The organism is Enterobacter sp. LM3 (assembly GCF_046622475.1).
In the GTDB taxonomy this organism is placed as follows: domain Bacteria; phylum Pseudomonadota; class Gammaproteobacteria; order Enterobacterales; family Enterobacteriaceae; genus Enterobacter; species Enterobacter cloacae_P.
In genome coordinates, this window is record NZ_JBJURN010000024.1 from 1 (window position 1) to 44,538 (window position 44,538).

General features: G+C 52.7%; 46 protein-coding genes, 2 tRNA genes and 1 pseudogene. 26 read left to right on the forward strand and 23 right to left on the reverse strand.

The window, feature by feature from the left end; all coding sequences use genetic code 11:
• Positions 1 to 312: 312 nt before the first annotated feature.
• Together ahr and ACJ9N4_RS19075 are read right to left on the reverse strand one after the other, a co-directional pair.
• Positions 313 to 1,332 carry an NADPH-dependent aldehyde reductase Ahr gene (ahr, locus tag ACJ9N4_RS19070; RefSeq protein ID WP_182272806.1) on the reverse strand — a complete coding sequence of 340 codons (1,020 nt, stop codon included), beginning with the start codon at positions 1,330 to 1,332 and terminating at the stop codon, positions 313 to 315.
• Positions 1,333 to 1,416: 84 nt separating this feature from the next.
• A complete protein-coding gene (locus tag ACJ9N4_RS19075) occupies positions 1,417 to 1,917 on the reverse strand; it encodes a GNAT family N-acetyltransferase (RefSeq protein WP_182919019.1) in 501 nt (166 codons plus the stop codon).
• Between the two features lie 209 nt (positions 1,918 to 2,126).
• Between ACJ9N4_RS19075 and ACJ9N4_RS19080 the strand changes: the two genes are divergently transcribed.
• Together ACJ9N4_RS19080 and ACJ9N4_RS19085 are read left to right on the forward strand one after the other, a co-directional pair.
• On the forward strand, positions 2,127 to 2,978 hold the full coding sequence (locus tag ACJ9N4_RS19080) for a DUF3289 family protein (RefSeq protein WP_182919018.1): 852 nt from the start codon (positions 2,127 to 2,129) through the stop codon (positions 2,976 to 2,978).
• Positions 2,975 to 3,502, forward strand: coding sequence for a DUF943 family protein (locus ACJ9N4_RS19085; protein WP_182919017.1), 528 nt, complete (start codon positions 2,975 to 2,977; stop codon positions 3,500 to 3,502). Before ACJ9N4_RS19080 ends, ACJ9N4_RS19085 begins: the two co-directional genes overlap by 4 nt.
• A 39-nt stretch (positions 3,503 to 3,541) precedes the next feature.
• Here the strand turns inward: ACJ9N4_RS19085 and ACJ9N4_RS19090 are convergent, their stop codons facing one another.
• The 3 genes from ACJ9N4_RS19090 to pepA all read right to left on the reverse strand — a co-directional run bounded on the left by ACJ9N4_RS19090 (position 3,542) and on the right by pepA (position 8,425).
• Positions 3,542 to 6,397: a valine--tRNA ligase gene (locus ACJ9N4_RS19090; protein WP_182272802.1), complete on the reverse strand. Its 2,856-nt coding sequence runs from the start codon at positions 6,395 to 6,397 to the stop codon at positions 3,542 to 3,544.
• Positions 6,397 to 6,840, reverse strand: a complete 444-nt coding sequence (holC, locus tag ACJ9N4_RS19095) for a DNA polymerase III subunit chi (RefSeq protein WP_182272801.1) — start codon at positions 6,838 to 6,840, stop codon at positions 6,397 to 6,399. Before holC ends, ACJ9N4_RS19090 begins: the two co-directional genes overlap by 1 nt.
• A 73-nt stretch (positions 6,841 to 6,913) precedes the next feature.
• On the reverse strand, positions 6,914 to 8,425 hold the full coding sequence (pepA, locus tag ACJ9N4_RS19100) for a leucyl aminopeptidase (protein WP_182272800.1): 1,512 nt from the start codon (positions 8,423 to 8,425) through the stop codon (positions 6,914 to 6,916).
• Positions 8,426 to 8,691: 266 nt separating this feature from the next.
• Here pepA and lptF point away from each other — a divergent pair, with 266 nt between their 5' ends.
• From lptF to mtgA, 5 genes are all read left to right on the forward strand, one after another.
• Positions 8,692 to 9,792 (forward strand): LPS export ABC transporter permease LptF, encoded by a 1,101-nt coding sequence (gene lptF / locus ACJ9N4_RS19105; RefSeq protein ID WP_182272799.1) that lies wholly within the window; start codon positions 8,692 to 8,694, stop codon positions 9,790 to 9,792.
• Entirely contained in the window at positions 9,792 to 10,874 is a 1,083-nt protein-coding gene (lptG, locus tag ACJ9N4_RS19110; RefSeq protein WP_182272798.1) for an LPS export ABC transporter permease LptG, read from the forward strand. Before lptF ends, lptG begins: the two co-directional genes overlap by 1 nt.
• Before the next feature lie 135 nt (positions 10,875 to 11,009).
• The gene (arcB, locus tag ACJ9N4_RS19115; protein ID WP_411500719.1) at positions 11,010 to 13,343 is read left to right on the forward strand and encodes an aerobic respiration two-component sensor histidine kinase ArcB; all 2,334 of its coding nucleotides are present in this window, start codon (positions 11,010 to 11,012) and stop codon (positions 13,341 to 13,343) included.
• A 236-nt stretch (positions 13,344 to 13,579) separates the two neighbouring features.
• Positions 13,580 to 14,233, forward strand: coding sequence for an isoprenoid biosynthesis glyoxalase ElbB (gene elbB / locus ACJ9N4_RS19120; RefSeq protein ID WP_182274578.1), 654 nt, complete (start codon positions 13,580 to 13,582; stop codon positions 14,231 to 14,233).
• Entirely contained in the window at positions 14,230 to 14,955 is a 726-nt protein-coding gene (mtgA, locus tag ACJ9N4_RS19125; RefSeq protein WP_411500720.1) for a monofunctional biosynthetic peptidoglycan transglycosylase, read from the forward strand. The genes elbB and mtgA overlap by 4 nt, the downstream gene beginning before the upstream one ends.
• 39 nt (positions 14,956 to 14,994) lie before the next feature.
• On the opposite strand, the gene npr is transcribed toward mtgA, so the two are convergent.
• The 11 genes from npr to ACJ9N4_RS19180 form a co-directional block, all read right to left on the reverse strand.
• Positions 14,995 to 15,267, reverse strand: a complete 273-nt coding sequence (npr, locus tag ACJ9N4_RS19130) for a PTS phosphocarrier protein NPr (protein WP_182272795.1) — start codon at positions 15,265 to 15,267, stop codon at positions 14,995 to 14,997.
• Positions 15,264 to 16,118 carry an RNase adapter RapZ gene (gene rapZ / locus ACJ9N4_RS19135; RefSeq protein WP_182272794.1) on the reverse strand — a complete coding sequence of 285 codons (855 nt, stop codon included), beginning with the start codon at positions 16,116 to 16,118 and terminating at the stop codon, positions 15,264 to 15,266. Before rapZ ends, npr begins: the two co-directional genes overlap by 4 nt.
• A gap of 45 nt (positions 16,119 to 16,163) precedes the next feature.
• On the reverse strand, positions 16,164 to 16,655 hold the full coding sequence (gene ptsN / locus ACJ9N4_RS19140) for a PTS IIA-like nitrogen regulatory protein PtsN (protein WP_131635296.1): 492 nt from the start codon (positions 16,653 to 16,655) through the stop codon (positions 16,164 to 16,166).
• 82 nt (positions 16,656 to 16,737) lie between these two features.
• Positions 16,738 to 17,025 carry a ribosome hibernation promoting factor gene (gene hpf / locus ACJ9N4_RS19145; RefSeq protein WP_014071954.1) on the reverse strand — a complete coding sequence of 96 codons (288 nt, stop codon included), beginning with the start codon at positions 17,023 to 17,025 and terminating at the stop codon, positions 16,738 to 16,740.
• A 22-nt stretch (positions 17,026 to 17,047) separates the two neighbouring features.
• Positions 17,048 to 18,481, reverse strand: a complete 1,434-nt coding sequence (gene rpoN, locus ACJ9N4_RS19150) for an RNA polymerase factor sigma-54 (protein WP_182272792.1) — start codon at positions 18,479 to 18,481, stop codon at positions 17,048 to 17,050.
• Positions 18,482 to 18,528: 47 nt separating this feature from the next.
• Positions 18,529 to 19,254: an LPS export ABC transporter ATP-binding protein gene (gene lptB / locus ACJ9N4_RS19155; protein ID WP_182272791.1), complete on the reverse strand. Its 726-nt coding sequence runs from the start codon at positions 19,252 to 19,254 to the stop codon at positions 18,529 to 18,531.
• Between the two features lie 6 nt (positions 19,255 to 19,260).
• A complete protein-coding gene (gene lptA / locus ACJ9N4_RS19160; protein ID WP_182272790.1) occupies positions 19,261 to 19,815 on the reverse strand; it encodes a lipopolysaccharide ABC transporter substrate-binding protein LptA in 555 nt (184 codons plus the stop codon).
• Entirely contained in the window at positions 19,784 to 20,359 is a 576-nt protein-coding gene (gene lptC, locus ACJ9N4_RS19165; protein WP_182272789.1) for an LPS export ABC transporter periplasmic protein LptC, read from the reverse strand. Before lptC ends, lptA begins: the two co-directional genes overlap by 32 nt.
• Complete coding sequence (gene kdsC, locus ACJ9N4_RS19170; protein ID WP_182274577.1) at positions 20,356 to 20,922, reverse strand: 3-deoxy-manno-octulosonate-8-phosphatase KdsC; 567 nt, start codon at positions 20,920 to 20,922, stop codon at positions 20,356 to 20,358. Before kdsC ends, lptC begins: the two co-directional genes overlap by 4 nt.
• 14 nt (positions 20,923 to 20,936) lie before the next feature.
• Positions 20,937 to 21,923: an arabinose-5-phosphate isomerase KdsD gene (gene kdsD / locus ACJ9N4_RS19175; RefSeq protein WP_182272788.1), complete on the reverse strand. Its 987-nt coding sequence runs from the start codon at positions 21,921 to 21,923 to the stop codon at positions 20,937 to 20,939.
• A 14-nt stretch (positions 21,924 to 21,937) separates the two neighbouring features.
• On the reverse strand, positions 21,938 to 22,915 hold the full coding sequence (locus tag ACJ9N4_RS19180) for a calcium/sodium antiporter (protein ID WP_182919013.1): 978 nt from the start codon (positions 22,913 to 22,915) through the stop codon (positions 21,938 to 21,940).
• Positions 22,916 to 23,143: 228 nt separating this feature from the next.
• Here ACJ9N4_RS19180 and mlaF point away from each other — a divergent pair, with 228 nt between their 5' ends.
• The 7 genes from mlaF to murA all read left to right on the forward strand — a co-directional run bounded on the left by mlaF (position 23,144) and on the right by murA (position 27,938).
• Positions 23,144 to 23,956 (forward strand): phospholipid ABC transporter ATP-binding protein MlaF, encoded by an 813-nt coding sequence (gene mlaF / locus ACJ9N4_RS19185; protein ID WP_182919012.1) that lies wholly within the window; start codon positions 23,144 to 23,146, stop codon positions 23,954 to 23,956.
• A 7-nt stretch (positions 23,957 to 23,963) separates the two neighbouring features.
• Positions 23,964 to 24,746 carry a lipid asymmetry maintenance ABC transporter permease subunit MlaE gene (gene mlaE / locus ACJ9N4_RS19190; protein WP_182272785.1) on the forward strand — a complete coding sequence of 261 codons (783 nt, stop codon included), beginning with the start codon at positions 23,964 to 23,966 and terminating at the stop codon, positions 24,744 to 24,746.
• 4 nt (positions 24,747 to 24,750) lie between these two features.
• Entirely contained in the window at positions 24,751 to 25,299 is a 549-nt protein-coding gene (mlaD, locus tag ACJ9N4_RS19195; protein WP_182272784.1) for an outer membrane lipid asymmetry maintenance protein MlaD, read from the forward strand.
• A gap of 18 nt (positions 25,300 to 25,317) precedes the next feature.
• Entirely contained in the window at positions 25,318 to 25,953 is a 636-nt protein-coding gene (mlaC, locus tag ACJ9N4_RS19200; protein WP_182272783.1) for a phospholipid-binding protein MlaC, read from the forward strand.
• Positions 25,953 to 26,246, forward strand: a complete 294-nt coding sequence (gene mlaB / locus ACJ9N4_RS19205) for a lipid asymmetry maintenance protein MlaB (RefSeq protein WP_182272782.1) — start codon at positions 25,953 to 25,955, stop codon at positions 26,244 to 26,246. The genes mlaC and mlaB overlap by 1 nt, the downstream gene beginning before the upstream one ends.
• A 126-nt stretch (positions 26,247 to 26,372) precedes the next feature.
• Positions 26,373 to 26,627 (forward strand): BolA family iron metabolism protein IbaG, encoded by a 255-nt coding sequence (gene ibaG, locus ACJ9N4_RS19210; protein WP_008501458.1) that lies wholly within the window; start codon positions 26,373 to 26,375, stop codon positions 26,625 to 26,627.
• 51 nt (positions 26,628 to 26,678) lie between these two features.
• Positions 26,679 to 27,938: a UDP-N-acetylglucosamine 1-carboxyvinyltransferase gene (gene murA / locus ACJ9N4_RS19215; RefSeq protein ID WP_182272781.1), complete on the forward strand. Its 1,260-nt coding sequence runs from the start codon at positions 26,679 to 26,681 to the stop codon at positions 27,936 to 27,938.
• 63 nt (positions 27,939 to 28,001) lie between these two features.
• Here murA and sfsB read toward each other — a convergent pair whose 3' ends face one another.
• Positions 28,002 to 28,289, reverse strand: a complete 288-nt coding sequence (sfsB, locus tag ACJ9N4_RS19220) for a DNA-binding transcriptional regulator SfsB (protein ID WP_182272780.1) — start codon at positions 28,287 to 28,289, stop codon at positions 28,002 to 28,004.
• Between the two features lie 228 nt (positions 28,290 to 28,517).
• Positions 28,518 to 29,489: an octaprenyl diphosphate synthase gene (gene ispB, locus ACJ9N4_RS19225; RefSeq protein ID WP_182919011.1), complete on the reverse strand. Its 972-nt coding sequence runs from the start codon at positions 29,487 to 29,489 to the stop codon at positions 28,518 to 28,520.
• 257 nt (positions 29,490 to 29,746) lie between these two features.
• On the opposite strand from ispB, the gene rplU reads away from it, so the two are divergent.
• The 4 genes and pseudogenes from rplU (at position 29,747) to cgtA (ending at position 32,586) form a co-directional block, all read left to right on the forward strand.
• On the forward strand, positions 29,747 to 30,058 hold the full coding sequence (rplU, locus tag ACJ9N4_RS19230) for a 50S ribosomal protein L21 (protein ID WP_003025032.1): 312 nt from the start codon (positions 29,747 to 29,749) through the stop codon (positions 30,056 to 30,058).
• 19 nt (positions 30,059 to 30,077) lie between these two features.
• Positions 30,078 to 30,335 carry a 50S ribosomal protein L27 gene (gene rpmA, locus ACJ9N4_RS19235; protein WP_004385076.1) on the forward strand — a complete coding sequence of 86 codons (258 nt, stop codon included), beginning with the start codon at positions 30,078 to 30,080 and terminating at the stop codon, positions 30,333 to 30,335.
• 95 nt (positions 30,336 to 30,430) lie between these two features.
• Positions 30,431 to 31,398, forward strand: a pseudogene (locus ACJ9N4_RS19240) (DMT family transporter).
• Positions 31,399 to 31,413: 15 nt separating this feature from the next.
• Positions 31,414 to 32,586 carry an Obg family GTPase CgtA gene (gene cgtA / locus ACJ9N4_RS19245; protein ID WP_182919010.1) on the forward strand — a complete coding sequence of 391 codons (1,173 nt, stop codon included), beginning with the start codon at positions 31,414 to 31,416 and terminating at the stop codon, positions 32,584 to 32,586.
• Between the two features lie 36 nt (positions 32,587 to 32,622).
• On the opposite strand, the gene pmrB is transcribed toward cgtA, so the two are convergent.
• The 3 genes from pmrB to dacB are packed head-to-tail and all read right to left on the reverse strand — an operon-like array spanning position 32,623 to position 35,761.
• Positions 32,623 to 33,666 (reverse strand): two-component system sensor histidine kinase PmrB, encoded by a 1,044-nt coding sequence (gene pmrB, locus ACJ9N4_RS19250; protein ID WP_182272776.1) that lies wholly within the window; start codon positions 33,664 to 33,666, stop codon positions 32,623 to 32,625.
• On the reverse strand, positions 33,663 to 34,325 hold the full coding sequence (pmrA, locus tag ACJ9N4_RS19255) for a two-component system response regulator PmrA (protein ID WP_182919009.1): 663 nt from the start codon (positions 34,323 to 34,325) through the stop codon (positions 33,663 to 33,665). Before pmrA ends, pmrB begins: the two co-directional genes overlap by 4 nt.
• Positions 34,326 to 34,327: 2 nt before the next feature.
• Positions 34,328 to 35,761 (reverse strand): serine-type D-Ala-D-Ala carboxypeptidase, encoded by a 1,434-nt coding sequence (gene dacB / locus ACJ9N4_RS19260; protein ID WP_182919008.1) that lies wholly within the window; start codon positions 35,759 to 35,761, stop codon positions 34,328 to 34,330.
• A 247-nt stretch (positions 35,762 to 36,008) separates the two neighbouring features.
• Between dacB and greA the strand changes: the two genes are divergently transcribed.
• Positions 36,009 to 36,485, forward strand: coding sequence for a transcription elongation factor GreA (gene greA, locus ACJ9N4_RS19265; protein ID WP_182272773.1), 477 nt, complete (start codon positions 36,009 to 36,011; stop codon positions 36,483 to 36,485).
• A gap of 151 nt (positions 36,486 to 36,636) precedes the next feature.
• On the opposite strand, the gene yhbY is transcribed toward greA, so the two are convergent.
• A complete protein-coding gene (yhbY, locus tag ACJ9N4_RS19270) occupies positions 36,637 to 36,930 on the reverse strand; it encodes a ribosome assembly RNA-binding protein YhbY (RefSeq protein ID WP_003861814.1) in 294 nt (97 codons plus the stop codon).
• A gap of 127 nt (positions 36,931 to 37,057) precedes the next feature.
• Here yhbY and rlmE point away from each other — a divergent pair, with 127 nt between their 5' ends.
• The 6 genes from rlmE (at position 37,058) to ACJ9N4_RS19300 (ending at position 42,650) form a co-directional block, all read left to right on the forward strand.
• On the forward strand, positions 37,058 to 37,684 hold the full coding sequence (rlmE, locus tag ACJ9N4_RS19275) for a 23S rRNA (uridine(2552)-2'-O)-methyltransferase RlmE (RefSeq protein ID WP_182272772.1): 627 nt from the start codon (positions 37,058 to 37,060) through the stop codon (positions 37,682 to 37,684).
• Positions 37,685 to 37,786: 102 nt separating this feature from the next.
• Positions 37,787 to 39,721: an ATP-dependent zinc metalloprotease FtsH gene (gene ftsH / locus ACJ9N4_RS19280; RefSeq protein WP_182272771.1), complete on the forward strand. Its 1,935-nt coding sequence runs from the start codon at positions 37,787 to 37,789 to the stop codon at positions 39,719 to 39,721.
• 98 nt (positions 39,722 to 39,819) lie between these two features.
• Positions 39,820 to 40,668 carry a dihydropteroate synthase gene (gene folP / locus ACJ9N4_RS19285; RefSeq protein ID WP_182919007.1) on the forward strand — a complete coding sequence of 283 codons (849 nt, stop codon included), beginning with the start codon at positions 39,820 to 39,822 and terminating at the stop codon, positions 40,666 to 40,668.
• Positions 40,661 to 41,998 (forward strand): phosphoglucosamine mutase, encoded by a 1,338-nt coding sequence (gene glmM, locus ACJ9N4_RS19290; RefSeq protein ID WP_182919006.1) that lies wholly within the window; start codon positions 40,661 to 40,663, stop codon positions 41,996 to 41,998. The genes folP and glmM overlap by 8 nt, the downstream gene beginning before the upstream one ends.
• 223 nt (positions 41,999 to 42,221) lie before the next feature.
• Positions 42,222 to 42,554: a preprotein translocase subunit SecG gene (gene secG / locus ACJ9N4_RS19295; protein ID WP_182272768.1), complete on the forward strand. Its 333-nt coding sequence runs from the start codon at positions 42,222 to 42,224 to the stop codon at positions 42,552 to 42,554.
• Between the two features lie 9 nt (positions 42,555 to 42,563).
• Positions 42,564 to 42,650: transfer RNA gene (locus ACJ9N4_RS19300), tRNA-Leu, on the forward strand.
• Positions 42,651 to 42,828: 178 nt separating this feature from the next.
• On the opposite strand, the gene argG is transcribed toward ACJ9N4_RS19300, so the two are convergent.
• Positions 42,829 to 44,175, reverse strand: a complete 1,347-nt coding sequence (gene argG, locus ACJ9N4_RS19305; RefSeq protein ID WP_182272767.1) for an argininosuccinate synthase — start codon at positions 44,173 to 44,175, stop codon at positions 42,829 to 42,831.
• 286 nt (positions 44,176 to 44,461) lie between these two features.
• Between argG and ACJ9N4_RS19310 the strand changes: the two genes are divergently transcribed.
• A tRNA-Met gene (locus ACJ9N4_RS19310) sits at positions 44,462 to 44,538 on the forward strand.

Sequence of the window (44,538 nt, forward strand, 5' to 3'; positions counted from 1 at the left end):
GTGAATTCATTTTTTGCACCTCATCAGTTATTTAATTTATAACCTCTGAACGTGTCTAAAACTATTAAACCACTTCAGCATTAGCCTGCATCCCTGCAGGCAATGCCCTCTCGGCGCATCCCTGCGCCTCGCCCCGGCCTTACGGAAACGCTTCGGCGATTTTCAGCCGGACCATGGAGTCGCTATAAGTCTTATATTTCAATGAAATAGTTTAATTGCTTAAGAAGAACAAAATTACTGGGGAACCCTCAGCCCTGTGGGAGAGGGCTGGGATGGGGGCATCAGGCCGCACATTTCCCCGGCAAATTCACATCAGAAATCCGCTTTTAATACCACGCGGTAACGGGCTTTACCGTCGCGCACATGCTGGATGGCTTCGTTGATTTTTGACATCGGGTACAGCTCGGTGGTTGGAGCCACTCTGGTGCGTCCGGCAAACTTCATCAGTTTGCGCAACTCGAATGGCGTACCGGTCGCAGAACCGGACACGCTGCGATCGCCGCCGATCAGCGTAAACGCCGGAACCGGAAGCGGCTTCATGACTGCACCGACGGTGTGGAAGTTACCACCGTAGGCCAGTGCTTCAAAGTATGGCTGCCAGTCGAGATCGACGTTCACGGTGTTGATGATCAGATCAAACTGACCTGCCAGCGCTTTCAGCGCATCCGGATCGCGGCTGTTGACGACCTTATCTGCACCCATCGCCAGCACTTCTTTCTCTTTCGACGGGTTAGAGCTGAACGCGGTGACTTCACAGCCCATCGCATGCAGCAGTTTGATGGCGATATGACCCAGACCGCCAATACCAATCACACCCACGCGGCTGGTGGCGGTGATATGGTGCATCAGCAGCGGTTTAAAGACGGTGATACCACCACACAGTAGTGGGCCTGCGGATTCAATATCAATGCTGTCCGGCAGTGGGATAACCCATTGCCAGTCGGCCCGCAGTTTATCGGCGAAACCGCCCTTGTTCAGAATAGTTGGTACTGCGCCCTCGAGGCAGTTTATCTGGTTGCCGCTGATACAGGCGTCGCAGTGACCACAGCTGCGCGCCGTCCAGCCGATCCCCACGCGCTGGCCTACCTTCAGGCCTTTATCCTGCGCGGCGCTACCGAGCGCGACGACGCGGCCAATAACTTCGTGTCCGGCAACCAGAGGATACTGTGAAAAGCCCCATTCGTTGTCGATCATCGAAAGATCGGAGTGGCAGACCCCGCAGTAATCAACCTGAACTTCGACGTCTTCTGCTTTTAGTTCGCCCGCGTCGTATTCGTACAGTTCAAGTTCTGCACCCGCCTGCGGTGCGGCGTAGCTTTTTATCTTCGACATCGTGTTTCCCCTGTTATGGTGTGAACTGAAAAGTGTAGAGCATTCAGTTTAAGGCCGCTTAACAGAAGAGGGTGGGAACGAAATTTACAGACTTTTCAGCATCCTGACTTCGCAATCGACGTGGCCGGTGCAACCCAGCGGCGCATCAATATGCTCAAAGCCCAGATGTTCATACAGGCCAATGGCTTCCTTAAGGAAGGCGGTTGTTTCGAGATAACAGCGTTTAAAACCCTGTTCGCGCGCGTGATCGAGGGCGGTCAATGCCAGCTTTTTCGCCAGCCCCTTGCCACGCATGGCAGGTAAAAAATACATCTTTTGCAGCTCGCAAATATCCGGCGCGCTGCACGTCAGTGGCGCAACACCGCCGCCGCCCACCACCTGGCCATCATATTCAACCACCCAGTAGGCATGGCCTGGCTGGCTGTAAAGCTGAAACAGCTCGTCCAGATTCGGATCGGCAACGGTATAGCCTTTGTCGGCGGTCAGGCCGTATTCCGCAGAGACGGTACGGATAACGGCGGCAATAGCCGGGTTGTCGCTGGCGGATATCCGGCGGAGTGTAGGAAGGGACTGCGTGGAATTCATTTTGTTACTCAATCGAAAAACAATTCATCATAGTGATATTTGATACCACTCTCTTTTCCATCATGCAAGGTGGATATTACCACTGAGAATTTTTTTCATCACTAATTGGTGTATTTCGTCGTGTGGCTCAATTTTTATTAATTTTATTTAGATTAATTTTTCCATCCTGGTTTTAAGCTCCATTATATTATTTGTCAGGGTGATGAATTATGAATAGGGATATGCATTTATTTATGTCTCTGCCTCGAGAGATATTTTCCACACTCCATCGCTTTGAGGATTATCATATTGATGATATGAAGTATGGTGATTTGAACGATTGGGACTTTCAGCAACTGGGGTTGCAGGATATTTCTGCTCGTGTCGACCCATTCAGGTGTTTGCAATTTGATATGATGGCCACTTTTAACATCCATGCTTTGAGTTTTGGCCATCAACAACCGCAAGGGAGGCCGATTAGTCGCCAACATTGTGCAGATATCATGTTTGATGAGATGAAAGAACTGTCAACACAATTCGCTAAAGGGTTATATTCCCCTATTATTGGGGAACTGATTGATCATTTCCATTACGGTAATGGGCTACCATGGTCTGGTGGACTTCTGAATTGCGCGTATGAGGAGGTCATAAGGGGCGTTGGAACGAATGATATGTTGATGAAAATTCGGGATGAGATCAATAAACAATTGCATACTAAACGGGACGCGCGGCTGGATGATTTCTTCTTTGTAAAACTTAAATCAGAAATGCAAAGTTCTAAACTGCCAAAATTCAACCGTTATACCGACAGAGTAAATGGTTTGGGGGTAAGCATACATGATATTTATGCGCAACAAATCAAACTGGTGCGTTTCCAGCGCTATGCCATGTCATGGGAGGGATTACTTTCTTTTAAAGGGCAGGACCATTTTGGTCTGGGCAGAGAGGATATTGCTAACGAACTCTATAAAAATTTCCGCTTCTTCCGCATCTGGTTTTTCCTGCAGAGGCATCGTGATTATGCATACAAACCCTTTATGACTAATTTAACTGCCCATGTGCATATTAAAGGAAGCGTATGAAGCCGAAACGTAACGTCATTATCGGTGGCCTGGTGTTGCTGATATGCGGTTATCTCCTCTGGGCTCAACGACCTGTGACAATCCTTCGGGCTGGTGAGAGATTTGAGTATGATCCTACGTTTTTTCATGGGATTTATGCTAGTAGTGAACGTGGTTTTATGGATTTTGAGGCCTATGATATTGCAGTTAACCATTTTGCATTAACCGAGTGGGGACGGATACACTGGTATCTGCAGCACAAAAATGAGCTGAAGGCAAAATACCATATACCGACAAGTGCCTCTTACCATATTGTTTTTTGGGATGTTGGTGGCGGGTTTATTGATGGTGAGAAATCGGGAGATGGTGATCTGTTTTGTTTTCCGCCACAAAAAAACACAAAAGAAAATTGTATTGAAAAAAATGTACTGCTAGTCGTGGAATTCGATGCGGGATCTTACGAAAGATTTTCTTTCAGCAACATAGAGTATTACTGGATAACTATGCCAGACGGGAAGCTGGTACGAATAAAAAATGCCTTATAAAAGAAAACGCCGAAGAGGGTCTCCGGCGTTTTCATACTATTACAGCGCCGCAATAACCGCCTGCTGCTCGATCAGTTTGGTCCTGGCATCCGCAAAGGCAACCAGACGTTCACGCTCTTTCGCGATGACCGCTTCCGGCGCGCGGGCCACAAAGCCTTCGTTCGCCAGTTTGCTTTCGATTTTGCCAATTTCCACATCGACTTTCGCCACTTCTTTCGCCAGACGAGCCAGCTCTGCGTCTTTGTCGATAAGGCCTGCCATCGGGATCAGCAGCTCAGCACCGTCGATGATTTTAGTCACGGAAACCGGACCTTTATCATCAGCCGGCAGCACGGTGATGCTTTCCAGACGCGCCATCGTTTTCAGGAAGGTGTTGTTCTCGGTGACACGACGAACAACCGCGTCGCTGCAACCGCGCAGCAGCAGCTCAAGCGGTTTACCCGGAGCGATGTTCATTTCTGCGCGGATGTTACGTACCGCAACAATCGCCTGTTTCAGCCATTCGGTATCGGCAGCTGCAGCTTCATCAACACGGGCTGCATCGAATTCCGGGAATGGCTGGAGCATGATGGTATCTGCGTTGATACCCGCAATCACCTTCACACGCTGCCAGATGGTTTCGGTGATAAATGGAATCACCGGATGCGCCAGACGCAGCAGTCCTTCCAGAACGGTAATCAGCGTATTACGCGTGCCGCGCAGTTCTGCTTCAGACCCACCGTTCATAACCGGCTTCGCCAGCTCCAGGTACCAGTCACAGAACTGGTTCCAGGTGAATTCGTACAGGATGCCCGCCGCGATATCAAAGCGGTAGCTGTCCAGCGCTTCACGGAACGCTTTCACCGTCTGGTTGAACTCGGCCAGGATCCAGCGATCCGCCAGAGACAGGGTCATTTCGCCGCCGTTGAAGCCGCAATCCTGATCTTCCGTGTTCATCAGCACGAAGCGGCTGGCGTTCCACAGTTTGTTACAGAAGTTACGGTAACCTTCCAGACGTTTCATGTCCCAGTTGATGTCGCGGCCCGTAGAGGCCAGCGCTGCCAGGGTGAAACGCAGGGCGTCGGTACCGTGAGACTCAATCCCGTTCGGGAACTGCTTCTCGGTACGCTTGCGGATTTTCTCTGCCAGCTGTGGCTGCATCATGTTGCCGGTGCGTTTCTCCAGCAGGTCTTCCAGGGAGATACCGTCAACCATATCCAGCGGGTCAATAACGTTGCCCTTGGATTTGGACATCTTCTGGCCTTCGTCATCACGGATCAGGCCAGTCATATAGACGGTATGGAACGGAACCTGCGGCTTGCCATCTTCATCTTTGATGAAGTGCATGGTCATCATGATCATGCGGGCAATCCAGAAGAAGATGATGTCGAAGCCGGAAACCATTACGCTGGTTGGGTGGAACTGACGCAGCGCATCGGTGTTTTCTGGCCAGCCGAGCGTGGAGAACGTCCACAGTGCGGAGGAGAACCAGGTGTCCAGCACGTCTTCGTCCTGACGCAGAGCAACGTCGGCGCTCAGGTTGTTTTCCTGACGCACTTCGTCTTCACTGCGGCCAACGTAGACGTTGCCTTCGTTGTCATACCACGCCGGAATACGGTGACCCCACCACAGCTGACGAGAGATACACCAGTCCTGAATATCACGCATCCAGGAGAAGTACATGTTTTCGTACTGCTTCGGTACAAACTGGATGCTCCCGTTCTCAACCGCTTCAACCGCCGGTTTTGCCAGCACGTCAGCACGCACATACCACTGGTCGGTCAGCATTGGCTCGATAACCACACCACCACGGTCGCCGTACGGCACGGTCAGATCGTGAGGTTTAATCTCTTCCAGCAGACCGAGTGCATCAACGGCAGCCACAACGGCTTTACGCGCAGCAAAACGCTCCAGCTTCTGGAACTCTGCCGGGATGTCGCTTGAGTAAACGTCAGATTCGTTGCCTTTGGTGTCATACACTTCTGCACTTTCACGGATATCGCCGTCGAAGGTCAGAATGTTGATCATCGGCAGGGCGTGACGACGACCCACTTCATAGTCGTTGAAGTCGTGCGCTGGCGTGATTTTCACGCAGCCGGTGCCTTTTTCCATGTCGGCGTGTTCGTCGCCCACAACAGGAATACGGCGGTTAACCAGCGGCAACACAACAAATTTACCGATCAGATCTTTATAACGCGGATCTTCCGGGTTAACAGCCACGCCGGTATCGCCCAGCAGGGTTTCCGGACGGGTGGTCGCCACGACCAGGTAATCTTTACCGTCTGCAGTTTTCGCGCCGTCGGCCAGTGGATAGCGGATGTGCCACATGGAGCCTTTAGACTCACGGTTTTCCACTTCCAGGTCAGAGATGGCGGTGCGCAGTTTCGGGTCCCAGTTGACCAGGCGTTTGCCGCGGTAAATCAGGTCTTCTTTGTACAGACGGACAAACACTTCTTTCACGGCGTTGGAAAGACCTTCATCCATAGTGAAGCGTTCGCGCTCCCAGTCTACGGAGTTGCCAAGACGGCGCATCTGACGGGTGATGGTGCCACCAGATTCGGCTTTCCACTGCCAGATTTTGTCGATGAAGGCATCACGACCGTAGTCGTGGCGGGTTTTACCTTCTTCAGCGGCAATTTTACGCTCAACCACCATCTGGGTCGCGATACCCGCGTGGTCAGTCCCCGCCTGCCATAGGGTGTTTTTACCCTGCATGCGCTGATAGCGGATCATGGTGTCCATGATGGTCTGCTGGAAGGCATGACCCATATGCAAACTGCCGGTGACGTTCGGCGGTGGGATCATGATGCAGAAGGACTCTTTGCTTTCATCGCCGTTAGGCTTGAAATAGCCCTGCTGTTCCCAGTGCTCGTAAAGCGGCTGTTCGATATCGCGTGGGTTATATGTTTTTTCCATTATGTCCAGGTTGCCGTATTCAGGTTAAAACCAGCCAGGCGGTACGCTTTATAGCGCTCGCGTGCCAGTTGTTTCAAAGATTCTTCGTAGGGGACAAAGTCTACCACTTCTGTGAAAGCGGTGGCAAAATCTGCAAAATCTATCCGCAGGCTAATCAGAATATCGCGCGCGCTGCTGTTGCGCTTTTGCGGCCAGGCAATTTCTACCGGTGCGCCGCCGCGTGGCCCTTCTCCGGACAAGTTATGCGGAACAAAACTCTCCGGTGGGCGTGCCCACAGCGCTTCGTCAAGGCGGATAGCCTGTTGTTCATCTTCACAGGCAATCAGAACGCGTTTACCTGCGCGCCAACGTTCTGCGGCAATTTCACACACCAGTTGTTCAACAGCGCTGAGGCCATCCTGGTGGGTGTCGTTGTCCAGAAGGTAGAACGTTGCATTCTTCATATATGGGGCTTCTTGTTGTGGATTTAAATGCAAAGCCGGGCGGCGCAGTGCCTACCCGGCCTACAAACGGCAATTACTCTTCGCCGTTAAATCCTGCGCGGTTAAGCAGGAACTGCGACAGCAACGCGACCGGACGACCGGTTGCACCTTTGGCTTTACCGGAGCGCCATGCGGTGCCCGCGATATCCAGGTGTGCCCAGTTGTACTTGCGGGTGAAGCGCGACAGGAAGCAGCCTGCGGTAATCGCACCGCCAGGGCGGCCGCCAATATTCGCCATATCTGCGAAGTTGGATTCCAGCTGTTCCTGGAATTCATCGCCCAGTGGCAGACGCCATGCACGGTCACCCGCCTGCTCGGACGCGCCGATAAGCTCGTGTGCCAGCGGGTTGTGGTTAGACATCAATCCGGTGATGTGGTGGCCCAGCGCAATCACGCAGGCACCGGTCAGCGTTGCGACGTCAATGACCGCTTCAGGTTCGAAACGCTCGACGTAGGTCAGCACATCACACAGCACCAGTCGACCTTCGGCATCGGTGTTCAGCACTTCAACGGTCTGGCCGGACATGGTGGTCAGTACGTCACCTGGACGGTACGCGCGACCGCCAGGCATGTTTTCACAGCCTGCCAGTATGCCGATAACGTTAATGGGCAGCTGAAGCTCAGCGACCATGCGCATCACACCATAAACAGCCGCAGCACCGCACATGTCGTACTTCATCTCATCCATGCCTTCGGCTGGTTTGATGGAGATACCGCCGGAGTCAAAGGTCAGGCCTTTACCGACCAGCACGACAGGGCGCGCGTCTTCGGACGGGTTGCCTTTGTACTCGATGACCGACATCAGGGATTCGTTCTGAGAACCGTTTCCGACCGCGAGATAAGAGTGCATGCCCAGCTCTTTCATCTGCTGTTCGCCGATGACGCGGGTGATGACATTCTTACTGTAAGAGTCCGCCAGCTGGCGAGCCTGAGAGGCCAGGTACGCGGCATTACAGATGTTTGGTGGCATGTTGCCAAGATCTTTAGCTGCCTTGATACCAGAGGCAATCGCCAGACCGTGCTGGATAGCGCGCTCGCCGCTGGTCAGTTCGCGACGGGTTGGCACGTTAAAGACCATTTTACGCAGCGGACGACGCGGCTCGCTTTTGTTGGTCTTCAGTTGATCGAAACTGTACAGACTCTCTTTAGCGGTTTCGACTGCCTGGCGAACTTTCCAGTAGGTGTTGCGGCCTTTGACGTGCAGTTCAGTCAGGAAGCACACCGCTTCCATTGAACCGGTATCATTCAGCGTATTGATCGTTTTCTGAATAACTTGCTTGTACTGACGCTCATCCAGCTCGCGTTCTTTGCCGCAGCCAATCAGCAGAATACGTTCGGACAGTACGTTCGGAACATGGTGCAGTAACAGCGTCTGCCCAGGTTTACCTTCCAGTTCGCCACGGCGCAGCAGGGCGCTGATGTAGCCGTCACTGATTTTATCGAGTTGCTCGGCTATCGGGGAGAGTCGGCGTGGTTCAAAGACGCCCACAACGATGCAGGCACTCCGCTGTTTCTCCGGGCTACCGCTTTTTACACTGAACTCCATGCACTACGCTCCTGAATCTTAAAGACAACGGCGGCGGCTACAGATAGAATTGAAACCTTTCGTAACTCATGTCCGCTGTTGTGGTGACTTCGTGTTAATCTTACGTTACTACGGTTTCGACACGTCAGAAAAAGTCCTGAGGCGTGAATCCGCCGGATGTTTTAATCTTAGCGATGATTTCGACGACTCAAGAGAATAAATGACGTTTAAGCCATGAAACAAGCGATTTTCCAGCAAAGAGACGGGTTTTTACGGGCGTATTTAAAGTGATAATCATAAGATATCTGGTGCGGGAGACGCTCAAAAGCCAACTGGCGATCCTCTTCATCCTGCTGCTGATTTTTTTCTGTCAGAAGCTGGTTAAGATCCTCGGTGCGGCCGTTGACGGCGAAATTCCAACGAATCTGGTGCTTTCCCTGCTTGGTTTAGGGATCCCGGAAATGGCGCAGCTTATCCTGCCGCTAAGTCTTTTCCTTGGTCTGCTCATGACGTTGGGCAGGCTCTATACCGAAAGTGAAATTACGGTCATGCACGCCTGCGGCTTGAGTAAAGCCGTGCTGGTGAAAGCAGCCTTTGTTCTGGCGCTGTTCACCGGTATTGTTGCCGCCGTGAACGTGATGTGGGCCGGCCCCATGTCCTCTCGCCATCAGGATGAAGTGCTGGCTGAAGCCAAAGCGAACCCCGGCATGGCAGCGTTAGCGCAGGGACAGTTCCAGCAGGCGACCGACGGTAACTCTGTACTGTTTATTGAGAGCGTTGATGGCAGTAAATTCAACGACGTCTTCCTGGCGCAGCTACGGACGAAAGGTAATGCGCGTCCGTCGGTGGTGGTTGCAGATTCCGGTCAACTGGCTCAGCGTAAAGATGGTTCCCAGATAGTGACGCTGAATAAAGGGACCCGTTTTGAAGGGACCGCGATGCTGCGTGATTTCCGTATTACGGACTTCATGAACTATCAGGCCATTATTGGCCATCAGGCAGTGGCACTGGATTCAAGTGACACCGAGCAGATGGATATGCGCACGCTATGGAATACGGACACCGACAGGGCGAAAGCGGAGTTCCACTGGCGTATTACTCTCGTCTTCACCGTGTTTATGATGGCATTTATTGTTGTCCCACTGAGCGTAGTGAACCCGCGTCAGGGACGCGTGCTCTCTATGCTGCCAGCGATGCTGCTTTACCTGGTGTATTTCCTGCTGCAAACCTCGATTCGCTCTAACGGTGCGAAAGGTAAGCTGGACCCGATGGTCTGGACGTGGGTCGTCAACAGCGTGTATATCCTGCTGGCGCTGGGATTAAACCTGTGGGATACGGTGCCGGTGCGCCGCATTCGTGCCCGATTCTCGCGTAAAGGAGCGTTGTAATGCAGGCGTTTGGCGTTCTCGATCGCTATATCGGTAAAACAATTTTCTCCACCATCATGATGACATTGTTCATGCTGGTGTCGCTCTCCGGCATCATCAAATTTGTCGATCAGCTGAAAAAAGCCGGGCAGGGGAGCTACGACGCAATGGGCGCGGGGATGTTTACCCTGCTCAGTGTGCCAAAAGATGTGCAGATCTTCTTCCCGATGGCGGCGCTGTTAGGCGCGCTGCTTGGGCTGGGGATGCTGGCGCAGCGTAGTGAGCTGGTGGTCATGCAAGCCTCCGGTTTTACCCGTATGCAGGTTGCCCTGTCAGTCATGAAAACGGCGATCCCGTTGGTACTGCTGACGATGGCGATTGGTGAGTGGGTGGCACCGCAGGGCGAGCAGACAGCGCGTAACTTCCGTGCTCAGGCGATGTACGGTGGTTCACTGCTCTCGACTCAGCAAGGTCTGTGGGCGAAAGATGGCAATAACTTTGTCTATATCGAACGTGTGAAAGGTGATGACGAACTGGGCGGCGTGAGTATTTATGCTTTCAATAATGAGCGTCGTTTACAGTCTGTTCGCTATGCCGCATCGGCCAAATTTGATACGGCTAACAAGCTGTGGCGTTTGTCGCAGGTTGATGAATCTGACCTGACAGACCCGAAACAGATCACCGGTTCTCAGACGGTTTCCGGCACGTGGAAGACTAAGCTCACTCCGGACAAACTGGGTGTCGTTGCGCTGGATCCTGATGCGCTCTCCATTAGCGGTTTGCACAACTATGTGAAATACCTGAAGTCGAGCGGGCAGGATGCCGGGCGTTATCAGCTCAATATGTGGAGCAAAATCTTCCAGCCGATGTCCGTGGCGGTAATGATGCTGATGGCCCTGTCGTTTATCTTCGGGCCGCTGCGTAGCGTGCCGATGGGGATTCGTGTTGTCACCGGTATCAGCTTCGGCTTTGTGTTCTACGTCCTCGACCAGATTTTCGGCCCGCTGACGCTGGTTTATGGCATTCCGCCGATTATCGGTGCGCTGCTGCCGAGTGCCAGCTTCTTCCTGATCAGCCTCTGGCTGCTTCTGAAACGTTCCTGATTGACCTCTCCTCGCTTCCGGTTTGCCGGGAGCGAGGCTAATCTCCTGTTTCACCCCGCACTTTTTCTCACAACCTTCAACGCCCCGTCGCGAATTTGAGTATTATTGAGCGATAAAGTCGTGAAGGGATCCTCTATGAAGCAAATTCGAATGCTTGCCCAGTACTACGTCGATCTGATGATGAAGCTCGGGCTGGTGCGTTTCTCCATGCTGCTGGCGCTGGCACTGGTTGTACTGGCCATTGTGGTGCAAATGGCGGTGACTATGGTTCTGCATGGTCAGGTCGAGAGTATCGACGTGATCCGCTCTATCTTCTTCGGTTTGCTGATTACGCCGTGGGCGGTCTATTTCCTCTCTGTGGTGGTTGAGCAACTCGAAGAGTCCCGTCAGCGCCTTACCCGGCTGGTTGAGAAACTGGAGGAGATGCGCGAGCGCGATCTCAAGCTCAACGTCCAGCTCAAGGACAACATTGCGCAGCTTAACCAGGAAATTTCAGAACGTGAGAAGGCTGAGGCCGAGCGTCAGACCACGCTGGAGCAGCTGAAAATCGAGATGAAAGAGCGTGAAGTGACGCAGATCCAGCTCGAGCAGCAATCCTCTTTCCTGCGCTCCTTCCTTGATGCTTCACCGGATCTGGTTTTCTATCGTAATGAAGATAAAGAATTTTCCGGCTGTAACCGGGCGATGGAGCTGTTGACCGGCAAAAGCGAAAAGCAATTGATTAACCTGAAACCACAGGATGTCTACTCCGAAGAGGCTGCCGCTAAAGTGATGGAGACGGATGAAAAAGTCTTCCGTCACAACGTCTCGCTGACTTACGAGCAGTGGCTGGATTACCCGGACGGACGGAAAGCCTGTTTTGAGATCCGCAAGGTACCGTACTATGACCGCGTCGGGAAACGTCACGGCCTGATGGGCTTTGGCCGCGATATTACCGAGCGTAAGCGCTATCAGGATGCGCTTGAGCGTGCCAGCCGTGACAAAACCACATTCATCTCCACCATCAGTCACGAACTGCGCACACCGCTGAACGGGATTGTCGGGTTAAGTCGCATTTTGCTGGATACCGATCTGACCAGTGAACAGGAGAAATACCTTAAAACGATCCACGTCTCGGCGGTCACGTTGGGCAATATCTTCAATGATATTATCGATATGGATAAGATGGAGCGCCGTAAGGTCCAGCTTGATAATCAGCCGGTTGATTTCACCAGCTTCCTTGCCGATCTGGAGAACCTTTCCGGTTTGCAGGCGCAGCAAAAGGGGTTGAGCTTTGTCATGGAGCCAACGCTGCCGTTGCCGCATAAAGTGGTGACGGACGGTACGCGTCTGCGACAAATTCTGTGGAACCTGATCAGTAACGCCGTGAAGTTTACCCAGAAGGGGCGGGTTGCAGTGCGTATCCGCTATGATGACGGCGATATGCTGCACTTTGAGGTGGAAGACTCAGGGATTGGTATTCCGCAGGAAGAACAGGACAAAATCTTCGCCATGTATTATCAGGTGAAGGACAGCCACGGCGGTAAGCCTGCAACGGGGACCGGTATTGGCCTGGCGGTGTCTAAACGTCTTGCGAAGAGTATGGGTGGGGATATCACGGTGGCCAGCCTGGCGGGCAAAGGTTCTACCTTTACCCTGACGGTGCATGCGCCAGCGGTGGCAGAAGAGGTTGAGGATACCTTTGAAAACGACGATATGCCGCTGCCAGCGCTGCACGTTCTGCTGGTGGAAGACATTGAGCTGAACGTGATTGTGGCTCGTTCAGTGCTGGAAAAACTGGGCAACAGTGTGGATGTGGCGATGACCGGGAAAGCCGCACTGGAGATGTTCACTCCGGGTGAGTATGACCTCGTCCTGCTGGATATTCAGCTGCCGGATATGACCGGCCTGGATATCTCACGTGAACTGACGAGCAAGTATGCTGCCGACGATCTGCCGCCGCTGGTTGCGCTGACGGCGAACGTGCTGAAAGACAAAAAAGAGTACCTCGATGCCGGTATGGATGATGTGCTCAGCAAGCCGCTGGCGGTGCCTGCCCTGACCGCCATGATCAAGAAGTTCTGGGATACCTGTGATGAAGAGGAAAGCACCATGACGTCAGTTGATAGCGCAAAAGCACAAGCAATACTGGATACCGCCATGCTGGAGCAGTATATCGATCTGGTTGGCCCAAAACTGATTACCGACGGTCTGGCCGTGTTTGAAAAAATGATGCCGGGCTACCTGAGTGTGCTGGAGTCTAACCTGACCGCGCGTGACCAGAAAGGTATCGTCGAAGAGGGGCATAAGATCAAAGGCGCGGCGGGTTCGGTCGGGCTACGCCACCTGCAACAACTGGGACAACAAATTCAGTCGCCTGATTTACCTGCCTGGGAAGATAACGTGGGTGATTGGGTTGAAGAGATGAAGCAGGAGTGGCAGAACGATGTGGCGGTACTGAAAGCCTGGGTGGATACCAGAAAAAAATGACCCCGGTTTAACCGGGGTGCGCGAATACTGCGCCAACACCAGGGAAATCGTGGCTGCGCCTGATATTTCTTTCGTGTTGTTTTTGCTTACGACGCAGCCTGAATATTTGGGCCGCACGCAGATAAGATAGCAAATCTTAAATGATTTGTTACATGAATCAGTGAAATGTGTGAAGCATAGCGTTTTAATCAGAATTATTAATGTGCTTCAGTGAGTTGCATAGAAGGAACGTCATGATGAAAAAGATTGGTGTCGTGCTGAGCGGATGCGGTGTTTACGATGGTTCGGAGATACATGAAGCCGTCATTACCCTCCTGGCATTGGCCCGGCATGGTGCTGAGGCGATCTGTTTCGCGCCGGATAAAAACCAGACGGATGTTGTCAATCATCTGACTGGTGAATCGATGGCAGAAACCCGTAACGTGCTGACTGAAGCCGCACGTATTGCGAGGGGGGAGATCCATCCCCTGATTCAGGCCGATGCCACGGAGCTGGACGCGTTAATTGTGCCTGGTGGGTTTGGCGCGGCCAAAAACCTCAGTACCTTTGCGGCCCAGGGTGCGGAATGTCATATCGATCCGGATTTAAAAGCGTTGTCACAGGCGATGCATGCGGCGGGTAAACCGCTGGGCTTTATCTGTATTGCCCCGGCGATGCTACCCAAAATTTTTGATTTCCCGCTGCGCCTGACCATCGGGACGGATATTGATACTGCAGAGGTCATTGAAGATATGGGGGGCGAACATGTGCCTTGTCCGGTCGATGACATTGTGGTTGATGAAGACAACAGGATCGTTACCACACCTGCGTATATGCTGGCGCAAAATATCGCAGAGGCCGCCACGGGCATTGAAAAGCTGGTGGACAGAGTGCTGGTTCTGACTGAATGAGTCGCCAGTTTGCTGTGGGTACGTGGGTGAAATGTACCCTGTTACGCATTGCGCTCGTGCTGGCTGTTTTCTGGGGCGGCGGGATCGCTTTATTCAGCATTATGCCGGTACCGTTTTCGGCCGTGATGGTTGAGCGCCAGCTCGGCGCATGGCTCTCCGGTGATTTCAGCTATGTCGCTCACTCTGACTGGGTGAGCATGGATGAAATTTCCCCGTTCATGGGACTGGCTGTGATTGCCGCAGAAGATCAAAAATTCCCGGAGCACTGGGGTTTTGACGTGGCGGCCATTGAGAAGGCTCTGGCCCATAACGAACGCCACGAAAACCGCGTGCGCGGGGCCTCGACGTTGTCACAGCAGACGGCAAAAAATCTGTTTTTATGGGATGGTCGAAGCTGGGTACGAAAAGGGCTGGAAGCGGGTTTGACGCTGGGGATGGAAACGGTCTGGAGCAAGAAACGTATTCTGACCATCTACCTGAATATCGCCGAGTTTGGTGACGGCGTGTTTGGCGTTGAAGCGGCCGCACAGCGTTATTTCAATAAACCGGCCAGCCGGTTGAGCCTCTCTGAGGCTGCGTTGTTAGCGGCAGTATTACCGAATCCCGTTCGCTTTAAGGCCAGTGCGCCATCGGGTTATGTGCGCAGCCGTCAGGCATGGATTATGCGCCAGATGCGTCAGCTAGGTGGGGAAGGATTTATGGAGAGAAATAAGCTGATGTAGGGCGGGTAGGCGTAGCGCCACCCGCCTGAGAGACAGGGATCAGTCTTCGTCAAACCCGGCGTTAAACAGGGCAATCACCGCTGCCAGCGCTTCCACTTCCTGTGGGCCAGTGGCTTCTACTTCGATCTGGCGGCCTTTGGCCGAGTCCAGCATCAGCAGTGCAATCACGCTGTTTGCTTCCGCCTCGGTACCTTCATCGTTACGCAGCAGAACCTCTGCATCGAAACCCTGCATCAGCTCAAACAGTTTCATTGCCGGGCGTGCATGCATGCCCAGCTTGTTGGTGATCTCAACGGTGTGTTTTACGGTCATGTTTTACGTTTTTCCAGCGTACGATGACGGGACTGAACGTTCTTCCCGCGCGAACGGAAGTAGTCGGCCAGCTGTTCGGCGATGTAAACCGAACGATGTTTACCGCCGGTACAACCAATCGCCACTGTCAGGTAGCTACGATTGTTTGTCTCCAGCATAGGTAACCATAGCTCAAGGTAGCTTCGCGTCTGGTAGATAAAATTGTGAACTTCTGTGTGCCTGTCGAGGAAGGCCGCCACGGGTTTATCCAGACCGGTCATAGGACGCAGTTTTGGATCCCAGTGCGGGTTCGGCAGGAAGCGCACGTCGAAAACATAATCCGCATCGATAGGAATACCGTGCTTAAAGCCGAAGGATTCGAACACCATCGTCAGTTCACGTTCGCGTTTGCCCAGCAGGCGGGTACGCAACATCTCTGCCAGCTCATGAACGGACATTTCGGAGGTGTCGACAATCAGATCGGCACGGGAGCGCAGCGGCTCCAGCAGATCGCTCTCTTCGTCGATAGCGCTTTCCAGAGAGAGATTTTTACTGGAAAGAGGATGCAAACGACGGGTATCGCTGTAGCGACGAATCAGGGTGTTGCGGTCAGCATCAAGGAACAGCAGCTGAGGTGAGAAAGACTCCGGCAGGTTGCTCATCGCCTGCTCAAAGATTTCTGGTGATTCGGGCATGTTACGGACGTCGATACTGACGGCCGCCGAGATTTGCCTGTCGGCAAGCGTCCGCGCCAGATCGGGCAGTAACACGACCGGCAGGTTATCTACGCAGTAAAAACCCATATCTTCCAGCGCACGCAGGGCGACAGATTTTCCCGACCCTGAACGACCGCTGACGATCATCAGCACCATGTTCCGTTTCTCCTCAGGACAACAGATGTGAAGGCCATCTCCCGGTTATGCATCATCCTGATTGCCTTCTGCTTCAGTGATAATCTGATAGAGCTCTTCATCACTTTGGGCTGAACGCAGTCGACGGCAAATGGTTTTATCGGCCAGACGTTTAGCAACCAGCGAAAGCGTATGCAGATGCGTTTTCGTCTGGTCGGCAGGAACCAGCAGCGCGAAGAGGAGATCGACGGGCTGGTTATCAATGGCATCGAAGGCGATAGGCGTTTCCAGCTGCACAAATACACCGACGGCACGCAATGTGTCTTCTTCCAGTTTGCCGTGCGGGATCGCGATGCCGTTGCCGATGCCGGTACTGCCCATTTTTTCGCGGGTCAGAATCGCTTCGAACACCACCTGCGGCGGCAGTCCCAGCTGTTTTGCGGCCAGTTCACTGATGATCTCCAGCGCACGTTTTTTGCTCTGGCAGTGAACGCCACTGCGGGTACATTCCTGGTTAAGGACATTGCTCAGTTGAAGAGCGGAATCGTTGTTCATCATAATTTCACCTAAGCGCTAACTGCACAAATGGCCTGTTGTGTTTCACAACAGGCCTGTCTGCACCCGTTAACTGCCCGGACAATTAGTGTTGTTTCAGTTTATCTTTATGTTTATTTAGCTGCCGCGCAAGCTTGTCAATCAAGCCGTCGATAGCAGCGTACATGTCTTGCCCTTCCGCACTGGCATGGAGTTCACCCCCGTTCACGTGCAGGGTTGCATCCGAGATATGAGTCACTTTCTCCACTTTCAACACAATATAGACCTGATTGATCCTTTCGAAATACTGCTCGAGTTTCGCGAACTTAGCGTTCACAAAATCGCGCAAAGCGTCAGTGATTTCGACATTGTGTCCTGTGATGTTGAGCTGCATAGTGTCTTCCTTATCGGTTGTGTCAGACCAGTTGTTTACGCTGGTTAGACGGCGGAATGGATAAAGACTCTCGATACTTCGCAACAGTGCGGCGTGCCACCATAATACCCTGGTCGGACAGCATGGTGGTTAACTTACTGTCACTCAGTGGCTTCGCGGGATTCTCCGCGGCGATCAACTTCTTCACCAGTGCGCGGATCGCCGTTGACGAGGCTTCGCCACCGCCTTCGGTGTTCACATGGCTGGAGAAGAAATACTTAAGCTCAAAAATGCCTCGCGGACTGTGCAGATACTTCTGCGTGGTCACACGAGAAATGGTTGATTCGTGCATTTCGACGGCCTGGGCGATGTCCGCCAGTACCATCGGTTTCATATACTCTTCGCCCTGCTCGAAGAATGCCTGCTGCTGCTCGACAATACAGCGGCTCACGCGCAGTAGCGTATCATTTCTGCTCTCCAGACTTTTGATCAACCATCGTGCTTCCTGCAAATTGCTACGAATATATTGATTATCGGAGTCGTTGCGCACGCTGGTGCACATGGAGGCATACTGCTGGTTGATTTGCAGGCGAGGGATGCTGTCGGAATTCAGTTCAACGACCCAGCGGTCATTATGTTTTCTCACCAGTACGTCCGGAATGACATATTCCGGTTCGCTGGTCTGGATCGACTGTCCGGGTCGCGGATCGAGCGACTGAATCAGGTTAACCGCCTCTTTCAGCACTTCTTCTTTCAGACGCGTGACGCGCATGAGCGTGCGGAAATCATGGTTAGCCAGAAGATCCAGATGATCGCTGATGATTAAGCGGGCTTCTTCGATCCACGGCGTCTCTTTACTGAACTGCGACAGCTGGATCAAAAGGCAATCACGGAGATCTTTCGCCGCCACGCCAACCGGGTCGAAGCGTTGGATACGCTTCAAAACGGCTTCAATCTCTTCGGGCTCGATCTCTTCGTCACCGATACTTTCGAGGATTTCTTCCAGCGTGACGGTCAAATAGCCAGTGTCATCAACGGCATCGACGATAGAGGTCGCAATCGCGCGATCGGTATCAGAGAAAGGGGTGAGCTCTACTTGCCACATCAGGTAATCCTGCAGCGACTGGGTAGTTTCACCCTGATAAACCGGTAGCTCATCGTCCTGGTAGTCTGCACGCGTCCCGGAAGGCGTTCCGGCGGTGTAGATTTCATCCCAGCTGGCATCCAGAGGAAGCTCGTCCGGCATCTCTTTTTGCTCGAGAGCATCAACGGTGTCGAGTGTTTCGGTGTCCTGCGACTGCTGGGTATCTACCTCGTCATGAAGATCGGCTTGCTCCAGTAACGGATTGCTGTCCAGTGCTTGCTGGAGCTCCTGCTGGAGTTCTAATGTAGACAGTTGCAGCAGGCGAATTGCCTGCTGTAACTGCGGCGTCATTGCCAGTTGTTGGCTGAGCCTTAATTGCAAACCTTGCTTCATGTTCAGAGCATTTTTCTCCGGTTCGGCGTTACGTTACCTCTACCCTATCAGAGTCTGAAGTCTTCCCCAAGATACACGCGCTTAACATGATCATCTTCGAGGATCTGCTGCGGCGTACCGTGGGCAATCAGATGGCCCTGGCTAACAATATAGGCGCGTTCACACACGGCCAGCGTTTCACGGACGTTGTGGTCAGTGATCAATACGCCAAGCCCGCTGTCGCGCAGGTGTTCAATAATGCGTTTAATGTCGATAACGGAGATTGGGTCAACGCCCGCAAACGGTTCATCCAGAAGGATAAATTTCGGGTTTGCAGCCAGCGCACGGGCAATCTCAACACGACGGCGTTCACCACCTGACAGCGCCTGACCCAGGCTGTCACGCAGGTGCTCAATGTGAAATTCTTCCATCAGTTCATTCGCGCGATCCTGACGCTGTTCGCTGGTCAGGTCGTCGCGAATTTGCAGTACCGCCATCAGGTTATCGAAAACGCTCAGACGGCGGAAAATGGAGGCTTCCTGAGGCAGATAGCCGATACCGCGACGCGCGCGCGCATGCAGTGGCAGAAGGCTGATGTCTTCGTCATCAATGACAATGTTGCCAGCATCACGCGGCACAATGCCAACAACCATGTAGAAAGTCGTGGTTTTACCCGCACCGTTTGGGCCGAGCAGGCCAACGATTTCGCCGGAGTTGACGGTCAGACTGACATCTTCCACGACACGGCGGCCCTTATAGGCTTTCGCGAGATTTTTTGCAGTTAATGTTGCCATAACGAATTAGTTACTCTTCTTCTGTGCCGGGGCCTGGCCCTTACCTTTGTCCTGCAGCTGCGATGGAACAAGCACGGTGGTTACGCGTTTGCCTTTCTCGCTGGAAGCCTGCATTTTTTGCTCTTTCACCAGATAGGTGATCTGGTCACCGGTGATATTGCTGTCCAGCTGTTCCAGGTAGGCATTACCGGTCAGGATGACAAGATCCTTCGCCAGCTCATAGTGCATATGTGTGGCATGACCTTTTACCGGCTTACCGCTGTCCTGCATCTGATAGAAGGTGGCCGGGTTGCCATAGCCATCAATAATTTCTTTGCCTTGCTCACCGCCAGGACGGGTGACGACCACTTTGTCGGCGTTAATTTTGATGGTGCCCTGGGTCATTACGACGTTGCCCGTAAAGGTGACGACGTTACCCTGCATATCGAGCGACTGCGTGTCGGATTCGATATGGATAGGCTGTTCGGTATCGCCAGTCACAGCAAGCGCGGGAAGACTGGCTGCCAGCATCGCACTGGCGATAATTACTTTAAGGCTGAGTTTGTTTGTTTTGAATTTCATAGGAGGTTCTAACCTTTTCAATCAGCTCGGCATTTTTGCTGCGTAAGTTCCCGCGCATTCTCAGACCGCTGGAATTAAATGTTGTGCCATACAATGTGACCAGATCCTGCGAAGTCACGTCCTGGGTCACCAGGTTGATTTGGGCATTATCTGTCGTAATTTTGCGTAGTTGCGAGTCAGCGGTCAGGGCGTTGACTTCAACGTGGCCATACAGGTAAAGCATACGGTCATTTGTCAGTTTTGCCCGGTCTGACTTAATTGACCACGTCGGAACTTTGTCAGTATCAAACGTCGTCATGACTGGCTGGGTAAACCACGAAATACCGTCATTTGAAAAATATTCAACATGCTGGGCAATCAGGCGATAGTTCAGCGCACCTTCCGGGCTGTAGACCACGGTGTCGCTGTGATCGCTTTTATAGGTTGGATCGTTAGTATTGACCACTTCCGTTTGTGTATCGTCACGATCGGCAAGGTTCACGCCAATCAGTACCAGTGCGACAAGCGAAAGCAGAATGATAACCCAACGTCTGGTTTTACTCATATCGATTGCCCTTTGGCCTCATCAAGCTTGCCCTGCGCCAGCAGAAGCAGATCGCAGACTTCACGTACAGCACCCCGGCCACCGTTGATATGGGTGACGTAGTCAGCTCGCGGGATCAGCAGCGGATGCGCATCCGCAACCGCGATACTCAGGCCGACTTCAGCCATGACCGGCCAGTCAATCAGATCGTCCCCGACATAGGCCACGTTTTCCGGTGCAATAGCCAGTTTTCCCAGTAAGTCATTGAAGGCTGCCACCTTGTCGGATTGTCCCTGGTAAAGATGGGTAATGCCTAACGTTTCACAGCGGTCTTCTACAAGTTTAGCTTTCCGCCCGGTGATGATGGCAACTTCGATACCCGACGTCAGCGCACAGCGAATGCCGTAGCCGTCGCGAACGTTAAACGCTTTCAGCTCTTCACCATTATTGCCCATATAAATCAGACCGTCGGAGAGTACGCCATCCACATCGAGGATGAGCAGACGAATATTTTCTGCCTTCGCCATCATATGGGTACTGACCGGGCCATAACAGGTTGCAAGGGATGCACCCGCATTACTCATTGTCTTATCCTTCATTACACTACGCCTGCGCGCAGCAGATCATGCATATGTACCACACCCAGCAATTGGTCGCCATCGGCAACCATGACTGAGGTGATATGACGGGACTGCATCAGGTTCAGCACATCCACTGCCAGGGTGCCAGGGCGAACGCGGATGCCGCCTGGGGTCATGACATCGGCGATCCCGAGCGTGCGGACGTCGACACCCATATCGAACACGCGGCGTAAGTCGCCGTCGGTGAAAATTCCCTGAATTTTCATCAGGTCGTCGCACACCACCGTCATACCCAGATTTTTACGGGTGATTTCCAGCAGCGCATCGCGCAGGGAGGCCGCTTTACTGACGTGAGGGATCTCATCGCCAGTATGCATAATGTCGTTAACCCGCAGCAGCAGCTTACGCCCCAGCGCACCGCCAGGATGGGAAAGCGCGAAATCTTCAGGGGTAAAACCACGCGCTTCCAGCAGCGCAACGGCAAGCGCATCACCCATGACCAGCGCCGCCGTGGTGCTGGACGTTGGCGCAAGGCCAAGCGGGCAGGCTTCTTTGGGAACTTTGACGCACAGATGAATATCTGCAGCGCGCGCCATGCTGCTTTCGGGGCGGCTGGTCATGCAAATCAGGGGAACCTGCAGGCGCTTCAGTACCGGGATCAGCGCCAGGATCTCATTGGATTCACCAGAGTTCGACAGCGCAATAACGACATCCTGTGGCGTTACCATGCCCAGGTCACCGTGCGCGGCTTCCCCCGGGTGAACAAAGAAGGAGGAGGTTCCCGTGCTGGCAAACGTCGCTGCCATTTTGCGTCCAATATGGCCGGACTTGCCCATTCCCATCACCACAACTTTACCGGCACAGTAGAACATCTTCTCACATGCCTGACTAAAGTCCTGGTTAATGTACTGATCTAACTGCGCCAGACCTTCACGTTCAATCTCCAGAACATCTTTGCCTGCTTTCTGAAAGTCAAAACCCGGCTGCAATTCTACTTGCGACATAATACGTTTCCGTTTTACCCAGAGAGAAGAGGCGAAAGCCAGTACAGCATCGCCATCCATACGATAAATCCACCTGTCAGCAGCGCACCTGCGCCTTTGCCGATCTGTCGTTGTCGCCGCCAGCAGAGCAGAGCAAAAATAACGCTGACCAGCAACATCACACCGTAATCGCGCGAGAAGGCCAGGGGGTTAAAGGGTCCTGGCGTTATCAGGGCTGGCAGGCCCATCACGATGGCGATGTTAAAAATGTTTGAACCAATGATATTGCCAATCGCGATATCGTCTTCACCTTTCCGTGCGCCAGCGATGGCCGTGGCCAACTCCGGCAGACTGGTTCCGATGGCAATGACGGTCAGACCGATGGTGAGTTCGCTCATGGCGAAATAGTTCGCCAGCACCGTCGCGTTATCTACCACCATGCGCGTAGCCATTGGCATAATGATCAGCGCGACACCAAGCCAGAGGAGTGCGACAGGCAGTGTACCTTCACGCGGGAGTTCGGCAATTTGCTCACGTGTCAGGCTGTCATGGCCTTGCTTTTCAGCCTGACGGGCGATTTTCACAATATAAAGCAACCATATGACGGCCAGCGCCAGCAAAAAAATGCCGTCACTGTAGCTCAGTACGCCATCATAAAATACGCAGCCTGCCAGCAGGCTTACGATTAACATTAGCGGCAATTCACGACGCAGAACATCAGAATGCACGCGAAATGGATGCAGCAGCGCCGCTAAGCCCAGAATAAGGAGAATGTTGACGATGTTGGAGCCAATCGCAGTGCCAATAGCCAGGTCTGCCTGACCATGCAGCGATGCTGTGACAGAAACGATAATTTCAGGAAGTGATGTTCCGACACTGACAACGGTCATCCCAATGACAATAGGTGGCACGCCAATCAGTCGACACAGGATAGATGCAGCAAACACCAAACGGTCAGCACTGTAGACCACCAAAAGTAAACCAATTATTAACAGTGCTGTTGCTAAAAGCATCAAAAGTCCTTTCTTCAGGTATACTCGCCGGTCCACCGCGCAGGAATTGTTGGCGTTGCATAGCGTCTGAGGCGTAACGAATTCCTAATTTTGACTTTATGCGCCGGAAAAGTAAAACAAATGCCAGCTTTCGCTAACCTCAACGGCTAATATTCTGTAAAAATGCTGAGTTTAGGGCTGATTTAAGCTTCATGCTCAGCGTGGAGTCGGGCAAGAAAGGAACCATAAATGAGCCAAACGATGGCGAATTTAGTCGACGTACGTGGTGTGAGTTTTTCTCGTGCCAACCGATTGATATTTGATGATATTTCGCTGACGGTCCCGCGTGGTAAGATAACCGCTATCATGGGGCCATCAGGGATCGGTAAAACGACTTTGCTGCGTCTTATTGGCGGGCAAATTCCACCGGATAGCGGTGAAATTCTCTTCGACGGTGAAAACATCCCGGAGATGTCTCGCTCGCGTCTGTATACTGTCCGCAAGCGCATGAGTATGCTTTTTCAGTCGGGGGCACTGTTCACCGATATGAATGTCTTTGATAACGTGGCTTACCCACTGCGTGAGCATACCCATTTGTCGCCCGAGCTACTGAAAAGCACGGTGATGATGAAGCTTGAAGCTGTGGGGCTGCGGGGAGCCGCGAAGCTGATGCCATCAGAGCTTTCCGGTGGTATGGCGCGCCGCGCTGCGCTGGCACGAGCCATTGCATTAGAACCCGATTTAATCATGTTCGACGAGCCGTTTGTCGGACAGGATCCTATCACGATGGGCGTGCTGGTGAAGCTCATTTCTGAACTGAACAGCGCGCTCGGCGTTACCTGTATCGTGGTTTCTCACGATGTGCCGGAAGTGTTGAGTATTGCCGACTATGCCTACATTGTGGCAGACAAAAGGATCGTCGCGCATGGCAGCGCTCAGGCGTTGCAGGAAAATTGCGATCCGCAAGTGCGGCAGTTCCTGGACGGTATTGCGGATGGGCCTGTACCGTTCCGTTATCCCGCGGGTGACTATCGTGACGATTTATTGGGAATAGGGAGTTAAGCCACTCATGCTGTTAAATGCGTTGGCCGCTCTTGGACACCGTGGCATAAAAACCATCAGGACGTTCGGGCGTGCCGGATTGATGTTATTCAACGCGCTGGTCGGCAAGCCGGAATTTCGTAAGCACGCACCTTTACTGGTGCGACAGCTCTATAACGTCGGCGTGTTGTCGATGCTCATCATCATTGTTTCCGGTCTGTTTATCGGCATGGTGCTTGGGCTGCAGGGTTATCTTGTGCTGACGACCTACAGTGCAGAAACCAGTCTCGGGATGCTGGTGGCACTTTCGCTACTGCGTGAGCTGGGGCCGGTTGTTGCCGCATTGCTGTTTGCCGGGCGAGCAGGGTCGGCCTTAACCGCAGAAATTGGCCTGATGCGCGCGACCGAGCAGCTTTCCAGTATGGAGATGATGGCGGTCGATCCGCTGCGTCGCGTGATCTCGCCACGTTTCTGGGCCGGTGTTATCTCATTGCCGTTACTGACTGTCCTCTTTGTTGCCGTGGGGATCTGGGGCGGTTCGCTGGTTGGTGTGCACTGGAAAGGCATTGATGCCGGGTTCTTCTGGTCTGCCATGCAGGACGCCATCGATCTGAGAAAGGATCTGGTTAACTGTCTGATTAAGAGCGTGGTATTTGCCATTACGGTCACCTGGATTGCATTGTTTAATGGTTACGATGCTATTCCGACGTCGGCGGGCATTAGCCGTGCAACTACACGTACTGTCGTTCATTCGTCACTGGCCGTACTGGGTCTGGATTTTGTGCTCACCGCACTGATGTTTGGGAATTGAGTTCATGCAAACGAGAAAAAATGAAATTTGGGTCGGCGTGTTCCTGCTGCTGGCACTGCTGGCCGCTCTGTTTATCTGCCTGAGAGCAGCGGATATTACGTCTATCCGTACTGAGCCGACTTACCGTGTCTATGCCACTTTCGATAATATCGGTGGCCTGAAAGCACGCTCACCAGTACGCGTTGGCGGTGTGGTGATTGGCCGCGTTGCGGACATTACGCTTGATGAGAAAACCTATCTGCCGCGTGTCGCGATGGATATCGAAGAGCGCTATAACCATATCCCGGATACCAGCTCTCTTTCCATTCGTACTTCTGGTCTGTTGGGCGAGCAATATCTGGCTCTTAACATTGGTTTTGAAGATCCAGAACTGGGGACGACTATTCTTAAAGACGGTAGCGTGATCCAGGATACGAAGTCAGCGATGGTGCTGGAGGATATGATTGGTCAGTTCCTTTACAGCGGTAAAGGGGAAGATAAAACGTCTGATGCTACCCCTGCACAGGGGAAAGACCATACCAACGTCGAGCCGACCCCAGGCGCGACCAATTAATACCAGGAGAAGTGATTCATGTTTAAACGACTGTTAATGGTTGCCATGCTGGTCATTGCCCCTCTCACCGCAGTACATGCTGCGGATCAGAGCAACCCGTACAAACTGATGGACGAGGCCGCGAAGAAAACCTTCGATCGTCTTAAAAATGAACAACCTAAAATTCGTGCAAATCCTGACTATCTGCGTGATGTAGTCGATCAGGAATTGCTGCCATATGTGCAGATCAAATATGCAGGCGCACTGGTACTGGGCCGTTACTACAAAGACGCCACCCCTGCGCAGCGTGATGCCTACTTTGCTGCATTCCACGAATACCTGAAACAGGCATACGGCCAGGCACTGGCGATGTATCACGGTCAGACCTACCAGATTGCCCCGGAGCAACCGCTGGGTGGTGCGACCATTATTCCTATCCGCGTGACCATCCTGGATCCTAATGGCCGTCCACCGGTTCGCCTGGACTTCCAGTGGCGTAAAAACAGCCAGACCGGAAACTGGCAGGCGTATGACATGATTGCCGAAGGGGTGAGCATGATCACGACTAAGCAGAACGAGTGGAGCGACCTGCTGCGCACCAAAGGCATTGATGGCCTGACCGCACAGCTGCAGTCTATCTCTCGTCAGAAAATTTCTCTGGACGAGAAAAAGTAATGTCACAGCAACTTAGCTGGTCGCGTGAAGGCGAAGTGTTAACGCTGTCTGGTGAGCTTGACCAGGATCTGCTGAACCCTTTATGGGATAAGCGCCACGAAGCCATGCAGGGCGTTACACAGATTGATTTAAGCGACGTTACGCGGGTCGATACGGCAGGCATTGCGCTGCTCATCCATCTTGTTGCCGTGGGGAAAAAGCAGGGAGCCAACGTCACGTTGGCTGGCGCGAGCGATAATGTCGTGACCCTGGCACAGCTCTACAATTTATCTGAAGAGCTGTTACCTCACTAATTTTTTCAGTACGTTACTTCCGCAAGCCCTGGCAGTTTCACCGTCGGGGCTTTTTGCTTGTTTAAGACAACGCCACTTTGCTCTAAGATGTTTGGCTTGTTTTCACTATCAGATGATTAAGAGCCCATGGAAAATCATGAAATCCAGACAGTGCTGATGAATGCACTCTCCCTTCAGGAAGCCCACGTCACTGGCGATGGCAGTCACTTCCAGGTTATTGCTGTGGGTGAGATGTTCGACGGTATGAGCCGTGTGAAGAAGCAGCAGGCTGTTTACGCGCCGCTGATGGAATACATTGCAGATAACCGCATCCACGCCCTGTCGATCAAAGCGTTCACCCCACAAGAGTGGGCACGCGATCGCAAACTAAATGGTTTTTGAGCTGGGGGCGATGCGCCCGCAGCACGGTTGAATTTATAAGAGAGCAATTACATGGACAAATTTCGTGTACAGGGGCCTACTCGCCTCCAGGGCGAAGTCACAATTTCTGGCGCAAAAAATGCCGCGCTGCCAATCCTCTTCGCTGCGTTGCTCGCGGAAGAGCCGGTAGAAATTCAGAACGTACCGAAGCTGAAAGATATCGACACGACCATGAAACTGCTTGGTCAACTGGGTACCAAAGTCGAGCGCAACGGTTCCGTCTGGATTGATGCCAGCAACGTTAACAACTTCTCTGCACCGTACGACCTGGTAAAAACCATGCGTGCATCCATCTGGGCGCTGGGCCCGCTGGTGGCGCGTTTTGGTCAGGGTCAGGTCTCTCTGCCGGGGGGCTGTGCTATCGGCGCGCGTCCGGTTGACCTGCATATCTTTGGCCTGGAAAAACTGGGCGCAGAGATCAAACTCGAAGAAGGTTACGTTAAAGCGTCCGTTAATGGCCGTCTGAAAGGCGCACACATTGTCATGGACAAAGTAAGCGTTGGCGCAACCGTCACCATCATGTCGGCGGCGACGCTGGCAGAAGGTACCACCATCATCGAGAACGCTGCTCGCGAGCCGGAAATTGTGGATACCGCCAACTTCCTTATCGCGCTGGGGGCGAAGATCTCTGGCCAGGGTACTGACCGTATCACCATCGAAGGCGTTGAGCGCCTGGGTGGCGGTGTGTACCGCGTTCTGCCAGACCGTATCGAAACCGGTACCTTCCTGGTGGCTGCAGCCATTTCTGGCGGCAAAATTGTGTGCCGTAATGCACAGCCTGACACTCTGGATGCCGTACTGGCAAAACTGCGTGAAGCCGGTGCAGATATTGAGACCGGAGAAGACTGGATCAGCCTGGACATGCACGGCAAGCGCCCGAAAGCGGTTACCGTTCGCACGGCTCCACATCCGGCCTTCCCGACCGATATGCAGGCGCAGTTCACCCTGTTGAACCTGGTGGCTGAAGGTACTGGTGTGATCACGGAGACCATCTTCGAAAACCGCTTTATGCACGTACCGGAACTGATCCGTATGGGCGCGCATGCAGAAATCGAAAGCAACACCGTGATCTGCCACGGCGTAGAAAAACTGTCTGGCGCACAGGTGATGGCAACCGATCTGCGTGCGTCAGCAAGCCTTGTGCTGGCAGGCTGTATCGCGGAAGGGACGACGGTTGTTGATCGTATCTACCACATCGATCGTGGCTATGAGCGTATCGAAGACAAACTGCGCGCGCTGGGTGCGAATATCGAGCGTGTGAAGGGCGAGTAATCGTTCCGGCAGCCCCCTGCCAGAAATGACCGGGGGGTTGCTATTCCTGTCAAAAAAAGAGCATTACACCGGCTGCTCTCCTTTCGTTTTTTTCTGGCGAATCATGCGTGTTCTGTCAATAAATTCATGGGTAATGGGATCGTGGTAGCGCGACGGCCAGATTATCCACGGGTGTGTTTCCAGCGCCGTTGCAATAATCAATTCACCCTTGGGCCACGGACGGGTCAGCGCATTTGCCAGAGTGGAAGAGCTTAAGCCACTGCGGCGTGACTCTGCTGCAAGCGATGTTCCTTTTTTACGCAGTGCCGCAATGATATCTGCGGAATGCCAGTCGATAAATTTCGTATCCATAAAGCTGTCCTTATGTTCGTATTCACCCACGTCATTTCTCCTGAAACGACAGGGGTACTATACGCATTTCGAACATTGGTTCTAAAAAGTTCGCGTTACTGGAAGCAATATTCAGAATATGACATGGCTTTATTCATGCGGCATGTAAGCCGATGATTTAACATGAATATGGAATTTATTGACGTTTACTGGAATCTCCCCGTATTGATACGGGGAGAAGAGGAGAGGTTAGCGATCGCGCTGGACGGCAATGTGGGCTAGCGCAATGAGAGCATCACGCCACGGGCTGTCTGGAATGACCTGAAGAGCTGCAATGGCTTTATCGGCCTCTTCTTCAGCACGCTGGCGTGTCCACTCCAGCGACCCGCAGATAGCCATTGTTTCCAGTACCGGTTCCAGAAGATGTCGACCATTTCCCTGCTCGATAGCCTCACGGATCATTTTGGCCTGTTCAGGTGAACCATTGCGCATTGCATGCAGCAGCGGCAGGGTTGGCTTACCTTCGTTCAGGTCATCACCCACGTTTTTACCGAGTGTTTCGCCATCGGCGCTGTAATCCAGTAAATCGTCAATCAACTGGAACGCGGTGCCAAGATAGCGGCCATAGTCCTGCAGCCCTTTTTCCTGTGCCTCTGTGCAACCTGCCAGAATACCGGAGCACTGAGCCGCCGCTTCAAACAAGCGCGCTGTCTTGCTGTAGATCACGCGCATGTAGTTCTCTTCGGTAATATCCGGATCGTTGACGTTCATCAGCTGCAGCACTTCGCCTTCGGCGATGACGTTAACGGCTTCAGACATCACTTCCAGCACCTTCAGCGAACCGAGGCTGGTCATCATCTGGAAGGCGCGGGTATAGATAAAATCCCCCACCAGAACGCTGGCTGCGTTGCCAAAGGCGGCATTTGCCGTGGCTTTGCCACGACGCATGTCGGATTCATCTACGACGTCGTCGTGAAGAAGCGTTGCGGTGTGGATAAATTCGATCAGTGCTGCAATAGTGACGTGCGCATTTCCCTGGTAGCCAACGGCTCTGGCAGCCAGAATGGCAATCATCGGGCGAATGCGTTTGCCGCCGCCGCTGACGATGTAATAGCCCAGCTGGTTGATCAGCTGAACGTCAGAGTTGAGTTGCTCCAGGATTGCTGCATTTACACCCGCCATATCTTGCGCGGTTAACTCGTTGATTTTTTCTAAATTCATCGCAAAAGCCGGGCTTTTTATCCTGTTTATCCCATCTTCAATGGGGTAACAAAGGGTTTCGGTTTATCAATAGTATTGCTGATTGTACTGAAAAAACGGCTCAGATAAACGTTACCGTACGTGTTGTGTTTTTTTTCTTCATGTATTGACGGTAGCACTTGTCAAAGGCTCGCGTTTTGCGTAATATTCGCGCCCTATTGTGAATATTTATAGCGCACTCTGATTCATACGAGGATGTGCGCGGAAGCGGAGTTTATATGTACGCGGTTTTCCAAAGTGGTGGTAAACAACACCGAGTAAGCGAAGGTCAGACCGTTCGCCTGGAAAAGCTGGACATCGCAACTGGCGAATCTGTTGAGTTCGCTGAAGTTCTGATGATCGCAAACGGTGAAGAAGTCAAAATCGGCGTTCCTTTCGTTGATGGCGGCGTTATCAAAGCTGAAGTTGTTGCTCACGGTCGTGGCGAGAAAGTTAAAATCGTTAAGTTTCGTCGTCGTAAACACTACCGTAAGCAGCAGGGCCACCGTCAGTGGTTCACTGATGTGAAAATTACTGGCATCAGCGCCTAAGACCTGAGGAGAGATTTAAATGGCACATAAAAAGGCTGGCGGCTCCACACGTAACGGTCGCGATTCAGAAGCTAAACGCCTGGGCGTTAAGCGTTTCGGTGGCGAATCCGTTCTGGCGGGTAGCATCATCGTTCGTCAACGTGGTACCAAATTCCACGCTGGCAACAACGTAGGTTGCGGTCGTGACCACACTCTGTTTGCTAAAGCAGACGGTAAAGTGAAATTTGAAGTTAAAGGCCCGAACAACCGTAAATACATCAGCATCGTTGCTGAGTAAGGTTTTCTCGGTCCGGTAACGGATTAAAGCCCCGCAACGTGTTGCGGGGCTTTTTACATTGGAAACCCGGAAAATTTTCTGTAGGGAAAACGGGCATGAAGCAGCAGGCCGGCATTGGTATTCTTTTGGCGCTCACTACCGCAATGTGTTGGGGTGCGCTGCCAATTGCAATGAAGCAGGTACTGGAAGTGATGGAGCCGCCGACGGTGGTCTTTTATCGCTTTCTGATGGCAAGCATTGGCCTCGGTACGATCCTGGCTGTCAAAGGTAAGCTTCCACCCTTGCGGATCTTCCGTAAGCCACGCTGGCTGGTATTACTGGCCATCGCGACGGGAGGCCTTTTCGGCAACTTCATTCTCTTCAGTTCTTCCCTGCAATATCTCAGCCCCACGGCGTCGCAGGTGATTGGTCAGCTTTCACCGGTCGGCATGATGGTTGCCAGCGTCTTTATCCTGAAGGAGAAGATGCGAGGTACACAGGTTATCGGGGCGAGCATGCTGCTCTGTGGTCTGGTGATGTTCTTCAACACCAGCCTGATAGAGATTTTTACCCGCCTGACGGATTACACCTGGGGTGTGATTTTCGGTGTGGGAGCAGCAACGGTCTGGGTGAGTTACGGCGTTGCACAAAAGGTGTTATTGCGTCGTCTGGCTTCACAGCAGATCCTCTTTTTGCTGTACACTTTGTGTACAGTTGCATTACTGCCTTTAGCGAAGCCGGGAGTCATTACCCAGCTCAGCGACTGGCAACTGGCGTGCCTTATTTTTTGTGGGCTGAATACGCTGGTCGGTTATGGTGCGCTGGCCGAAGCAATGGCGCGCTGGCAGGCAGCACAGGTGAGCGCATTAATCACGCTGACTCCGCTGTTTACGCTGTTATTTTCAGATTTGTTATCAATGGCCTGGCCCGATGTTTTCGTCAGACCGATGCTCAACCTGTTGGGTTATCTCGGTGCGTTTGTCGTGGTTGCGGGCGCGATGTATTCCGCCATTGGTCATCGTCTCTGGGGGCGTTGGCGCAAAAATGAAGCGGTAGTAATAGAGTCCCCCGCTCAGGCGAATGAGTTACGGAGAGTAAAATGAAGTTTGTTGATGAAGCAACGATCCTGGTCGTAGCAGGTGATGGCGGCAATGGTTGCGTAAGCTTCCGTCGTGAAAAATATATTCCTCGTGGCGGCCCTGATGGCGGCGACGGTGGTGATGGTGGTGACGTGTGGCTGGAGGCGGATGAGAACCTCAACACGCTGATCGACTACCGCTTTGAAAAATCCTTCCGTGCTGAACGTGGCCAGAACGGCCAGAGCCGTGACTGTACTGGTAAGCGTGGCAAAGACGTGACCATTAAGGTTCCGGTTGGAACACGTGTGATCGATCAGGGCACGGGCGAAACGATGGGTGACATGACCAAACACGGTCAGCGCCTGATGGTGGCTAAAGGTGGCTGGCACGGTCTGGGTAACAGCCGTTTCAAATCTTCCGTTAACCGTACCCCGCGTCAGAAAACGATGGGGACACCTGGCGATAAGCGTGACCTGCAGCTGGAGCTGATGCTGTTGGCTGACGTTGGTATGCTGGGCATGCCAAACGCGGGTAAATCGACGTTTATTCGTGCTGTTTCTGCAGCCAAACCAAAAGTGGCGGATTATCCGTTCACCACGCTGGTACCGAGCCTGGGCGTTGTCCGTATGGATAACGAGAAGAGCTTCGTGGTTGCCGATATCCCGGGCCTTATCGAAGGTGCAGCGGAAGGTGCCGGCCTGGGTATTCGCTTCCTGAAACACCTTGAGCGCTGCCGCGTACTGTTGCACATCATTGATATCGATCCAATCGACGGTTCTGATCCGGTGGAAAACGCCCGCATTATCATCGGTGAGCTGGAGAAATACAGCGAAAAACTGGCGAACAAGCCGCGCTGGCTGGTCTTCAACAAGATTGACCTGATGGATAAAGCTGAAGCTGAGGCCAAAGCGAAAGCGATTGCTGAAGCGATGGGTTGGGAAGATAAATACTACCTGATCTCCGCAGCAAGCCAGGTTGGCGTGAAAGATCTCTGCTGGGATGTGATGACCTTCATCATCGAGAACCCAATTGTTCAGGCGGAAGAAGCGAAACAGCCTGAGAAAGTCGAATTCATGTGGGATGACTACCACCGTGAACAGCTCGAAGAGATGGAAGCGGAAGAAGACGAAGACTGGGATGATGACTGGGATGAAGACGACGAAGAAGGTGTCGAGTTCATCTACAAGCACTAATTCCTGTGGAAGGCCCCCTGCGAAGGGGGCTTTTTTTTAACTTAATGTCGCGGGTAACCAGCAACTGGCGATTAAGCCACCTTCAATGCCGTTCTCAAGCGTCAATTTGCCGTGGTGAAGCTGAACGATGCGTTGCACAATACTCAGCCCCAGCCCGCTGCCACCGTAGCGCTGATCGAGACGACGGAATGGTTCAGTGATTGACTGTCGGTGTGCCTCATCAATGCCAGGCCCTTGATCGACAACGATGACCTGCGTACCGCCATCATGCTCCATTAATTTCACTTCAATGGTTGTGCCTGTCGGGCTATAGCGTGTGGCATTCTCCAGCAGATTGCGCAGCATCAGGCGCAGAAGTACCGTGTCACCCTGAACCGTCAGTGGACTTTTGTCCGGCCATATCACCGTATGTTCTTTAGCTTCATGCTCAAGGCTGAGTGGAACAATGATGCTGTCTGTCCAGTTGACGGTTTCGTAGTGACCGCTTGCCAGCGCCTGCCCGGCACGTGCCAGCATCAGCAGTTGTTCAACGGTGTGCATCAACTGATCGATCCGGCTAATCAACGCATTGGCCTGCGGTGAGCCCGACTGAGCCATTAATTCCAGATGTAGCCTGATTCCGGCGAGAGGTGTTCGCAGCTCGTGAGCGGCGTCTGCCGTGAAGAGGCGCTCCTGCTGGATGGTGTTATCCAGTCTGGCGAGCAGCTGATTCAGCGACGTCGTCACCGCGCCAATCTCTTCCATATCGGAATACATCGGCAGCGGGGTAAGATTATCCGCCGAACGGTTAGCCAGGCTGGCACGCAGTTTATTCAGCGGCTGGGTTATCAGGGTGACGGCCCAGAATGAGAAGAACAGGGTAAAGCCCACCATCACCAGAGAAGGCACCAGAAGCGAGGCAATCGCTTCGCGGATCTCTTTCTCGACATGGTTGTTACGCGCTTTTGCCGATAACGTTTCGCTCACCAGAAAGCTAATCTGTTCGCGGCTTTCATGCCACAGCCAGACCACGCTTATCAGCTGGAAAAACAGTAAGATCACCGCCAGCAAAATCATCAATCGCCGACGCATGCTGTTCATTTCTGGCTCTCCAGACGGTAGCCAACGCCACGGACGGTTTTAATTCGATCTTTACCAAGCTTACGGCGCAGGTTGTGAATGTGAACTTCGAGGGTATTTGACCCCGGATCGTCCTGCCAGGAGTAGATATCCTGTTGCAGGGTTTCACGGTGTACCGTTTGCCCGCTACGCATGATCAGGCGTGTAAGCAGGGCGAACTCTTTTGGGGTGACTTCGACAGGCAGCGATTTGCGTAGCACCTGCTGGGTTTGCAGATTCAGCGTAATATCACCGTCGGTTAGTAAGTTATCACTATGTCCCTGGTAGCGGCGGATCAGTGCCCGCACGCGTGCCTGAAGCTCTGCAAGGACGAAAGGCTTCACCAGATAATCATCCGCACCGGAATCAAGGCCGTTAATACGATCTTCGATGGAATCACGCGCCGTGAGGATCAACACTGGGTTGGCGATACCGCGGCGTCGCCACTGGTTCAGTAATGAGGCACCATCTTTATCGGGTAAACCTAAATCGAGGATCACCAGGCTATATTCACCGCTCTGAATCAGGGCATCTGCTTCTGCCGCCGTGGCGGCACAGTCGAGCGCATATCCTTCATTGGCCAGCGCCAGCGCCAGCCCTTCCTGTAATAACAGATCGTCTTCAACTATGAGTAGTTTCATCGCTAGTTATTCTGATAAATGTCCTTATAAAGCCTGCTTTCGAATCGTACCAACGGGATGCGTCGGTTGCGCTGGTCAGTCGGTTCGACGGCATAGCCGGAAAGATACTGCACGAATGCCATACGTTGTCCGCTGGCGGTGGTGATGAAGCCCGCAAGGTTGTAAACCCCCTGCAGTGAACCTGTTTTGGCTGAGACTTTGCCATCCACACCGGCGGCGTGAAGCCCGGCACGGTACTGAAGTGAACCATCGTGTCCGGCAAGTGGTAGCATTGAAATAAAGTTTAGCTCAGTGTCATGTTGTGCAATGTACTGAAGCACTTGCATCATGGTCGCCGGGGAAATCAAATTATGGCGTGATAACCCGGAACCATCGACGGCGATGGTGTTACCCAGATCGATCCCTGCCTGCTGACGCAGGATCTGCCGTACTGCGTCGGACCCTGCGCGCCAGGTTCCCTGAACGCCGAAACGTGCGTGACCAATCATGCGGAACACCGTGTCGGCAATCATGTTATCCGACTTTTTCAGCATAATCTTGAGCAAATCGTGCAATGGCGCAGACTGGTTGCTGGCGATAACCGTGCCGGGTTGATTGACCTGCGTCTGGCGGAGCAGGGTACCGGACCAGGTGATCCCCGCCTGCTTCAGTTCATCCTTGAGAATGGCCCCGGCGTAACTTGCCCCATCCTGTATCGCAAAGGCCAGCGGCAGTGGATCGGCGCGCTGCGTCAGGCAACCGGTAAGCGTGAAGCGGTTAAGATCGCCTGGCACCACGTCCAGCTCACAATACTGTGCATCCGGTGAGCCTTTTGCCAGCGTACGTACCTGGCTAAACATCGTCACCGGGTAGTAGGACGCCACGCGGATAAACGCTAAGTCATCCGGTTTTGGGGCGCTGTAAAGCGAAACGGAGAAGCAGTTACGGTCAATAATGGCAGCCGCTGGCGGTGCGCTAAAGCACTGCGTCATGTCGTTCCACGGCCAGCCAGGGGCTTTATCGTGGCTGGCAAAAATGGAGGTGTCGATCAACACATTACCGTCGATCTTCTGCACGCCAGATTTTTTCAATGCCGCCACCATGCTGCGGATATCCTGGCGCTTCAACGTCGGGTCACCCCCGAAGCGGGCGATAAGATCGCCTTTCAGTTCGCCACCCGTGACGTTACCTTTGGTTTCAAGGGTGGTGGTAAACCGGAAATCAGGCCCAAGCTGGAGCAGGGCGGCGAGTGCAGTGATCACCTTCTGAGTACTGGCAGGCAGCGCCATCTGTTGACTGTGGTAGTCAATCTCTGGCGTCTGCGCCCCGACCTTCTGCACCATCAGGGCAAGGTTAGCCCCTGCGGGCAGCTGATTAATGTACTCATCAACATTCGCGGCCTGAGCACTGAACGTTATACTGGTAGTCAATCCGATGATAAATCTGGAAAATCGCATAATCTCGCGCTAACAACCCGAAAACAAACCGTCATACTACGGTGCATGGCACTGCAAAGTAAACGATGACCCATAGTGAACTTCGCGGTAAAATGCATATCAAATTGAAAATTGCTGCTGGCCTGGGGCGTTGCTTCCGGGTCGGTTTTCTTTTTGCTTCTGGCTTGCTCATGGTTTGATGTTCATGGGGACAGGAGCCGGAGCAGGTGACGCTGCTCCCAACAGGAATGTTTAAGAGGTATAACAAATGCAAGCTATTCCGATGACCTTACGTGGTGCCGAAAAACTGCGCGAAGAGCTGGATTTCCTGAAATCCGTTCGTCGCCCTGAAATCATCGCCGCTATCGCGGATGCGCGTGAGCATGGCGACCTGAAAGAAAATGCTGAATACCACGCCGCGCGCGAGCAGCAGGGCTTCTGTGAAGGGCGTATTAAAGATATCGAAGCGAAGCTGTCCAATGCGCAGGTTATCGATATCACCAAAATGCCAAATAATGGCCGGGTGATCTTTGGTTCCACCGTTAGCGTGCTGAACCTGGATAACGACGAAGAGCAGACTTACCGCATCGTCGGTGACGATGAAGCTGATTTCAAACAGAACCTGATTTCGGTGAACTCACCAATTGCTCGCGGCCTGATTGGCAAAGAGCAGGACGATGTTGTCATCATCCGCACCCCAGGCGGCGAAGTGGAATACGAAATTATCAAGGTCGAGTACCTGTAATTCGCTTCTCCACGAAGATGTTGATACATTGTAAAGAAAGGAAAAAGGCCGCATAGCGGCCTTTTATCAACTCAAGGAGCATGGCATTTTGCTCACCTGCTGACAGAAATCCCTCGTTTTACACAGAAAATGTGTTTAATTCAGGATATCCTTAGCGTGGCAGCGAGATTTTACGCTCTTTAGATGGGCGATAGAGCACCAGCGTTTTACCGATGACCTGTACATTACAGGCACCGGTTTCGCGCACGATGGCTTCCACGATCAAGTTCTTCGTGTCTCTGTCTTCAGAGGCAATTTTCACCTTGATCAGCTCGTGGTGTTCCAGCGCTTGTTCAATCTCGGCAAGCACCCCTTCGGTCAAACCATTGTTGCCAAGCATGACTACAGGCTTGAGCGGATGTGCCAGACCTTTAAGGTGCTGTTTTTGTTTAGTACTCAGATTCATCGTATATTTTTGCTTACGTTGGGATTGAAAACGGTTCATTCTACCGCCATCTCCCTTATATCGCCAAATAGCTGCGTAGAAATTTACGTCACAGGCAAGCAACGATGAACCAGGACGGAAATGTTAAATGACAGGTAAGAAGCGTTCTGCCAGCTCCAGCCGCTGGCTTCAGGAACACTTTAGCGATAAATATGTTCAACAGGCGCAGAAAAAGGGGTTACGTTCCCGTGCCTGGTTTAAACTTGATGAAATACAGCAAAGTGACAAACTTTTTAAGCCGGGGATGACGATTGTTGACCTCGGTGCCGCACCTGGGGGATGGTCCCAGTATGCGGTAACGCAAATCGGTGGAACGGGCCGAATCATCGCATGCGATCTTTTACCAATGGATCCCATCGTTGGTGTCGACTTCCTTCAGGGCGATTTTCGTGATGAATTAGTGCTGAAGGCGTTACTCGATCGCGTAGGTGACAGTAAAGTTCAGGTTGTCATGTCAGATATGGCACCAAATATGTGCGGAACACCGGCGGTGGATATCCCCCGTGCCATGTATCTGGTGGAACTGGCGTTAGAAATGTGTCGTGATGTACTAGCACCAGGTGGTAGTTTTGTTGTGAAGGTGTTTCAGGGCGAAGGTTTCGAGGAGTACCTTAAGGAAATTCGCTCCCTGTTTGCGAAGGTCAAAGTTCGTAAGCCGGACTCTTCCCGGGCGCGTTCCCGAGAAGTGTATATTGTAGCGACCGGGCGAAAATGATAACCGGTGGATTTCAGACGAAAGTTTGAATGAAACTGGATCTAGAGTATCCTGACGCTGTTTTTAACACAGTTGTAATATGAGGTTAATCCCTTGAGTGACATGGCGAAAAACCTAATACTCTGGCTGGTCATTGCCGTTGTGCTGATGTCAGTATTCCAGAGCTTTGGGCCCAGCGAGTCGAATGGCCGCAAGGTGGATTATTCTACCTTCCTGCAGGAGGTCAATCAGGACCAGGTTCGCGAAGCGCGTATCAACGGACGTGAGATCAACGTTACCAAGAAAGATAGTAACCGTTACACGACCTACATTCCGGTGAACGATCCTAAGCTGCTTGATAACCTTCTGACTAAAAACGTCAAGGTGGTAGGTGAGCCGCCAGAAGAGCCAAGCCTGTTGGCTTCTATCTTCATCTCCTGGTTCCCGATGCTGCTTCTTATTGGCGTCTGGATCTTCTTTATGCGTCAGATGCAGGGCGGTGGTGGCAAAGGTGCCATGTCGTTCGGTAAGAGCAAGGCGCGTATGCTGACGGAAGACCAGATCAAGACCACGTTCGCTGACGTTGCAGGTTGTGACGAAGCGAAAGAAGAGGTGGCTGAACTGGTAGAATACCTGCGTGAACCGAGCCGTTTCCAGAAACTGGGCGGTAAGATCCCGAAAGGCATTCTGATGGTCGGCCCTCCGGGTACCGGTAAAACCCTGCTGGCGAAAGCCATCGCGGGTGAAGCGAAGGTGCCGTTCTTTACTATTTCAGGTTCTGACTTCGTTGAAATGTTCGTGGGTGTCGGTGCATCTCGTGTGCGTGACATGTTCGAGCAGGCTAAGAAGGCAGCACCGTGCATTATCTTCATCGATGAAATCGACGCCGTCGGTCGCCAGCGTGGCGCTGGTCTGGGCGGTGGTCACGATGAACGTGAGCAGACGCTGAACCAGATGCTGGTTGAAATGGACGGCTTCGAAGGTAACGAAGGTATTATCGTTATCGCAGCAACCAACCGTCCGGACGTACTTGACCCAGCCCTGCTGCGTCCAGGCCGTTTCGACCGTCAGGTTGTGGTTGGTCTGCCGGATGTTCGTGGTCGTGAACAGATTCTGAAAGTACACATGCGTCGCGTACCGTTGGCTCCAGATATCGACGCGGCAATTATTGCGCGTGGTACCCCGGGCTTCTCCGGTGCGGATCTGGCTAACCTGGTCAACGAAGCTGCACTGTTTGCCGCTCGCGGTAACAAACGCGTCGTGTCTATGGTGGAATTCGAAAAAGCGAAAGACAAAATCATGATGGGTGCGGAACGTCGCTCTATGGTGATGACGGAAGCGCAGAAAGAATCCACGGCATACCACGAAGCCGGCCACGCGATTATCGGTCGTCTGGTACCGGAACACGATCCGGTGCATAAAGTGACGATTATTCCGCGCGGTCGTGCGCTGGGCGTAACGTTCTTCCTGCCGGAAGGCGATGCCATCAGCGCCAGCCGTCAGAAGCTGGAAAGCCAGATTTCGACCCTGTATGGTGGTCGTCTGGCAGAAGAAATTATCTACGGTGTGGAACATGTTTCTACCGGTGCGTCCAACGACATTAAAGTGGCGACGAACCTGGCGCGTAACATGGTGACCCAATGGGGCTTCTCCGACAAACTCGGCCCACTGCTGTATGCAGAGGAAGAGGGCGAAGTGTTCCTGGGTCGTTCTGTGGCGAAAGCGAAACATATGTCTGATGAGACTGCTCGTATCATCGACCAGGAAGTGAAAGCGCTGATTGAACGTAACTACGGTCGCGCACGTCAGATCCTGAACGACAATATGGATATTCTGCATTCGATGAAAGATGCGCTCATGAAATATGAGACCATCGATGCACCACAGATTGACGACCTGATGGCTCGCCGCGAAGTGCGTCCGCCAGCAGGCTGGGAAGATCCAGGCGCTTCCAACAATTCTGACAACAATGGCACTCCGCGTGCACCGCGTACGGCTGATGAATCACATACGCCGAACCCGGGTAACAGCATGTCAGAACAGTTGGGCGACAAGTAAGTCACTGCTGTTGAAGAGTTAGTCTGTACTTCAAACCCTGGAGCTTGCTCCGGGGTTTTTCTTTTTCGTTAAATCATATTGATACCAGGGATTTCGCCATGAAACTATTCGCTCAGGACTCGCATCTCGATCTCTCACATCCGCATGTGATGGGTATCCTGAATGTTACGCCTGACTCCTTCTCTGACGGCGGCACGCATAACACACTTATCGATGCGGTTAAGCACGCAAATTTGATGATCAACGCGGGTGCCACCATCATTGATGTGGGGGGCGAATCGACGCGTCCTGGTGCGGCGGATGTTTCTGTGGAGGAGGAGCTGGCTCGCGTGGTTCCTGTGGTTGAAGCTATTGCCCAGCGTTTTGAAGTGTGGATCTCTGTTGATACGTCTAAGCCAGAAGTGATTCGTGAAGTAGCGAGAGTGGGTGCTCACATTATCAATGATATCCGATCGCTTACCGAGCCTGGTGCCATTGAGGCGGCAGCGGAAACCGGGTTACCAGTCTGTCTGATGCACATGCAGGGCCAGCCCAAAACAATGCAGGATGCACCTAAGTACAACGATATCTTTGCTGATGTTAATCGCTTCTTTATTGAACGTATTGAACGTTGTGAGCGTGCTGGAATCGCAAAAGAGAAATTGCTGCTCGACCCGGGGTTCGGTTTCGGTAAAAATCTCTCTCACAACTATGAGCTACTTGCTCGCTTGTCAGAGTTTCACCACTTCGGCTTGCCGCTACTGGTTGGCATGTCGAGAAAATCGATGATTGGGCAGTTGCTGAACGTGGGCCCCAGCGAGCGTCTTAGCGGCAGCCTGGCCTGCGCGGTGATTGCGGCGATGCAGGGAGCGCACATTATTCGTGTCCATGACGTCAAAGAAACAGTAGAAGCCATGCGTGTGGTCGAAGCCACACTGGCAGCGAAGGAAAACAAACGCTATGAGTAATCGTAAATATTTTGGTACCGATGGTATCCGTGGCCGCGTAGGCGATGCGCCGATCACCCCTGATTTTGTTCTGAAGCTTGGCTGGGCGGCTGGTAAGGTTCTGGCACGTCATGGTTCCCGTAAAATTATTATTGGTAAAGACACCCGTATTTCAGGTTATATGCTGGAGTCTGCACTGGAGGCGGGTCTGGCGGCTGCGGGGCTTTCTGCCTCCTTTACTGGCCCAATGCCAACACCTGCTGTTGCGTATCTGACGCGTACCTTCCGTGCTGAAGCAGGTATTGTTATTTCGGCATCGCATAACCCGTTCTATGACAACGGTATTAAGTTCTTCTCCATCGACGGCACCAAACTGCCGGATGAAGTGGAAGAAGCGATTGAAGCCGAGATGGAAAAAGAGATCACCTGTGTCGACTCTGTCGAACTGGGTAAAGCGAACCGTATTGTTGATGCAGCGGGTCGCTACATTGAATTCTGCAAAGGCACTTTCCCGAACGAGTTGAGCCTGAGTCACCTGAAAATCGTGGTGGACTGTGCAAACGGCGCAACGTATCACATTGCCCCTAACGTCTTCCGTGAGCTGGGTGCGAAAGTGATTACTATCGGCTGCGAACCTGATGGTCTGAACATCAACGAAGAGGTGGGGGCGACAGACGTTCGCGCTCTGCAGGCACGTGTTCTGGCAGAAAAAGCTGACCTGGGTATCGCGCTGGACGGTGACGGTGACCGTGTGATCATGGTTGACCACGAAGGTAACAAGGTTGATGGCGATCAGATCCTTTATATCATTGCGCGTGAAGGTCTGCGTCAGGGTCAGCTGCGCGGTGGTGCCGTCGGTACACTGATGAGCAACATGGGTCTGGAGCTGGCGCTGAAACAGCTGGGGATCCCGTTTGTCCGTGCTAAAGTGGGTGACCGCTATGTACTGGAAAAACTGCAGGAGAAGGGCTGGCGTATTGGTGCAGAAAACTCAGGCCATGTGATCCTGCTGGACAAAACCACTACCGGAGACGGTATCGTGGCGGGCCTCCAGGTGGTGGCTGCGATGGCGCGTAACCATATGAGCCTGCACGACCTCTGCAGTGGCATGAAAATGTTCCCACAGATCCTGGTCAACGTACGCTTCACCGCTGGTAATGGCGATCCACTGGAAAGCGAAAATGTGAAAGCAGTAATGGCTGACGTTGAAGCCGCGCTCGGTAACCGTGGTCGCGTACTGCTGCGTAAGTCCGGTACCGAACCACTTATTCGAGTAATGGTGGAAGGTGAAGACGAAGCACAGGTGACTGAATTTGCGCACCGTATTGCTGATGCGGTAAAAGCGGCATAGCTGTTCATGCTAAACGTTTAAAAAGGCGGCATTTCCCGCCTTTGTTTTAAGCGATGAATGGCTTTTTGCTGTTTTTTTCCGCAGTTGATACAATGCGTCGAAAATGCCCTTGCGAAGGTCATTCGCTTTGGTTAGTATTCACACCCGCTTCAGTGGGAAACAAAAATCCTGCTAATTGGTCGAAGCATTGGTATGCGGCAAATCCGCAAGGAACAGGTTGATTATGTACGAAGCTCTTTTAGTTGTTTTCCTTATTGTAGCCATCGCTCTTGTAGCGCTGATCATGCTGCAGCAAGGTAAAGGCGCTGATATGGGAGCCTCCTTCGGAGCTGGCGCTTCCGGTACGCTGTTCGGTTCAAGTGGTTCTGCGAACTTCATGACCCGCACAACGGCGATTCTGGCTACGCTGTTCTTCATCATCAGTCTGGTGCTGGGCAATATCAACAGCAACAAGACCAATAAAGGAAGCGAGTGGGAAAATCTGAGTGCTCCGTCTAAAACTGAGCAAACTCAGCCAGCTGCACCGGCTAAGCCAACCAGCGATATCCCGCACTAAGTATTCTGTACCGAGGTGGTGGAATTGGTAGACACGCTACCTTGAGGTGGTAGTGCCCTAACGGGCTTGTGGGTTCGAGTCCCATCCTCGGTACCAATATTCCAGAAGAAAGACGTCGAAAGACGTCTTTTTTTTCGTCTGTAGATTGTGTGCCTCCTAACTTCTGGTGTGTCTCCGAACTTCTGTAGGCCCGGTGGCGTTGCGCTTACCGGGCCTACCAAAACCCAAATAAAAAAGGCGTCTATCAGACGCCTTTTACATTTCACATCAGCGATTACTTCTTATCGCTGTGTTCCAGGTTTTCAACCTGTGGCAGGCCATTACCGGAACTGGCAGAGAGCAGGCCATTCTCAACGTAGTTGAACAGCTTCGCACGGGTATCAGTGATGTCCAGGTTACGCATGGTCAGCTGACCAATACGGTCGTCCGGAGAAAACACGGATTCGCCTTTTTCCATTGTCAGACGCTCTGCTTTATAGGTCAGGTTGTCAGACACGGTGTTCAGGATGGAGTAATCATTACCGCGACGCAGTTCCAGAGTCACTTCACCGGTGATGGCGCTCGCCACCCAGCGTTGCAGAGCATCACGCAGCATCAGCGCCTGCGGATCGAACCAGCGACCCTGATACAGCAATTTACCCAACTGACGACCATGAGAGTGATACTGCTCAATGGTGTCCTCGTTGTGAATACCGGTCAGCAGACGTTCGTAAGCGATGTGCAGCAGTGCCATCCCCGGGGCTTCGTAGATGCCACGGCTTTTTGCTTCGATGATACGGTTTTCAATCTGATCGCTCATACCCAGACCATGACGGCCGCCGATGCGGTTTGCTTCCAGCATCAGTTCTACATCGTCAGAGAAGGTCTTGCCGTTCAGGGCAACCGGATGGCCGCGCTCGAAGCGGACAGTCACTTCTTCCGCCTGGATTTTGACGTTCTCGTCCCAGAACTTCACGCCCATGATTGGGTTCACGATCTTCACGCTGGAGTTAAGGAATTCCAGATCTTTTGCTTCGTGTGTCGCGCCCAGCATGTTGGAGTCGGTAGAGTAGGCTTTCTCAACAGACATCTTGTAGTCAAAGCCGCAGGCAATCATAAACTCGGACATTTCATGGCGGCCGCCCAGCTCGTCGATGAAGTCGGTATCCAGCCACGGTTTGTAAATCTGCAGCTCGGCGTTGGTCAACAGACCATAACGATAAAAACGTTCGATATCGTTACCTTTATAAGTGCTACCGTCGCCCCAGATGTTAACACCATCTTCTTTCATGGCGGCAACCAGCATGGTGCCAGTCACGGCACGGCCCAGTGGCGTCGTGTTGAAATAGGTCAGGCCGCCGGTGGTGTTATGGAAAGCGCCGCACTGAATAGCCGCGATACCTTCGGCAACCAGCTGTTTACGGCAATCAATCAGACGTGCGTTCTCTGCACCATACTCTTTAGCGCGACGAGGGATTGCATCATAGTCGTCCTCATCCGGCTGACCCAGGTTCGCAGTATATGCATACGGAACCGCTCCCTTTTGGCGCATCCACAGCAGTGCAGCGCTGGTATCCAGGCCGCCAGAAAAAGCGATGCCAATACGTTGTCCTACCGGAAGATGCTTGAGAATCGTCGTCATAAAATAAAACCCTGCTTGATTGACTGATTAGAGACCGCGTTCGCTCTTGATGCATGTTTATGCAAAATAAGTGAGTATTCATTTAATCATCTTTTGTCGAAGACCGAAAGAGACTCGTGCGTTTTTTGTAAAAATTTCCCTCAGTTTGACCTGGTGGAAACTGGGTTGACAGGCGGTGTTCACTATCAATATACTGAACGCCGATTTTACGTCCCGTCTTCGGTACCAAATCCCAGCATTATTTGCATTTTCTACCCAAAACGCGTAGAATTTGCCACGTTTCAGGCGCGGGGTGGAGCAGCCTGGTAGCTCGTCGGGCTCATAACCCGAAGGTCGTCGGTTCAAATCCGGCCCCCGCAACCA

What these genes read in the sequence shown, in the direction of transcription:
- ahr (WP_182272806.1), bottom strand. Translation starts at nt 1,332, where the DNA reads ATGTCGAAGATAAAAAGCTACGCCGCACCGCAGGCGGGTGCAGAACTT.
- ACJ9N4_RS19075 (WP_182919019.1), bottom strand. Translation starts at nt 1,917, where the DNA reads ATGAATTCCACGCAGTCCCTTCCTACACTCCGCCGGATATCCGCCAGC.
- ACJ9N4_RS19080 (WP_182919018.1), top strand. Translation starts at nt 2,127, where the DNA reads ATGAATAGGGATATGCATTTATTTATGTCTCTGCCTCGAGAGATATTT.
- ACJ9N4_RS19085 (WP_182919017.1), top strand. Translation starts at nt 2,975, where the DNA reads ATGAAGCCGAAACGTAACGTCATTATCGGTGGCCTGGTGTTGCTGATA.
- ACJ9N4_RS19090 (WP_182272802.1), bottom strand. Translation starts at nt 6,397, where the DNA reads ATGGAAAAAACATATAACCCACGCGATATCGAACAGCCGCTTTACGAG.
- holC (WP_182272801.1), bottom strand. Translation starts at nt 6,840, where the DNA reads ATGAAGAATGCAACGTTCTACCTTCTGGACAACGACACCCACCAGGAT.
- pepA (WP_182272800.1), bottom strand. Translation starts at nt 8,425, where the DNA reads ATGGAGTTCAGTGTAAAAAGCGGTAGCCCGGAGAAACAGCGGAGTGCC.
- lptG (WP_182272798.1), top strand. Translation starts at nt 9,792, where the DNA reads ATGCAGGCGTTTGGCGTTCTCGATCGCTATATCGGTAAAACAATTTTC.
- arcB (WP_411500719.1), top strand. Translation starts at nt 11,010, where the DNA reads ATGAAGCAAATTCGAATGCTTGCCCAGTACTACGTCGATCTGATGATG.
- elbB (WP_182274578.1), top strand. Translation starts at nt 13,580, where the DNA reads ATGAAAAAGATTGGTGTCGTGCTGAGCGGATGCGGTGTTTACGATGGT.
- mtgA (WP_411500720.1), top strand. Translation starts at nt 14,230, where the DNA reads ATGAGTCGCCAGTTTGCTGTGGGTACGTGGGTGAAATGTACCCTGTTA.
- npr (WP_182272795.1), bottom strand. Translation starts at nt 15,267, where the DNA reads ATGACCGTAAAACACACCGTTGAGATCACCAACAAGCTGGGCATGCAT.
- rapZ (WP_182272794.1), bottom strand. Translation starts at nt 16,118, where the DNA reads ATGGTGCTGATGATCGTCAGCGGTCGTTCAGGGTCGGGAAAATCTGTC.
- ptsN (WP_131635296.1), bottom strand. Translation starts at nt 16,655, where the DNA reads ATGATGAACAACGATTCCGCTCTTCAACTGAGCAATGTCCTTAACCAG.
- hpf (WP_014071954.1), bottom strand. Translation starts at nt 17,025, where the DNA reads ATGCAGCTCAACATCACAGGACACAATGTCGAAATCACTGACGCTTTG.
- rpoN (WP_182272792.1), bottom strand. Translation starts at nt 18,481, where the DNA reads ATGAAGCAAGGTTTGCAATTAAGGCTCAGCCAACAACTGGCAATGACG.
- lptB (WP_182272791.1), bottom strand. Translation starts at nt 19,254, where the DNA reads ATGGCAACATTAACTGCAAAAAATCTCGCGAAAGCCTATAAGGGCCGC.
- lptA (WP_182272790.1), bottom strand. Translation starts at nt 19,815, where the DNA reads ATGAAATTCAAAACAAACAAACTCAGCCTTAAAGTAATTATCGCCAGT.
- lptC (WP_182272789.1), bottom strand. Translation starts at nt 20,359, where the DNA reads ATGAGTAAAACCAGACGTTGGGTTATCATTCTGCTTTCGCTTGTCGCA.
- kdsC (WP_182274577.1), bottom strand. Translation starts at nt 20,922, where the DNA reads ATGAGTAATGCGGGTGCATCCCTTGCAACCTGTTATGGCCCGGTCAGT.
- kdsD (WP_182272788.1), bottom strand. Translation starts at nt 21,923, where the DNA reads ATGTCGCAAGTAGAATTGCAGCCGGGTTTTGACTTTCAGAAAGCAGGC.
- ACJ9N4_RS19180 (WP_182919013.1), bottom strand. Translation starts at nt 22,915, where the DNA reads ATGCTTTTAGCAACAGCACTGTTAATAATTGGTTTACTTTTGGTGGTC.
- mlaF (WP_182919012.1), top strand. Translation starts at nt 23,144, where the DNA reads ATGAGCCAAACGATGGCGAATTTAGTCGACGTACGTGGTGTGAGTTTT.
- mlaE (WP_182272785.1), top strand. Translation starts at nt 23,964, where the DNA reads ATGCTGTTAAATGCGTTGGCCGCTCTTGGACACCGTGGCATAAAAACC.
- mlaD (WP_182272784.1), top strand. Translation starts at nt 24,751, where the DNA reads ATGCAAACGAGAAAAAATGAAATTTGGGTCGGCGTGTTCCTGCTGCTG.
- mlaC (WP_182272783.1), top strand. Translation starts at nt 25,318, where the DNA reads ATGTTTAAACGACTGTTAATGGTTGCCATGCTGGTCATTGCCCCTCTC.
- mlaB (WP_182272782.1), top strand. Translation starts at nt 25,953, where the DNA reads ATGTCACAGCAACTTAGCTGGTCGCGTGAAGGCGAAGTGTTAACGCTG.
- ibaG (WP_008501458.1), top strand. Translation starts at nt 26,373, where the DNA reads ATGGAAAATCATGAAATCCAGACAGTGCTGATGAATGCACTCTCCCTT.
- murA (WP_182272781.1), top strand. Translation starts at nt 26,679, where the DNA reads ATGGACAAATTTCGTGTACAGGGGCCTACTCGCCTCCAGGGCGAAGTC.
- sfsB (WP_182272780.1), bottom strand. Translation starts at nt 28,289, where the DNA reads ATGGATACGAAATTTATCGACTGGCATTCCGCAGATATCATTGCGGCA.
- ispB (WP_182919011.1), bottom strand. Translation starts at nt 29,489, where the DNA reads ATGAATTTAGAAAAAATCAACGAGTTAACCGCGCAAGATATGGCGGGT.
- rplU (WP_003025032.1), top strand. Translation starts at nt 29,747, where the DNA reads ATGTACGCGGTTTTCCAAAGTGGTGGTAAACAACACCGAGTAAGCGAA.
- rpmA (WP_004385076.1), top strand. Translation starts at nt 30,078, where the DNA reads ATGGCACATAAAAAGGCTGGCGGCTCCACACGTAACGGTCGCGATTCA.
- cgtA (WP_182919010.1), top strand. Translation starts at nt 31,414, where the DNA reads ATGAAGTTTGTTGATGAAGCAACGATCCTGGTCGTAGCAGGTGATGGC.
- pmrB (WP_182272776.1), bottom strand. Translation starts at nt 33,666, where the DNA reads ATGAACAGCATGCGTCGGCGATTGATGATTTTGCTGGCGGTGATCTTA.
- pmrA (WP_182919009.1), bottom strand. Translation starts at nt 34,325, where the DNA reads ATGAAACTACTCATAGTTGAAGACGATCTGTTATTACAGGAAGGGCTG.
- dacB (WP_182919008.1), bottom strand. Translation starts at nt 35,761, where the DNA reads ATGCGATTTTCCAGATTTATCATCGGATTGACTACCAGTATAACGTTC.
- greA (WP_182272773.1), top strand. Translation starts at nt 36,009, where the DNA reads ATGCAAGCTATTCCGATGACCTTACGTGGTGCCGAAAAACTGCGCGAA.
- yhbY (WP_003861814.1), bottom strand. Translation starts at nt 36,930, where the DNA reads ATGAATCTGAGTACTAAACAAAAACAGCACCTTAAAGGTCTGGCACAT.
- rlmE (WP_182272772.1), top strand. Translation starts at nt 37,058, where the DNA reads ATGACAGGTAAGAAGCGTTCTGCCAGCTCCAGCCGCTGGCTTCAGGAA.
- ftsH (WP_182272771.1), top strand. Translation starts at nt 37,787, where the DNA reads ATGGCGAAAAACCTAATACTCTGGCTGGTCATTGCCGTTGTGCTGATG.
- folP (WP_182919007.1), top strand. Translation starts at nt 39,820, where the DNA reads ATGAAACTATTCGCTCAGGACTCGCATCTCGATCTCTCACATCCGCAT.
- glmM (WP_182919006.1), top strand. Translation starts at nt 40,661, where the DNA reads ATGAGTAATCGTAAATATTTTGGTACCGATGGTATCCGTGGCCGCGTA.
- secG (WP_182272768.1), top strand. Translation starts at nt 42,222, where the DNA reads ATGTACGAAGCTCTTTTAGTTGTTTTCCTTATTGTAGCCATCGCTCTT.
- argG (WP_182272767.1), bottom strand. Translation starts at nt 44,175, where the DNA reads ATGACGACGATTCTCAAGCATCTTCCGGTAGGACAACGTATTGGCATC.